Below are 54,194 nucleotides of genomic sequence, written 5' to 3'. Positions count from 1 at the left end.
ATCCGCCACCGCGCCATGCCATGCCACGGCGGCGCTGGCCATTCGTCGCTGCCGCAGTGCTGGTCGCACTGCTGCTGGCGGTGTGGTTGCGCCCACGCCACGCACCGACCAAGGCCACGCCGCCGGTGCCGGTGACCAGCGCGCCGGTGCTGCGCAAGGACGTGCCGATCCGCCAGACAGGGATCGGCACGGTGCTGCCGATCGCCTCGGTGACCGTGCACTCGCGCATCGATGGGCAACTGATCGACGTGGGCTTCAGCGAAGGCCAGGACGTCAAGGCCGGGCAGGTGCTGGCGCGGCTGGATCCGCGCACCGACCAGGCGCAACTGGCCGCGGCCACCGCGCAGTTGGCGAAGGACAAGGCACAGCTGGGCAATGCGCAGGCCGACCTGCAGCGCTACCAGCAACTGCTGCAGGACAACGCCACCACCCGCCAGACCCTGGACACGCAGAAGGCGCTGGTGACGCAACTGCGCGCCACCCTGCAGAGCGATGCGGCGGCGATCGACAACGCGCGGGTGCAACTGGACTTCACCACCATCCGCGCGCCGATCGACGGCCGCGCCGGCGCGCGCCTGGTGGATCCGGGCAACATCGTCCACGCCAGCGATGCCGGCGGCCTGGTGGTGCTGAACCAGATCGACCCGATCGCGGTGCAGTTCACCCTGCCGGAAAGCGCCTTTCAGCAGATCAACCGCGCGCTGCAGGCCGCACCGGCCAGCGTAGGCGTGGACGCGGTCGACCACGGCAGCGGACAGGTGCTGGCGCACGGCACGCTGGCCCTGCTCAACAACCAGATCGACACCAGCACCGGCACCATCGCGATGAAGGCGCACTTCCGTAATTCCGGGCACACGCTGTGGCCGGGGCAGACGGTGGACGCGCGCATCACCCTGGGCATGCGCAGCGGCGCGCTGGTGGTGCCGAGCGCGGCCGTGCAGCGCAGCCAGGACGGCGAGTTCGTGTACGTGGTCGGCAGCGACGGCAGCGTGCGCGACCAGCCGGTGCAGGTGCTGGACGAGGCCGATGGCGAGAGCGTGATCGGCCAGGGCGTGCAGGCCGGCCAGCGCGTGGTGGTGGATGGGCAGTACCGGCTGCATCCGGGGGCGAAGGTGGTGGAGGCCAAGCCGGCCAAGCACGCCAAACCGGCCGCGGCGGGAGCGCACGCGTGAGCGTCTCGGCGGCCTTCATCAAACGCCCGATCGGCACCTCGCTGCTGGCCATGGCGCTGCTGTTGCTGGGCATGGTGGCCTGGCCGCTGCTGCCGGTAGCGCCGTTGCCGCAGGTCGATTTCCCCACCATCCAGGTTTCGGCCAGCCTGCCCGGCGCCAGCCCACAGACCATGGCCTCGAACGTGGCACAGCCGCTGGAGCGGCAGCTGTCGCTGATCCCTGGCCTGAGCCAGATGACCTCGACCAGCGCGCTCGGCTCGACCCAGGTGACGCTGCAGTTCGACCTGGACCGCAACATCGACGCTGCCGCGCTCGATGTGCAGACCGCGATCAACGCCGCGTCCGGGCAGTTGCCGAGCGGGCTGCCGAGCGCACCGAGCTTCCGCAAGATCAACCCGGCCGAATCGGCGTCGCTGATCCTGGCGGTGCAGTCGCGGGTGTTGCCGCTGACCCAGGTCAACGACTACGCCGACAACGTGCTGGCGCAGCAGATCTCGCGCATCTCCGGGGTGGGCCTGGTCAACCTGTACGGTGCGCAGAAGCCGGCGGTGCGCGTGCAGGTGGATCCGGCCAAGCTGGCGGCGCTTGGCCTGAGCCTGGAGGACATCCGCTCGGTGATCGCCACCACCACGGTGAACGCGGCCACCGGCTCGATCGACGGCGCGCGCCAGGCCTTCACTGTCTCCACCAACGATCAACTGCTGCAGAGCCAGGCCTGGAACGGCGCGGTGCTGGCCTGGCGCAACGGCGCGCCGATCCGCGTGCGCGACGTCGGCACCGCGGTGGACGGGCCGGAGAACGCCAAGATCGCCGCGTGGGGCTTCGCCGGCGCCGCCGCGCCGGCCGACAGCGGCATCGTCGACGGCCGCGCGATCATGATCGCCATCACCAAGCAGCCCGGCGCCAACGTCATCGACACGGTGGAACAGGTCAAGGCCGCGCTGCCCAGGCTGATGGCGTCGATCCCGCCCAGCGTCAGCGTCAAGATCCTCGCCGACCGCACGCAGAACATCCGCGCCTCGGTCAGGGACGTGGAGTTCACCCTGCTGCTGTCGATCGTGCTGGTGGTGGCGGTGATCTTCGTGTTCCTGCGCAGCGCGGTGGTCACCCTGATCCCGAGCCTGACCGTGCCGCTGGCGATCCTCGGCACCGCCGCGCTGATGTACGTGCTCGGCTACAGCCTGGACAACCTGTCGCTGATGGGCCTGACCATCGCCGTCGGCTTCGTGGTGGACGATGCCATCGTGATGCTGGAGAACATCTACCGGCACATCGAGGACGGCATGGCGCCGCTGCAGGCGGCACTGCAGGGCGCGGCCGAGATCGGCTTCACCCTGGTCTCGATCTCGGTGTCGCTGGTGGCGGTGTTCATCCCGCTACTGCTGATGGGCGGCATCGTCGGCCGGCTGTTCCGCGAGTTCGCGGTGACGGTGAGCCTGACCATCCTGGTGTCGCTGCTGGTGTCGCTGACCCTGACCCCAATGCTGTGCGCGCGCCTGCTCAAGCCACACGCCGAGCAGGCGCAGGGGCGCCTGGCGCGCGCGTTCGAGCGCGGCTTCGACGCGCTGCTGGCGGCCTACCGGCGCGGCCTGGAGACGGTGCTGCGGCATCCGCGGCTGACCCTGGCCAGCTTCCTGCTGACCGTGGCCACCAGCGTGGCGCTGTTCGTGGTGATGCCCAAGGGCTTCTTCCCGCAGCAGGACACCGGCTTCATCTCCGGCACCGCCGATTCGGCGCAGGATTCGTCCTCGGCGGCGATGCGCACGCGCATGCTGCAACTGGCCGACATCATCCGCCGCGATCCCGACGTGCTGTCCTTCGGCATGCAGACCGGCGCCAGCACCTTCAACTCCGGCACCTTCTCGATCGCGCTCAAGCCCAAGGACGCGGGCCGCACCGCCAGCGCCGACCAGGTGATCGCGCGGCTGCGCAAGCGCCTGGCGCACGTGCAGGGCGTCACCCTGTTCATGCAGGCCGGACAGGACATCAACGTCGGCGGCCGCCTGGCCCGCACCCAGTACCAGTACACCCTGACCGACGCCAACCTGGACGAGCTCAACACCTGGGCGCCGAAGCTGCTGAAGGCGTTCCGGGCGCTGCCGCAACTGACCGACGTGGCCTCCGACCAGCAGAACGCCGCGCCGATCGCCAGCCTGACCATCGACCGCCAGCGCGCGGCCAGCTTCGGCATCACCCCGCAGCAGATCGACGCGACCATCAACGACGCCATCGGCCAGCGCCAGGTCGCGCAGTACTTCACCCAGCTCAACAGCTACCACGTGGTGCTGGAAGTGACGCCGGCGCTGCAGGGCGATCCATCGCTGTTCCAGCGGCTGTACCTGACCTCGCCGTTGACCGGCAAGCAGGTGCCGCTGTCCACCTTCGCCACGCTCGACACCAGCAAGACCGGCTACCTGTCGGTGAGCCACCAGGGCCAGTTCCCGGCGGTGACCATCTCCTTCAACCTGGCGCCGGGCGCGGCACTGGGCGATGCGGTGGACGCGATCCAGCAGGCCCAGGCGCAGCTGCGGGTGCCGGCCACGCTCAGCGGCAGCTTCCAGGGCACGGCGCAGGCGTTCAGCGCCTCGCTGCGCACCCAGCCGTACCTGATCCTGGCGGCGTTGATCGCGGTCTACATCGTGCTCGGCCTGCTCTACGAGAGCTACATCCACCCGCTGACCATCCTCTCCACCCTGCCCTCGGCCGGCGTCGGCGCGCTGCTGATCCTGATGGCCGGCGGCTACGACTTGAGCGTCATTGCGATGATCGGCATCATCCTGCTGATCGGCATCGTCAAGAAGAACGGGATCATGATGGTGGACTTCGCTCTGCATGCCGAACGCGAACGCGGGCTGTCCTCGCGCGATGCGATCTTCGAGGCCTGCCTGATGCGCTTCCGGCCGATCATGATGACCACCCTGTGCGCGTTGCTCGGCGGCCTGCCGCTGATGCTCGGCCATGGCGCCGGCTCGGAACTGCGGCGGCCGCTGGGCTATGCGATGGTCGGCGGGCTGCTGCTGTCGCAACTGCTGACCCTGTTCAGTACGCCGATCGTGTACCTGTACCTGGACCGCCTGCACGGCTGGTACCTGCAGCGGCGCCAGGCACGTCGCGCACGCACTGCCGCGCCGGAGGCGCTGCAGCCATGAAGGTGCTGATCGTCGAGGACGAGCGCAAGACCGCCGACTACCTGCAGCAGGGGCTGAGCGAACAGGGCTGCACGGTCGACGTGGCCTACGACGGCATCGACGGCCAGCACCTGGCCCTGCACTACGACTTCGACGTGATCGTGCTCGACGCGATGCTGCCGGGCCTGGACGGCTTCGCCATCCTGCGCTCGCTGCGTTCGGTGAAGAGCACGCCGGTGATCATGCTCACCGCGCGCGACAGCGTGGAGGACCGGGTCAAGGGCCTGCGCGAGGGCGCCGACGACTACCTGATCAAGCCGTTCTCCTTCATCGAACTGCTGGCGCGGCTGCAGGTGCTGGCACGGCGCGGCCGCGCGCAGGAAAGCACGCTGCTGCGCGTGGGCGAGCTGCAAATCGACATGATCAGCCGCAAGGCCGTGCGCGGCCGGCAGCGGCTGGACCTGACCGCCAAGGAATTCGCGCTGCTGGCGGTGCTGGCCCGGCACCAGGGCGAGATCCTGTCCAAGACCGCGATCGCCGAGATGGTCTGGGACATGAACTTCGACAGCAACACCAACGTGGTGGAAGTGGCGATCAAGCGCCTGCGCGCCAAGATCGACGTGCCGTTCGACGCCCCGCTGCTGCACACCGTGCGCGGCATGGGCTACGTGCTGGAAGAACGCGAGGACGCGAGCGGGTGAGCGCGCCGGCGCGGCCCTCGATCGCGCTGCGCCTGGCCGGCCTGTTCGCGGCCACCGCGCTGCTCGGCTTCGCCCTGATCGGGCTGGTGCTGCACCAGGTGCTGGAGCACGAACTGCGCCGCCACCAGCGCGAGGAACTGCGCTCGCGCATGGACGCGGTGCAGTACATGCTGATCAACAGCCGCTCGCCGGAGCTGGCCGCGCATGCGCGCACGCGCCTGGCCAGCGTCTCCAGCGCGCCGGACCTGCGCTTCTGGCTGTGGAGCCAGGACCCGGCGTTCCGCTACGGGCGCGGCGCCGAGGCGATGGCGGCGGCCACGCGCGGCCGCAGCGGCCTGGTGCGCATCGGCGATCCGCAGGCGCTGGGCATCGCCGACGCACAGCCGCTATCGTGGCAGGCCATCGGCCAAACACTGCCGGCCACGCCGGTGCGCCCGCCGGTGCAACTGATCGCGGCGATGGACAGCGCACCGTTCGCGCTGACCCGGCGCCGCTTCGACATCGCCCTGGCGCTGGTCACGCTGGCCGGCACCGCGCTGGTCGGCGCGCTGGGCTACTGGACCGCCAAGCTCGGCCTGCGCCCGGTGCAGCGGCTGTCGGCCGATGCGCAGCGCATCGGCCCGCACGACCGGCGGCGCCTGGACCTGCCGCGGCTGCCGCGCGAACTGGAAGACCTGGGCGCCTCGTTGAACGCGGCCTTCGACCGGCTCGATGCGGCCTATGCGCAGCAGGAAAGCTTCAATGCCGACGTCGCCCACGAACTGCGCACGCCGCTGGCCAGCCTGATCGGCCAGACCCAGGTGGCGCTGACCCGCCACCGCGACGCGCAACAGTTGCGCCAGGTACTGCAGTCGAATCTGGAGGAACTGGAACGGCTGCGCGCGATCGTCGCCGACATGCTGTTCCTGGCCCGCGCCGAGCAGGGCCAGCGCGCGCGCCAGTGCGAGGACGCCTCGCTGGCCGAGGAAGTCGGCAAGACCGTGGAGTTCTTCGAGGTGCTGCTGGACGAGGCCGGCCTGCAGGTGGAGGTGCGCGGCGACGTGGTGGTGCCGGTCGAGAAGTCGCTACTGCGTCGCGCGCTGTCCAACCTGCTGCATAACGCCATCCAGCACTCGGCCGGTCACGCGCCGATCGTGGTGGAGATCGCGCAGCGCGGCGGCGAGGCGCTGATCGCCTTCTCCAATCCCAGCGTGGCGCTGGCGCCGGAACATCTGCAGCGCCTGTTCGATCGCTTCTACCGCGGCGACGCCGCCCGCGCCAACAGCCGCGAAAGCCATGGTCTGGGGCTGGCGATCGTCAAGGCGGTGGCGAGCATGCACGGCGGGCGTGTGTTCGCGCAGCACCGCGACGGCATCACCACGATCGGGTTTTCGGTGGCACTGGACGGCACCGCTACCGGCGTGCCGGCGCACGCCGCGCTGCGCTGGTAAACCGCAACGCCGCGCTCAGGCGGCCAGTGCGCGCGCCTGCAGCGCCGGCAGTTCGTGCGCAGTGACGAAACGGCCCTTGGCATCGCGCTGCAGCTGCGCCAACGCGCAGTCCGGATCGTGGGTGAAGAACAGGCGCACGTCGCGGGCCAGCGCGTCTTCCAGGAACGCGCGCTTCTCGTCGATCAGCAGTTCGGCGTTGCGGTCGTAACCCATGGTGATCGGCACGTGCACCCACGAGCGGCCCGGGATCAGGTCGGCGCAGAACGCCACCCCGCCGTGCGCCTGGCCATCGTCGCCGTGGCCGGGGCCCACGATCTCGGCCAGCATCAGCCCCGGCGTGTGGCCGTCGCTGAAGCGGAATCGCACCGTCTCGCCGAGCGCGCGCGAATATTCGCCGTCGACCAGCTCCAGCCGGCCGCTGGCCTCGAGCAGGCCGGGCAGCTCCGGGATGAAGCTGGCGCGGTCGCGCGGATGCGGGTGCAGCGCGCGTTGCCAGTGCGCCGCGCCGACCAGGAACTGCGCGTTGGGAAACAGCAGTTCCGGCGCGGCGCCCTCGCGGTAGGCGGCCAGCAGCCCGCCGGCATGATCGAAGTGCAGATGGCTCAGCACCACCACGTCGATGTCGGTATGGGCGAAGCCGGCGTCCTGCAGCGACTCCAGCAACACGTGCCGCGCCTCCTGCACGCCGTAGCGCTCGCGCAGCGCCGGCGGGAAGAACGCGCCGATGCCGGTCTCGAACAGCACGGTCTTGCCGGCCAGCGGGCTGGCCAGCAGCGCGCGGCAGGCCAGCGCGATGCGGTTGCCGTCGTCGGGCGCGGCCCACTGCTGCCACATCGCCTTGGGCGCGTTGCCGAACATCGCGCCGCCGTCGAGTTTCTGCGAGTTGCCTTGGATGGACCAGAGTTTCATGGGCGGGGATTCGGGATTGGGGATTGGGGATTCGCAAAACGCGCGTCAGGGCGCCGGCGCGGTCTGCAGCACTTCGGCGCTGCCGACTTCGTTGCGCGGGTCGCTGCCGCCGCTGAGCACGTTGCGGCGCTTGTCCCATTCCACGGTCTGCAGGTTGCCCCAGACGTGGCTGGAGCCGTGACCGTCCTCGGCCGTGTCGCCAGGCAGCTTGAGCGTGTGCCCCATGGCTTCCAGGCCCTTGGCCGTGGCCGCGTCGAAGGTGCCGGTCTCGGCCTCGATCACGTCCGGCAGCCACTGGTGGTGGTAGCGCGGCAGCGCGGCGACCTGCTGCGCGCTGAGGCCGTCGTCGTAGCCGAGGATGCCGAGCAGCACCATGGTGATGATGCGGCTGCCGCCCGGGGTGCCGAGCACGATGGCCTTGTCCGCGTTCTCCATGAAGGTCGGCGACATCGAGCTGAGCGGGCGCTTGCCCGGCTTGGGCGCGTTGGCCGCGTAGCCCATCACCCCGAAGGCGTTGGGCGTGCCCGGACGCAGCGCGAAATCGTCCATCTCGTTGTTGAGCAGCACGCCGGTGCCCTTGGGGATCAGCCCGGAGCCGTACAGCAGGTTGACCGTCTGGGTGGCGCCGACGCGGTTGCCTTCGCCGTCGATGATCGAGAAATGCGTGGTCTCGTCGTCTTCCAGCGGGGTCGGCTGGCCCGACAGCAGGTCGCTGGGCGTGGCCTTGTCCGGGTTGATCGTCGAGCGCAGGCCCACCGCATAGTCCTTGCTGAGCAGGATGCGCTGCGGCACGTGGGTGAAATCCGGATCGCCCAGGAAGAAGGTGCGGTCGCGGTAGGCGCGGCGCATCGCCTCCACGGTCAGGTGCACGCGGTGCACCGGGTCCATGGTCTTGAGGTCGTAGCCCTCCAGGATCTGCAGCATGCTCGCCAGGGCGATGCCGCCGGAGGACGGCGGCGGCGCGGTGGTGATGGTCCAGCCCTTGTAGTCGAAGCGGATCGGGGTGCGTTCCTTGACCGTGTAGCCGGCCAGTTCCTCCGCGGTCCAGCGCCCACCGGCCTGCTTCACGCCGGCCAGCAGCTTCTTGGCGGTGGCGCCGCGGTAGAAACCGTCGAAGCCCTTGTCGGCCAGCAGTTGCAGCGTGTTGGCCAGTTCCGGCTGCTTGAACACGTCGCCCACCGCGATCGGCCGGCCGTTGCGCAGGTAGACCTCGCGGGTGCCGGGATAGCGCTCCATCACCTTGCGCCGCGACTGGTAGCCCTCGGCCATGCGCGCGTAGACGGGGAAGCCGTCGCGGGCGATGCGGATCGCCGGTGCCAGCGACTGCCGCAGCGGCAGCCGGCCGTGCTTGGTCGCCAGCTCCACCAGCGCCGCCGGCAGCCCGGGGATGCCGGCCGACCACGGGCCGTTGATCGAGCGATCGCGGTCCAGCTCGCCCTTGGCGTCCAGGAACGCGGCCGGCGTCGCCGATTCCGGCGCGGTCTCGCGCGCATCCAGCATCACGTCCTTGCCGGTCCTGGCGTCGTGCAGCAGGAAGAAGCCGCCACCGCCGAGGCCGGAACTGATCGGTTCGACCACCGACAACGTCGAGGACACCGCCACCGCGGCGTCGAAGGCATTGCCGCCCTCGCGCAGGATCTGCAGGCCGGCCTCGGTGGCCAGGCGGTGGCCGCTGGCGATCGCGGCGCCGGGCGGGTGCGCGGCCGGGGCGATGGCGGTCGCCTCGGCGACCGGCGCCTCGGCCCACGCCGACGGCGTCAGGACCAGGGCGAGCAGCAGGACACGGCGGACGAGGCTTCTCATGCGGCGGGGGGCTCCTGTGGGTACAACTCGGGGTGGTCGCGCTGCAGGCGCTGCAGCTTGGCCAGCAACTGGGCGTGGGTCTCCGGGATGGCCGGGTCGGGGTCGATGCACTCCACCGGGCACACCACCACGCACTGCGGCTCGTCGAAATGGCCGACGCATTCGGTACAGCGGGCGGGGTCGATCACGTAGATCGTCTCGCCCATGGCGATGGCCTGATTCGGGCAGGCCGGCTCGCAGACGTCGCAGTTGACGCAGAGCTCGTTGATCTTGAGGGACATGTGGCGCACTTCGGCACTGACCGGGGCAGTTTACCGGATCGGGGCGGGACGGCCCTGCGAAGGCGGCACTGGGGCGCGGAACGCTGTAATGCAGCGCGCGGAGCGGCTTGGGCAACTGCCGCGAGTGGCGCGGCACGCAGCGGAACTTCGCGACGCGACCGCCCGTTGCGGGCGGCGCGACATGGCAGGACCGGCACGCATCGGCGCGCCGGCCCGCGCAGGGCTTACTTGGCTTCGACGAAGATGTAGTCGGCGCCGGTCGGCTTGACCACGGCTTCGACGCGGGCGTTGTCGGCCGGGGCGCCGATGTAGACCACGCGCACGCCCTTCATGCTGTTGGCCTCGACCTTGGCGAACGCGGCGGCGATCAGGTCGGCCATCTTGGCCGAGGCCGAGGAGCCGAACGCCAGCATGTTGCCCGGCTGGATGCCGCGGCCGATGGCGGTGGTGGCGCTTTCGACCTGGCGCTCGTACTTGGCCTGGAACTCCGGATCCGATTCCGGCGGCAGGTAATACAGGAACGGGCTGTTGGTGACGTTGCCCATGTTCTGGATCGCCACTTCCTGCAGGTACTTCTTCCAGCCGGCATCGTCGTCCTTGGCCGGGGCGGTCAGCGCGGGCTGCGCGTCGGCGGCCGGCTTGGCGGCCTCTTCCTTCTTGCAGGCGGTGAAGCCCAGGGCCAGCGAAGCGATCAGCAACGCGCGTGCGGTGGTGTTCATGGAACGGCTCCCTCTGTGTCGTCAGTGAATGGTGGACGGCTCAGCGCTGCGCGGCGGCCTGGCGGGCCTGGACCAGCGCCTGCACCACCGACGGCGGCACGAAGCCGGAGACGTCCCCGCCCAGGCGCGCGATCTCGCGCACCAACGAGGACGAAATGAAGCTGTGTTGCTCGGCCGGGGTGAGGAACAGCGTCTCCACCTCCGGGATCAGATGCCGGTTCATGCTCGCCATCTGGAACTCGTATTCGAAATCCGACACCGCGCGCAGGCCGCGCAGCAGCACGCCGCCGCCGACCGAGCGCACGAAATGCGCCAGCAGGGTGTCGAAGCCCAGCACTTCCACGTTGCGGTGCCCGGCCAGCGCCTCGCGGGCCAGCGACACGCGCAGGTCCAGCGGCAGGGTCGGCCCCTTGGACGGGCTCTGCGCCACGCCCACGATCACCTGCTCGAACAGCGGCGCCGCACGGTTGACCAGATCGATATGGCCGTTGGTGATCGGATCGAAGGTGCCGGGATAGACGGCGATGCGGCTATGGGCCACGGTCATGCGTCGGGTACCGCGTGAAGGTCGCCGGGAAGTGTAGCAGCGGTGCGCCGGTACAGGGCAGCGCGCACCTCGCGGCTGCCGCCCTCGCGGTACAGCACCCAGGGCGCGGGCGGCGCCGGTCCCTGCCCGGCCGGCGATTCCAGGTACAGCCAGGCGTCGGCCGCCAGCCGCGCCGGCAGGCGTTGCAGCACGGCGTCCCACAGCCCGGCGGCGAACGGCGGGTCGACGAAGGCGATGTCCGCCAGGGCCTCGGCCGGCGCCTCGGCCAGCCAGCGCAGCGCATCGTCCTGCACCACCTGCACCTGGTCCTGCGCCTGCAGCCGCGCGACCGTGGCGCGCAACTGCGCCGCCTGGCCCGGATCGCGCTCGACCAGTACCGCAGCGGCCGCGCCGCGCGACACCGCCTCCAGCCCCAGCGCACCGCTGCCGGCGAACAGGTCCAGCACGCGCGCCGCGGGCAGCACCGGCTGCAGCCAGTTGAACAGGGTCTCGCGGACCCGGTCGGAGGTCGGGCGCAGCCCGGTCAGGTCCGGCACCGGCAGCCGCGTGTTGCGCCAGCGCCCACCGATGATCCGTACCTGGCCGCCGCCGGGACGGCTCATCGGCGGCCTCGCAGGGGCCGGGACAGGCGGGACGGGGAACGCAGGAACGGCATGGGCGGTGGGCAATGGGTGGCGCGGAAACGGGGTCCGGATCATAGACCAGCGCGGTGTCGCGCGTATGCGCGGCGCGGCGCTTGAAGCCGGCCGCGGCCGCCACCATGTCGGCCGGCAGAGCCGTGCCCTCCTCCGCGCGGCCGCCCATCCTTCATGGAGCACCTACCGATGAGCGTGGAAACCCAAAAAGAAACCCTGGGCTTTCAGACCGAGGTCAAGCAGCTGCTGCAGCTGATGATCCATTCGCTGTATTCCAACAAGGAGATCTTCCTGCGCGAGCTGATCTCCAACGCCTCCGACGCCGCCGACAAGCTGCGCTTCGAGGCACTGGTCAAGCCGGAGCTGCTGGACGGCGACGCGCAACTGCGCATCCGCATCGGCTTCGACAAGGACGCCGGCACCGTCACCATCGACGACAACGGCATCGGCATGAGCCGCGAGGAGATCGTCGCGCACCTGGGCACCATCGCCAAGTCCGGCACCTCCGAGTTCCTCAAGCACCTGTCCGGCGACCAGAAGAAGGACTCGCACCTGATCGGCCAGTTCGGCGTCGGCTTCTACAGCGCGTTCATCGTCGCCGACCAGGTCGACGTGTACAGCCGCCGCGCCGGCCTGCCGGCCAGCGAAGGCGTGCACTGGTCCTCGCGCGGCGAAGGCGAGTTCGAGGTCGCCACGGTCGAGAAGGCCGAGCGCGGCACCCGCATCGTGCTGCACCTGAAGGACGACGAGAAGGACTTCGCCGACGGCTGGAAGCTGCGCGGCATCGTACGCAAGTATTCCGACCACATCGCGCTGCCCATCGAGTTTCACAAGGAACACTACGGCGAGGACAAGGACAAGCCGGAAACCCCGGAATGGGAGACGGTCAACCGCGCCAGCGCGCTGTGGACGCGTCCGCGCACCGAGATCAAGGACGAGGAATACCAGGAGCTGTACAAGCACATCGCCCACGACCACGAGAACCCGGTGGCGTGGAGCCACAACAAGGTCGAGGGCAAGCTGGAGTACACCTCGCTGCTGTACGTGCCCGGCCGAGCCCCGTTCGACCTGTACCAGCGCGACGCCTCGCGCGGGCTCAAGCTGTACGTGCAGCGCGTCTTCATCATGGACCAGGCCGAGCAGTTCCTGCCGCTGTACCTGCGCTTCATCAAGGGCATCGTCGATTCCAGCGACCTGCCGCTGAACGTCTCGCGCGAGATCCTGCAGTCCGGCCCGGTGATCGACTCGATGAAGTCGGCGCTGACCAAGCGCGCCCTGGACATGCTGGAGAAGCTGGCCAAGGACGACACCGAGCGCTACCAGGGCGTGTGGAAGAACTTCGGCCAGGTGCTGAAGGAAGGCCCGGCCGAGGACTTCGGCAACCGCGAGAAGATCGCCGGCCTGCTGCGTTTCGCCTCCACCCATGGCAGCGACGGCGCGCAAACCGTGTCGCTGGCCGACTACGTGGCGCGGATGCAGGACGACCAGGACAAGCTGTACTACCTGACCGGCGAGAGCTACGCGCAGATCAAGGACAGCCCGCACCTGGAAGTGTTCCGCAAGAAGGGCATCGAAGTGCTGCTGCTCACCGACCGCATCGACGAGTGGCTGATGAGCTACCTCACCGAGTTCGACGGCAAGTCCTTCGTCGACGTGGCACGCGGCGACCTGGACCTGGGCAAGCTCGACAGCGAAGAAGAGAAGCAGGCCAAGGAAGAGGCGGCCAAGGCCAAGCAGGGCCTGGTCGAGCGCATTCAGAACGTGCTCAAGGACGACGTTGCCGAAGTCCGCGTCTCGCACCGCCTGACCGACTCGCCCGCAATCCTGGCCATCGGCCAGGGCGACCTGGGCCTGCAGATGCGGCAGATCCTGGAAGCCAGCGGCCAGAAGCTGCCGGAGAGCAAGCCGGTGTTCGAGTTCAACCCGGCGCACCCGCTGATCGAGAAGCTGGACGCAGAAGCCGATGGCGAGCGCTTCGGCGACCTGGCGAAGGTGCTGTTCGACCAGGCGGCGTTGGCGGCTGGCGACAGCCTGAAGGACCCGGCGGCGTATGTGCGTCGGCTCAACAAGTTGTTGTTGGAGTTGTCGGTGTAAGCCTGAGACATATGGTCGCGAAAAGAACGAAGCCGGCATGCGCCGGCTTTGTTTTTTACACGACCCTCCGAGTACCCGAAGCCCAACAACCTTGCAGGATTCCGGTTCCGCGTTACGGTTGTTGGCTCAAGGCAGAGCATGGCGTGGGCACCAGTTCGAACCGGCCGGCGTGATCACAGCCGTGTCCTTCGCAGCCCGCAACGCGCGCACCAATGGGACAAGGCGCTCTGGCGTGCAGCTCGACACTGTGTGCCGCCATACCATCCAATGCCTAGCCCACTTGACACTGCCTACCACTTCTTCACGCTGACCAGCTGTTTATCTACCACAAAAAAGATACGCGATAGCGATCGAAATCAATAATGCCAGCATTAGCAGAAAAAAACAGAAACAGAAAATCCCCTGCCTTAAATTTACTTGAACTGCACATCAACTCTATTTATCGATTTCAACAAAATGCCGCAAATCAAGAGGAGAGAAAGGCCAACAACAGCGACAGCATTCATCAAAAAAAGATCAAACCAGCTCAAAAACACCACATGGCCATGCTGGTTATACTGGTAGATCTTGCCAATCGAATAATTTGCAACGCTGGGGCTACCCGAAATGACTACCCTGGCAATGTAGGGCTCGCCAATAAAAACCATGGCAGCGCCAGCAAGAAAACTCGGAATTACGAAAAATCTTGCAACCTTAGTCTTCATTGCTCACCAACTATCAATTGCGCACCAGCATGCGTTGAAGGCTCCACACTACCAAGCCAAACCAACATCCCTTGCAGGACCTACGGCTGACCTTGTTGAATTATCGAATGCGCTCAGGGCTGGCCGTCAAGGAAATTCCACGCGCCCGATGAGCGGTCTCCCGCTTAGCTGAAACGTTGGACGTCGTCAGTCTGATCAGTTGCGCAATCCCGAGGGATCAGTCATGACGCTACCTCGGATGTAGTGCAGGCATGCAAGATACCTGCCCGGCACGCTGGTAGAGCTGCCTGGTGACCTGCCGCTGCCAGGCTTTTCGCGAAGCGCCGCGCAGGCGAGAATCCGCGTCACTTCCTGGCCACCCTCCTCGATGAACAGCAACCCCACCCTCACGCTGTCCCTGGACCAGGCCACCGCCCTGGTCGAACGCATCCTGACCCACGCCGGCTTCAGCCCGGCGCACGTGCAGGCGCTCACCCACACCATCGTCGCCGGCGAACGCGACGGCTGCGCCTCGCACGGGTTGTACCGGACGCTCGGCTGCGTGGCGACGCTGCGCAACGGCAAGGTGGTGGGCGATGCCGAGCCTGCCGTGCACGATCATGCGCCCGGCATCGTCCGGGTCGATGCACGCGGCGGGTTCTCGCTGCTGGCGTTCGAGCGTGGGCTGCCGCTGTTGATCGAGAAGACCCGTGCCAATGGCCTGGCGGCGCTGGCGATCAACCATTGCGTGCATTTCTCTGCGCTGTGGCCGGAAGTCGAACGCATCACCGACGCTGGGTTGGTCGCGCTGATCTGCAACCCCAGTCATGCCTGGGTGACCCCGGCCGGCGGCCGCACGCCGCTGCTGGGCACCAACCCGCTGGCGTTCGGCTGGCCGCGCGCGGATGCGCCGCCGTTCGTGTTCGACTTCGCCACCAGCGCGGTGGCGCGCGGCGAGATCGAGCTGCGCCGCCGCGCCGGCCAGCCGATTCCAGAAGGCTGGGGTGTGGACGCGGCGGGCGCGCCGACCACCGATCCGGCCGCAGTCGCCGACGGCGGCGCGATGCTGACCTTCGGCGGCCACAAGGGCTCGGCGCTGTCGGCGATGATCGAACTGATCGCCGGGCCGTTGATCGGCGACCTCACCAGCGCCGAATCGCTGGCGCACGACGCCGGTGCAGGCGCGGCGCCCTACCACGGCGAACTGATTCTGGCGCTGGATCCGGCGCGCTTTCTCGGCGCCGATCGCGCCGCACACCTGGCCCGTGCGGAAGCCTTTTTTGCGGCCTACGAGGCCACCGGGGCACGCTTGCCGTCGCAACGCCGTTACCAGGCGCGGGAACGCAGCCGCAGCGAAGGCGTGCGGATTCCGCAGGCCCTGCATCAGGATCTGCTGGCCTTGCTCGACTGAAGAAGACTATTGGTAACGCGCTTCAACGTGACTCAGCGGGACATGCCGTTGTCGCATAGAGACGGCGTCAGCCGCGACCGGCATTACTGGTGAGGCGTCGCGGCTAAAGTCGCTTCTACAATTGAGCTTCAGCGCATCGTGTGCTCGTGTCATGCGCGCGCCAGATGCGGGTGAGCAAGCGCCCCGCCCGCACGATCCGCGGGCAGGAACGGCATTACCGCCGACGTGGAATCCCGCTAGCAGGTGGAATCGCGCCTGGCCGTGCGGACCGCGGCGGGTTCTACCCGCCACGGCACTGTCACCTACTCGCCTGCGCAATCAGGCTCCGCCTCAGAACTTCACCGTCGCCCGCGCCCAGTAGTAGCGGCCGAGCAGATCGTAGGTGGCCACGTCGGTGTTGGCGTTGGTGACGTTGTTGGCGTAGTACAGCGGCGGCTGCCGGTCGGCCAGGTTGTCCACGCCCACTTCGAAACGGGTGTTCCACGGCTTGACCTGATAGCCCACCTGCACGCTGTGGTAGACGTAGGCGCCGATGTCGCGGACCACGGCGGGCTGGTCGGCATCGGCCGACAGGCTCTGGCGGGTATCGGCGCTGCCGATCTCGGTGCGGCCGATGTAGCGGATGCGCCACGACGCGCTCCAGTCGCCCAGGTTCCAGTTCAAGGTGCCCAGCGCGCGCCAGCGCGGGAAGTTGCCGTAGGCGTAGGTGTACTTGCCGGCGTTGTGGATGGTGACGGTGCTGGCGTCGGTGGTGTCGGGGTTGATGTCGTAGCGGATCACGTAGGTGCCGTTGAGGCCGGCGCTGAAGTTGCCCCAGGCGGTGTCCGGCAGGCGATAGGTGAGGCTGAAGTCCGCGCCGCTGGCCCACAGCTTGCCGAGGTTCACGGTGGGCTCGGCGATGTAGTTGATGGTGCCGTTGTCGTTGCGGTGGATCAGCGCGCAGAACGCGCTGGCATCGTTGGCGTAGCACTGGTTGAGCACGGTCTGCGCCGAGACCTGGGTGATGGTGTCCTTGAGGTTGATCTTCCACAGGTCCGCGCTCATCGACAGGCCCTCGACCCAACCCGGGTCGTAGACCACGCCGAAGTCGTAGGACATGCCGGTCTCCGGCTTGAGCTGGTAGCCGGCCACTGCCGCGCCGGAGGCCTTGGCGCCGACCTGGTTGTCGGCCTGCTGGTAGCTGCCATCGGTGGGCACGTTGGCGCAGGCCGCGGCATGTCCGCCGGTGTAGCCATTGCACGGGTCGGTGACCGACGGCGAGTCGCCGGCCACGCCGGCATACAGTTCGCCGATGTTCGGCGCGCGGAACACCTGCGAAGCGGTGCCGCGCAGCAGCAGGTTCTCGATCGGGCGATACTCCAGCGAGACCTTGCTGTTGGTCTTGCTGCCGACGGTGTCGTAGTCGGAGAAGCGGCTGCCCACGGTCAGGTTGAGCGAGTGCACGCCGGGCAGCCCGGCCAGCAGCGGAAACAGCGCTTCGACATAGGCTTCCTTGACGCTGAAGCTGCCGCCGAGCACCGAGGCGCAGTACTCGAGCACGCCGCACATGCCGTTCTCGTCGCCGGTCCACAGCGGATCGGCGGCGGTGCTGGTGCTTTCCTTGCGATAGGAGACACCCACGGCCAGGCTCGCGGTGCCGGCCGGCAGCGCGAACAGTTCGCCGTTGGCGTTGGCCTCGAACTGCTTGACCGTATAGACGTTGGTGACGATCGGATTGACCACCAGCGCTTCCAGCGCCGCCTTGTTGCTGGCGGCGTTGAGGTTGAACACGTCGATCGGGGTGCAGCCGGCGATCGGCGTGCCGGCGCTGCCGCACTTGACCGTGCCGTCGGCGGCGAGGAACGACGGCCCGACCGCGGCGTTGAAGCCGGCGTAGTCGAGGAAGCCGTAGTTGATCGACTTCTGCTTGACCTTGCCGTAGTTGAGGCTGGCATCCCACTGCCAGGAACTGTCGCCGAAGCTGCCGCGCAGGCCAGGATTGATCTGGAAATTGTAGGTGTTGTACTCGTAGCGGCGGTTGCCCAGCACCGTGGCGCGGGTGTTGAAGTTGTTGTACGAGGTGCCGGTGCTGCGGTCGGTGCCGAAGTTGACCCCGAACGGGTTGTAGTAGCTGGCGGAGGAGACCAGGAAGTTGTCGCCGTTGGCGAAGATCGGGATCGGCGCGATGATCGAGGACGAGGTGGTCTTGCTGAAATAGGTGTTGACGTAGCCTTCAAGGTGATCGTTGAAACGATAGCTGCCGAGCACGAAGGCGTTGGTGCGCTCCTGCGGGGTCTGCAGCAGGTTGTACGGCTGGTAGTTGTAGGAATCGGTGGAGGCGACGTAGCAGTGGTACTGGCTGGCGTTGGTCGGGCTGCTGCTGCCGCCGTTGAAGGTGACCCGCGAACAGCCGTTGCTCGCCGCCAGTGCCTTGGCCGCGGCCGAGCCGTCGTTGAAGCTGATGCTGCCGGTGGGCGTGGCCGAGGAGCCCTGCTTCACCCCGACCCCGTCGATCAGCGACAGCGCGTCCTTGGAATACGCGCGCGCGCCGGCCGAGACCGGGTCGATGTCATGATAGGACAGGCCGGCGACGATGCTGCCGCGCTCGCCGGTCTTGCCGGCGGTCAGCGAGAAATTGCGGCGGTTGCCGTCGCTGCGCGAACTGGTGCCGAAGTCGGCGCTGGCCTCGATACCGTCGAAGCCCTTGCGCAGGATGAAGTTGACCACGCCGCCGATCGCGTCCGAGCCGTACACCGCCGAGGCGCCGTCGCTGAGCACTTCCACCCGCTCGATCATGGTCGCCGGGATGGCATTGACGTCGTTGCTGGCCAGGCGCGTGCCGTTGACCAGGACCAGGGTGCGCTTGTCGCCGAGGCCGCGCAGCGAGATCACCGAGGCGCCGGTGCCGCCGCCGTTGTTGGTGTTGGGATTGGTGGCGTTGCCGGCGATCGACGGCAGTTCCTGCACCAGATCGCCGAGCGTCGCCTTGCCGGTGGCTTCGATCTGCGCACGGCTGATGGTCACCACCGGGTTGGCGGTTTCGGTGTCGACGCGGCGCAGGCGCGAGCCGGTGACCACGATGCTGTCCAGGGTCTGGGTGGCGCTGTCTGCGCTCGCCTCCTGCGCCTGCACCGCCCCTGCGCTCCCCAGCGACAGGGCAGTGGCGACTGCCAGCGCCAGCGGCGTCGCGGCATGGCGGAAGGAAGGGCGTGGCTGCGGAAACGACATGGGCGAACTCCTGGACGATGGCGAGACGGGAACGGTGCAGAAACGCAGGCCGAACGACGCCATGCCGGCGCCATGCCGACGGACGGACCTGCTGGACGGTGGCGCCTGCGCGGCGCCTGCGGTGGCGTGCCTGCACCGGACCACGACGGCCTGGCGCACAACGGGGAGGCCGATCTCCTGCGCGCACGTCCGGTGCGCGGCTCCCCCGCTCCTGCGATGACGTCCGACGACGACGGCGACGCTCCGGTGGCGCGCGCCGGCGCCATGGCCGGTACAACGATGCGATCAGATTTTCATCACGCGGTCACACTGTGCCGTGGATGCATGGCCGCGTCTTGTCGCGATTCGCGGTTTCGCATGCGGAATCACGCATGGTCATGTGTGGCTCCACGCCTGCACGTGGCAACGTGCCGCGGCATGGCGCGGTGTCGCGCGAACACGACCACGACAGGCACACACTGCAATCGACCGTGCGCGGCGATGGCAACGATTCGCGCCATGCCGCGTCACGCCGGGATCAGCCAGCCACCGAACAGCGGGCCGGCGGTGTCGCCGTGCTGCGGCTCGATGCGCACGATCAACGGCTGCGCATCGCGGGTGAGCGCCGGCGGCAACGGGTAATCGCGGTCGACGAAATCGATCACCTGGCCGCGCTCCACCGCCACTTCCACGGCCAGCTTGCCATTGATCAGGATGTTGAAACGGCCCTTGTCGCTGCCCCAGAAGCGCAGGCGCAGCGCCAGCGGCTGCGCGCTGCCGCGCATGCGGAACTCGACGAAGCCCTTGCCGCGCACGTCGCGGCACTGCTGCCGACGGTAGGCGCCACCGAAGGAGGTATCGCTGCGCAACTGGTGGGCCTGCTCGGAAGCCTCGTCGCCGAACTGGATCATGTCCACCGCGATCGCACGCAGCTTGTCCTGCTCGGCCTGGCGCCGCGCCCGCCGCTGCGCTTCCTGCGCCCACTGCGCAGGATCCATACGCTTGAAATACAGCGCGCTGCGGCGCTCGTACTGTGCGTAGAACGGGACGAAGGTCAGGCCCGTCGGTTGCGTGCTGCTGGCCAGGAAATGGCCGGGCTGCGGCAGCTCGGCGAAGCCGCGCAGCGGATCGGCCGCGGCCACCAGCGCCGGATCCGGCGCGTCGTACGGCGTACTCACCGGCCCCAGGTCGGCGGCCAGCGCCAGCGGACCGCGCATCACCACCACCGTGTCCGCATCGCCGGCGGCGTGTTCCAGCCGCAGCGGCGTGGCCAGGTCCAGGTCGATCACGTCGCCGGCACGCCAGTCGCGCTCCAGCGCCAGATAGCCATCGGCCAATGCCGCACGCGCGGGCTTGCCGTTCACGCGCAGGGTGTAGCGGCCCTCGCACCAGGCCGGCACCCGCAACAGCAGCCGGCGCGGCGCGCGTGCGCCGGCACGCAGTACCTGCAGGCGCACCTTGCCGTTGTCGGGCACGCCGCTATCCAGTTCCAGCGACAGGTCGCGCTCGCTCCAGTCCAGCCGCGAGGGGATATAGAGATTCACGTACAGCGAGGTGGCGTCCTGCCAGTAGATCGCATCGCCGAACTGCGCATGCGCTTCCATGCCGCTGCCGACGCAGCACCAGAACGAATCGAACTTGTCGGAGAAGCCGCGCTCGCCGCCGCTGATCATCGGCGTCATGTAGGTGAACATGCCGGTGGCCGGATGCTGCGCGGCCATGGTGTGGTTGTGCAGCGTGCGCTCGTAGTAGTCGAAGTAGCGCGCCTGCGGCGTCCACTGGTACAGGTGCCGGGTCAGCTTGAGCATGTTGTAGCTGTTGCAATGCTCGCAGGTCTGCTCGGTCAGGAAGGCGGCGATGGTGTCCGGCTCCTGGAAATACTCGCGGTCGGCATTGCCGCCGATCACGTAGCTGTAGTGCGCGGTCACCGTCTCCCAGAAGAAGCGCGCCGCCGCGGCCGCATCGGCATCGCCGGCGACCTCGAACTGGCGCGCCTCGCCGATGAACTTGGGCACCTGGGTGTTGGCGTGGATGTGCGGCAGTTCATCGCGCCCGGCCGCGGCAGGGTCGATCACCTTTTCGTGGCGCAGGCGCTTGCCGATGGCGATCCAGCGCGCATCGCCGGTGCGCGCGCCCAGTTCGATGTAGGACTCGTTGAGGCCGCCGAACTCGGTATCCAGCAGGGTCTGCATCTGCGCATGGTCGAGCGCGTCGAACACACCGGCGAGATAGCCGGCCAGCGGCAACAGCACCTGCAGCGCTTGTGCGTTGCCGGCCAGTTCTTGCGCGTCGAGCAAGCCGGCGAACAGTTTGTGCACCGTGTACAGCGGCGACCAGCTACCGTTGAGATTGAACTTGCTGCCCTTGATGACGCCGCGGCGCACTTCCTCGAACACTACTTTGCCGCTGTCGATGGCGCCGTTGTCGTTCTTGCGGGTGAGCCCGCCGACGTAGCCGTCCGCGTCCTTTGCCTGCGCGCGCGCCAGTTCGGCGACGATGTAGTCGATGCGCTCGCGCAGTGCGGGATCGCGGGTCTGCGCGTGCATCTTCGCCAGTGCGCTGAGGTAGTGGCCCAGCGTGTGGCCGGCGATGGTGTCGCCCTCCCAGCCGCCGTACACCGCGCCCTTCGGCGGCAGGCCGGCGTACTGCAGGAAGTTGTGCAGCAGGCGGTCCGGCTCCAGTTCCAGCAGGTAGCGGCGGTTGGTCTGCAACGAGTCCAGGAACAGCGAGGGTTTCAGCGTGACCTGCTGCAAGGGCAGCGCCTGCACCCGGCCCGGGGTGGACGCGGCGGCGTCCAGCGGGAAGCGCAGCAGCCCGGCGGCCACCGCCAGTGCGCTCCATTGCAGGAAGCGGCGCCGCGAGGGATCCAGCGCGGCGCCGGCCGCGTCGGCAGCTGCGTGCGCGCAGGCGGCGCCATGCCGATGCATGCCCTGCCCGCTCATCGCCGGCCTCCCGCGTGCGAGGCGGCATGCGGGAAAGAAACGCATCGAGGCATGGACTGCTCCTGTATGAGATGTCGGGACGCCGACGCCGCAGGGCAACGACCAGCGGATCCATGGCCACTGTGTCATCCGGGTGACAGCGCGTCTTGTCCCCACTGATGCGTGCAGATGCGGATTTCTGCCGAATCACCGTGCCGACCCGGCGCTGGCGACCAGGCCCCTGCGGACAGCGTGGGCGAACGCGGCCGACACGCCAATGCGCTGCGGCTCATGCGCCACCTGCACGACGCGTCGCGTCATGCCGGGATCGCGACACCGCGGCGGTGTCGCAGCGAATGCACCGTGCATCCGCCACGATACCGCCTGGCCGTCATTGCCGGTCGATCATTGCGGCTTCGCCGTGACCTCCGGCACCGCGTCGGTCAGGTCGGCGCCATAATCGGGGTTGGTCACCGTGTCCGCATCGACATAGCCGTAGAACACGCCCTTGCTGGCCGACGCGCCGCGTTGCTCGACGTCGCCACGCAACTGCGCGGTGCCGGACAGCGTGAATCCACCGAACGCGCCTGCCGGCTTGAACACCGTATACAGATTAGCGCGATCCTTGATCGTCACCCCGGCCTGCAGCAGGCTCAACCCGCCGACCACGGCGCCGTCCTGCACCTGCCCGCCCAGGATCGTTGCGTGGTCCTCGATCCGTGCATCGCCCAGCACCTTGCCCCCGAGCACTCGCGCATATGGGCCGACATAGGCGGTGGACGCGACATACGCGTTCTGCGCGACCCAGCCGCCGCCGTTGGGGTGACGGCCGCCCACGCGCGTCGGCGTCGGCGCACCGGGCTGCTGGCCCGACGGATACGCGTTCTCCAGCGCGACGCTCCACGGGTAGCGGTAGACCGAATAGTAGGACTGATCCCACTTGATCTTCTGCATCTTGCTCGGCGTCCCCATCACCACCAGATACAGGTCGCTGTCATCGCTGCGCACCTGGAACGACAGCGCGGCATCGGCGCCTCGCTGCAGCGCGCTGTAGCGCGGCTTGCCGTTGGCATCGATCGCGACCAGGCCCCAGCGCCAATCCGAGTCCGGCGTGCCGATGCGATCGGGATCGTTCGCCAGCCCGGGCAAGGTGTCGACCGCCGATGCCTGCTGCACGTCGCCGTGGAAGCGCACCACGACCGCCCCGGCGCCCTGGGCGGGAACCAGCCGGACCAGGTTGTAGCCCCAACGCTGCGGTGCCCAGTCGAACGGCACTTGGTAGACGCCTGTCTGGCCCTGCACCGGATCCAGCTGGGTCAGGCGCAGCGCGCGATCGCGGTTGGTCTCATCGGCCAGGTTTTCCGGATCGAACGCGGTATTGCTGCCGTATTGCTGGCGCATCACGGCGCCATGGTCGCGGCCGTCCGGGTCGGTGTAGTCCCACTGCACGTTGTGCATGGCCCAGTCGCCGAACACGTCGTTGAGCTGCGACTGGCTCCAGCCCATGTTGTCGCGGATGATCGAGAACGGATCGGCATCGGCCTGGCGGGAATCGCCGGGCTTGGGCGCCTTGGCCCACAGATCGTTGATGATCGCGTAACCGAAGCGATCCTTGAGGTACTCCATGAACTGCCAGTTGCAGTAGCGATCGCGGGTCGAGCCAAGATAGAGATGCGGGTAGTTCACCAACATCTCCGAGCACTGCACGTCGTCGTGGAAATACTGATGCGCCATCCAGTTGGCATGCGATTCCCAGATCCAGCCGACGTACGGCGAGTCGCGCAAGCCGCCGGTGCTGCCCTGCAAGCCATGGGTCAATTCATGCGCCAAGCCCCAGTGATACCCCAACTGGTCCGGATTGATCCACATGCCCATGCCGCCGCTGGCGGAAGTACCGCCGTTCAGGCCGAAGCTGTGGTCCAGGTGGACGCTGACCTTGTACTTCGTTGCCGTGTTGCAGTAAGGCTCGGGAAACTCGACGCGCCCCATGTAGTCGTCCCAGATCAGCTCCAGCTCCTTGGCTGCGGAGGTCACATCGTCCTGCGACACGGCTTGTCCGTCCTTCCAGCGGAACGCGAAGTGCTGGGTTTCGTAGCGGACGGCCGGCATGTCGGTATCGCCGGGATTGGCGATCCATTGACCGGCAGTGCAGACCGCCGCGGCCGCCGCCTGCGCATGCTGCGCAGCCAAGGCCAGAACGGCCGACAGGCACATCGTGGAGACCAGACGCACGAATCGAGAAGCAGCAAGTTTCACGGCTCTACACTCCTCTTGTCCGACGACATTGGATGAATAGGACGATCGACGCGCGTTCCGCCGCACCAGCCTGCAGTGATTGAGGCATCCGCCGCCACCCCGACGGCATGCGGATCCAGGTTCGCCTCCGGCGAAACGCCAGGAACACGCCGCACGGCAGCCACTCGCGTATCGGCAATGCGTCGCCAGACTAATCCACCAAAACGCCATGCACCCGACGGTTATCCTCATGGAATCGGGATAATTCCGCACAGAGTCCGAAAATCAAACCGACGTCACAGCAGGAACATGATGCGGCCGGCACCTGCCGCCGACATCAGCGGCGGGTGCTGCAACCGAAGCGCCTGCGAAGGTCGGCGAGGTCGGCTCGATCGGCATGCACGCCTCACTTCAAGGCATGTCGCAGCGCTGCACATCCGCCGCGGTCGCCTGCGGCAAGCGCTGCGCCTGCGGCGCCAACATCTCCCACTCCTGCACCGCCAGTGCGGCGTAGCGCTCGCCGCCGCCGGATGCGTCCAGCTCCGCGCGCACGCAGCGCGTGGTCACTGGCGCGAAGCGCAACGTCTGCCAGCGGCCGGCGACGGGTGCGCGCGCACTCTCTGCCAGCGGCCACCAACGGCCGTCGCGACGGTACTCCAACCGCCAGCGCGCCGGCGGCGCCACGCCGCTGTCCGCGCCCGGCGGATGATCGGCCCAGAACAGGATGCGGCTGCCCTGCAGCGTCACCGGTTGCGCCCAGCTGTACTGCAGCCATTGCTGCGGTGGGTTGTGCGGTGTCCAACTGCCCCATAGCTGCGGCGGCAACGGATTGCGCTTGACCCGGCCGTCGTTGAGCGCGGCGATCCAGTACTGGTGCGGAATGTCCGGACCGTTGGACTCGCTGGCATGGGCATAGCGGGCGAGGTTGCGCTGCGGCGGCAACGGCGGCTGCGGCCGCTGCGCGGGCACCACCGGCAGAATCCGCGCCGGCTGCCGGGTGTCGTCCCACTGCAATCGGTCGATCGCCACGCTGCGGCGGAAATGCCCGCCGCCCTTGGCGTCGGCGGTGTGGTAGACCAGGTACCACTGGCCCTTGAATTGCACGATGCCCGGATGCGAGGTGGTCGAGGACACCGGCGGCAGAATCACGCCGCGGTAGGTCCATGGCCCCAACGGCGAGGGCGCGCTGCCGTAGGCGATGCACGCGTGGTACAGCGTCGGCGTGCACTCCGACTCCGGCCCGGCATGGTTGTCGGCGTAGGCCATGTAGTAGGTGCCATTGCGCTTGAACAGCCACGGCGCTTCGAAGTAGCCGTCCAGCGTGGTCACCGCCACCGCCTGCCCCTTCGGCGTGACCATGTCGCGTTCCAGTTCGATGCCGAACAGCTTGCCGAAGGTGCCCCAGTACAGATACACGCGGCCGTCGTCGTCGACCAGGACGGTCGGGTCGATGTTCTGGATCGCGTTGGGCACCGGCAGCGACTGCGACAGGATCGGTCCCTGCGGATGCGCGTCGCGCCACGGCCCCAGCGGGCTGTCGGCCACCGCCACGCCGATCGCGAACGGATCGGCATTACGCGAGTGTGCTTCCTGCACCGGCGCATACAGGTAGTAGCGTTTATCCGGGCCCTGCACGATCTGCGCAGCGTAGGCGTGGCCGGGCGCCGCCCAGGCGAATACCTGCTGCGGGCGCAGCAACCTCGGGTAATGGGTCCAGTCGCCGCGGCCGACATCGTCGGTGACCAGCAGTTGCCAGCGGTCGATCACGAAGTCGTTGACCTCGGGTGCCGCCTCGTCGCGGCCGGCGATGATGTAGAGCTTGCCGTCGGCGACCAGCGGCGCGGGGTCGGCCGAATAGGCGCGGCCGTCGGCCAGGATCGGATTGCCCGGCGCATGTACCTGCCGCGACCAGGGCACCGCCGGTGTCGCGGCGATGGCCGCGGCAACGCCGATGCAAGCAGCGCAGGCCACCAGCAGGCAGGCGACGGCACGGCGCACGGGATGGCGGTTCATGGCGTCGTCTCCGCCTCGATCACCAGCTCCAGCCGTACCGGCAGCGTCCCGGTGCCATCGCGGCCCTGCGCCTGCCCGACCACGCTCGTGCGACCAGGCTTCGCATAGGAAGCCGGCGCCAGCAGCGGCCACTGCACCGGCACGCGCTCGCGCGAGCCGTCGTTGTACTGCACGGAGACCAGTTCCGGCAGCACCGGCGCCTGCCCCGCAGGAACGTGCAGCGGCGGCGGCGCCTGCACGGTGGTGAGCTGGCCCGGCGCGGTCGCGCGGACCCAGATGCTGGCCGTCACCGGCACGCCGCCGTCGGCCAGGCCCTGCACCTGCACGCGGCCCTCGCCGGCCAGCGCCGCCGCATCGACTTGCGACCAGCGCACGCCCAGCCAGGCCCAGCTGCCGTCGGCGAAGTAGCCGGCGATGCGCGCCGGCAGCGTCGGCGCCTGCCCGGGCGCGATGCGCACGTCCACCGCTTCGGTCACCACCGCGCGCTCGGCGAACACCTGCCATTCGTCCAGCCCGACCGCGTAGTGGCCCTCGCCCTGCACTGCGGTCTGCAGCACCGCGCGCAAGGCGGTGGTGACCACCGGCGCGAACGTCACCCGGCTCGGCGCGCCATCGCCGTGCACCGGATAACCGCCGCGCACGGCGATGTCGCGCCACTGCGTGCCGTCGCGGTATTGCAACGTCCACGCGCGCGGCAACGCCACCCCGCCCTGCGGCTGGTCGTCCCAGAAATACAGCGCCGCCGCGTTCAGTCGTTGCGGTTGCGGCCACTCGTACTGCACCCACACCGAAGCCGGCTGCGCGCGCCCCCAACTGCCCCAGCGGCGGTCGGCGGCCGGCACCTGGTCCGGCGCCGGCAGCAGCCCATCGTTGAGCGCCTGCAGGCGGTGATGACCGGCGGTGAACTGCGCACTAGGCGTGGCCTCGCCCTGTACCTGCAGGGTCTGGCCGGCCGGAGCCGCCGCCGCGATCACCTTGACCTCGGCGTGCCCCTGCAACGCGCCATCGTCGGCCTGCAACTGCAAGGTGTAGGCGCCGGGCGCAGTGAAACGCACCTGCGTGGTGGCCGCCTGCGGCTGCTCGAACAGCGCCGCGCCGCCGGGCGGTGCCTGCAGCGTGCGCCAGTGCAGCGCCAGCGTGCCGTTCGGCAACGCATCGTCGCCGACCCGGCCGACCAGGCGCATCACGCCACCCGCCGCGCTGCCGTCTTCCTGCCAGGCCTCGACCTCCGGTGCCTGGTTGCCGTGCACCGCCGGCGCCGCGGCGCCGCTGGCATAGGCCTGGAGTTCCTTGATCCCGGTGCGCAGTGCGCCGGCATGCGTGACCTGCACGCGCCAGCGCTGCGCGCGCAGCGGCGGGAAACGGATGCGGTTGCGGTTGCCCTGCGCGATCGGTGCATCGCGCACCTGGCCCGGCACGGTCTTCCACACGCCGGCGTCGAAGTACTGCAGCACGTACAGCCACGGCGGCGCGTAGCCGGCGCGCGTGCCCGACGGAAAACCATGCTGTTCGCCGGGCGGCGAGGAGCTGCGATAGAAGTACACGCGCACGTCGTCCAGGGTCTGCGGGCGCTGCAGATCCAGCTCCAGCCAGTCGCTGGCGGCAGGCGAACCGGCGGTGCCCCAGAACGGTTCGTTGGCGGTGCTGCCGTCGACCGCGGCCGTGGCCGGGAATCCGTCGGACGCGTAGCTGGCGCTGACTGCCGCGCCCTGCGCCAGGTTGCGCGCGCCGGGCGGCAACGCGATGTCGAGCCCCGCGTCGGCGAGGACCGCACCGATTCGCGCCGTGCCGGGAAACCGCACCTGCTGCGGCGCCTGCAATGCCAGCCGATGCGCGGCCAGCACCTGCATCTGCGCGGCACCGGCATTGATCGCATCCGGCAAGGCCTGCACGTGGCCGCTGGCCGGGTCGTACAGCACGTGCGCCAGGCGATCGACGGTGAAGGCCAAATGCCCGTCCAGGTACAGCGAATAGCCCTTTGGCGCGGCCCCGCCGTAGCGGCGCCCGTCGCGGTCCCAGACGATGCTCAGGTCGCGGTCGCGGTAGCGCAGACGGTCGGCGGCGAAATGGTCCCAACCGATGTCGATGGGATACAGCTCTATCAGGGCATCGCTGCGCGGGCGCAGGCCCATCGCATCCTCGATCACGGTGAAGTTGGTGGCGCCGAGCTGGGTGTGGTGGATCCACGAGCGATAGCCGATGCGGCCGCCATCGGCGGCGCTGCCCTGCGCCCAGAACTCGTTCTGGTCCGGATAGCGGTTGTCGCCGTCGATGTAGTGCGCCCACGCGTTCCAGTACAGCAGCTTGCGGTAGCTGGAGGCGTCCAGGTACGGGCTCGGGTAGTCGCGCAATACGCTGCCGAGCAGGCGGAACGCCACGGTGGAATTGATCACCGAGAAGTTGTTGCTGCCGCCAGCGCCGCGCGCCTGCGCATCGGCCTGGTTGGCGGTGTAGAACGGAAACAGCGGGAACTGCCGCGCATCGGCGAACAGGCGCAGGGCGCGCACGTATTTGGGGTCGTCGTCGGCATCGCCGTGCCTGGGCATCAGGCCGACGCTGAAGGGGTAGTAGTTGTTGGTTTCCTTCCAGTCCACCGGCAGGCGCGGCCCATCGGCCTGGCGCTGCTTGAGCAGGTCGCCGTGCAGGCCCATGCCGTCACCCTGTGCACTGTGGTCCTGCCACAGCACGTCCAGCACGGCGCGGCGGATCTTCGCCGCCAGCGCCTGCATGCGCGTGGCGGTGGTGGCATCGCCGGCCAACTGCGCGGCTTGCGCGGCGGCCAGCGCATTGGCGTACACGTACGCGCTCTCGCTGCGGTCCATGCGCGCTGCGCCATGGTGTTTGGCCCAGTCGAAGGACACCGCGTCGGCGTCGTTGCCGGTCATCGCCGCCCAGTCGTATTCGATCAAGCCGTTGCCGTTGCGGTCATAGGCGCGCAGCAGCGCGTCCACGTCGTCGCTGGCGTAGCGCGCCAGTTGCCCGGCGATCGCCAGCGGCCCGCCGTGCACCTGGTAGGCGCGCCAGGCGGCGGCACTGAGGTACTGGGCGTAGGAGTTGGACCAGTTCTCCGGCGCGCCGGGATTGTCCACGTATTTGCCGCCGCCGGCGGTCTCGCCGGCGCCGAGCCAGGAGCCGTAGGCGTAGAACGGATCGCGCAGGTACTTGAGGTCGTCGATGAACATGCCGGTGGTGAGCACGATGGCGTTGTCGTAGCCGAGCACGCCTTCGATCGCCACCGGGAACTGGTAGTCGTTGCCGGGCACCGCCGCGTCGAGGAAATTGAAGCGCAGCAGCCACCAGCGGTAGAACAGGGTCTTGTCGAGATTGTCCTCGGGCGTGTCCAGGTACGGCAGGTTGTCGGCCCACCAGCGGTTGTAGGCGACGACGTGGTCGCGGTAGGCCTGCTGCGGCGACTGCGCGGCGATGCGCCGGTATTCCTGCAGCGAGGCAGGCAGCTCGCGCGCGATCAGCCCCAGTTGCACCTTCAGTGTCGGCGCGGTGCCGTGCGCCGGCACCGCCAGCGGCCGCGCGATGCTTGCGCCATCGACCGCGAAGCCGTCGCCGGACAAGCGCGGAAACAGCGTGGTGATGGCGTTATGGGTGACGAAGGCGCCGGTCAACTCGGCACTGTCGGGATGCGTGGCCATCGGCGAGACCGCACGCAGGGTCAGGGTGTGCGCCACGCCGTCGACACTGGACACGGTGACTTCGGCCACCGCCACGTTCTGCTCGCTGATGAACTTGACCAGTTGCAGGCGCACGCCGCCACCGGCATACGCGCTGCTGAAATAGCTCGGCGTCTGTCGCCGCTGCGCGCTGTCCTCGACCAGCGCGATCGGCACGCCGTCGCGCTCCAGTTGCAGGCGGAACAGCGCGTCGTGGCCGGTCTTGTGCACGTAGGCCACGTCGCCCACGAAGCCAGGCTCCTCCGGCTTGTGCGTGTACAGGTAGGCGGCGCGGCCGCGGGTGAACAGCCAGTTGTTGCTGTCGCCGAAACCGCCGCCGGTGCCCTGCCGCGCCAGCAGGCGGTCGATCCAGAAATCACGGCCGGGCGCGATGCCGGCACCCGCCGCCAGGTCGGCGGCGAACACGCGCTGCAACTGGCCCTGCCCCTGCCCCGGCGCGAACGAAACGCCGCTATCCGGCAAGGGATGCGCATCGCCCTTGAAGTGCGGCATGCCGATCGCGGCATTGCTGGGCTGCAGGCCTTCGCCGTCGAGGTCGCTGACGGCGGCTGACGCCGCCACCGCAGTCGCAGCGAACGACAGGCCAACCAGGAGAGCGACGGCGCCGCGTCGCACGCGCGATGCGGCGCCACCGGGGACAGGCATGCGACTCAAAACTCGGTCCTGATCCGCGCCCAGAAGTAGCGCCCCAGCGTGTCGTAGGTGAACGCATCGGTGTTGGCCGCGCTGGCATAGCCGTAGTAGCGCGGCGGCGTGCGATTGCCGAGGTTGTTCACGCCCAGCGCCAGGGTGGTATGCAGGCTCTCGAACTTCCGGCTCACGCTGGCGTCGTGGTAGGTCACCGTGCCGACCGGGAAGTACACGCAATTGCCGTCGGCGGCGGTGTTGACGCAGAAGTCCTCGTAGGCGCTGCCGACGGTGGTGCGCCCGATCAGCCGCGTGTTCCAGCTCGCGTGCCAGGGGCCGTTGTCCCAGTCGAGGGTGAAGTTGGCGCGCCAGCGCGGCAGGTTGCCGTAGCTGGATTGTTCGCCCACGTAGTTGTGCGGATCGCCGCTGAACGTGTAGCTGGACAGGTAGGTGGCATCGACACCGGCGCGGAAGCGGCCCCACGCCGTCTCCGGCAAGGCGTACTTGATGCCGACGTCGTCGCCGCGGATGTCGACCTTGCCGCTGTTGATCGCGAACGGCACGGTCACGCTGACCAGTTGCCCGGTGGGGCCGCGCTTGATCAGCGGACAGTAGGCGCTCTGGCCGTCGTAGCAGTTCTGCAGCACCTGATCCAGGCCGGTGCCGTTGATCATGTCGTCCAGGGTGACGCGCCAGCTGTCCAGATTCAGCGACAGACCCTCGGCCCAGCCCGGGTCGTACACCGCGCCGATGTTGTAGGAGCGCCCCTGCTCGGGCTTGATCGCAAAGCCCGCGTTGGCCGAGCCGGTGGTGAGCACGGTGAACGAGGAGCTGTTGACGAAGCTGCCGTTGGTCGGCACGTTGGCGCAGGCCGCGGGATTGCCGCCGCCGGTGTAGCCGTTGCACGGATCGGTATAGGTGCCGGCGTCGTCGACCACGCCGTTGAACGGGGAGCCGTACAGATCGCCCAGCGCCGGCGCGCGGAACACCTGCGAGCCGGTGGCGCGGATCAGCAGGTTGTCGATCGGCCGCCATTCCAGCGCCACCTTGCTGTTGGTGGTGCTGCCCCAGTAGTCGTAGCGCGAGTAGCGCGTGCCCAGGTTGAGGTTCAGCGCCTGCGCGCCGGTCACGCCCTTGAGCAGCGGTACCAGCACTTCGGCATACGCCTCCTTGATGGTCTCGTCGTGGCCCTGGTTCATGATGCAACCGTCGTTGTAGTCGCAGTTGCCGTCGGCATCGGCCGCCGCCACCGGATTGCTGGTGCCCTGCGAGAAGCCGTTCTTGCGGAACGACAGGCCGAACGCGGCCTGCACCGCTCCGGCCGGCATCGCGAACAGGTCGCCGTTGACGCTGGCCTCGGCGAACTTCATCGTGCTCTCGTCGATCAGGTCGACCGCGCTCTGGGTAGCCTTGATGCCGGCGATGGTGGCCGGATCGTCCGGGTTGAACACGTTGATCGGGGTACAGCCGGCGATGACGTTGCCGGGCGTACCGCACTTGATGGTGCCGTCGCTGTCGCGGAACGAGGCGCCCACCGCGTTGTTGAGCGCCGAGGTGATGGAGAAGCCGTTGCGCACCAGGGTGTCCTTGTAGTGCGCGTAGCCGGCCGCCGCATCCCACTGCCAGCTGCTGTCGCCGAACTTGCCGCGCAAGCCGGCGACGATGTTGGTCTGGTACATCGTCGAGGTGTAGACGCGGGTGTTGGCCGGCACCGAACGCAGCAGGTAGCGGCTGAGCTGGGCGCCGAAGGGGTTGTAGTAGTTCTGCGCGGCGTTGGGCAGTTCCAGGCCGTAGGCGGTGAGCTGCGAGGTGGTCTCGCTGCGGGTCCAGAACATGTCCAGGTAGCCCTGCACGTTCGGGGTGAAATCGAACGTGGCGTGTGCAGAGGCGTTGGTGCGCTGCACCGGGGTGATCAGGTACTGCCCGGTGTAGGAGTTGTAGCCTTCCACCGCCTGGCTGTAGGTATGGAAGTCGCTGGCGGTGACCTGGCCCGGCGCCAGGTTGGCGTTGGGCGTCAGCACGCTGCCATTGCGCAGGAAGGCGCGGGTGCCGTTGCCGCGGCGCTCCACCACCTGGCCGTTGAGATAGTTCTGCGCGGTGCGCGCGTAGTCGCGATCGCTGTCGTACAGCGCGTTCATCGAGCTGCGGCTCACGCCCAGGATCAGCCCGCCGCGGTCCCAGGTCTTGCCCCACTCCAGGCCGAGCGAGCGCCGGTTGCCGTCGCCGTGGGTGCTCAGGCCGTAGTCGGCGGTGGCGGCGAAGCCGTCGTACTTGTCCTTGAGGATGATGTTGACCACGCCGGCGATGGCGTCGGAGCCGTACACCGACGAGGCGCCGTCGGTGAGCACCTCGATGCGCTCGACCATGGCCGCCGGAATCGCGTTGACGTCCACGCCGGGCGCGGCGGCGACGCTGCTGGCCGGCCCGGCCATGCGATGGCCGTTGACCAGCACCAGGGTGCGCTCGGGGCCGAGGTTGCGCAGCGACACCAGCGCGCGACCGTGGCTGAAGCCGGAGTTGAGCGCGACGTTGGGCATGTTGCCGGCCATCGCCGGCAGTTGCTGCAGCAACTGGCCGAGGGTGTCCTGGCCGCTGTCCTCGATGCGCTGGCGGTCGATGGTGATGACCGGGCTGGCGGTTTCCGCATCGACCCGGCGCAGATGGCTGCCGGTGACGCTGATGCGTTCCAGCGTGGTCGCCTGGCTATCCTGCGTCGGCGCATCCTGCGCCTGCGCCGCCGGCGCGAGCAGGGCCAGGGCGGTGCAGATCGCCGCGGCCAGCGGACCGGGCTGCGGCGCGGCGCGCCAGGAACACGGGAGCAGCGGCGCAACGCGTTCGAGCAAAGACGGCATCGGAAATCTCCTGAGCGGCAGCCTGGCGTTCGCCGGAACGCCGCCCTTCCCCAGGCGGGCGCCCCGTCGCCAGCGCGTGTGGCGGATACGAAAACGGACGTGTCCACGCATGCGCCGCCGGACGGGACGATCCCGACGCCGCCTGCACGGCGACGCGCACGACCCATGCGCTGCGTCCCCGGTGACGTGCAACGAATCTCCCCCTTGGACATTCACTGCACGGTCACAATGTGCGCGTAGGACGCGCGTGGCGTCTTGTCGTATTTATCGGGAAAACGTGCGGAATACCGCACTGCCCCGCAGGCAGGCGGGACGTTTCCGACTTTTTCGCCACTCAGCCGTAGACGGCGGAAATCGCCACCGTCGCCGCGCTGCCGGCCGGCACCAGCACGCGCTCGTTGCGCGGCCCGGACAGCGCCGCCGGCTGCCCGTCCAGTTGCACCTCCTGCAGGCGGGTGCCGGCCGGCACGCGCAGGATCAGCCAGGTGCGTGCCGGCCGCTGCGCCGGCAGCGTCACGCGGCCGTCGATGCGCTTGCGCGCCGGATCCCCGCGCAGCGCCAGCGACACCCTGCCCCAGCGCGTCGGCGCGGCGTCGATCGCGATCGTCTCGCCGCTGCCCAGCCAGTCGCGCGGCACCGCCCGCGCCAGGAACAGCTCCTCGCCGGCGCTGTCCTCGAACACCAGCATCCAGCGCAGCAGCAGCGGAATGGTCAACTGCGCGGGGATGCAGAACAGCGGCATGCCGCCGGTGATGCCGGTGACCTCGCCCGCGGTCCAGCTGCCGCGGGTATGCACGTGGAAGCGATGCGCGTACAGGAACAGCAGGTATTCCTCGATCCGGTCCAGGCGCAGCAACTGCTGCGCGTAGCCGTAGGAGATGAAGCCGAGCAGGTCGCGCGCCTCCGGGGTCGGCGCGGTGATGTTGCCGACCACACCGAGGCTGGTGCCGCCGTGGCCGCGCACGCAGTCGATGACCAGGTGCGCCAGGTCGTCGGGCAGCACGTCGGCCTGCAGCAGTTCGGCATAGGCGCGGTGCGGCCAGCCCTGCTCGCTGGGATGCTCCTGCTGCAGCGACTGGCGGAACGTCAGCTTCACCCCCGGCAGCGGGCCGATGTAAGGCGGCTGCAGATCGCGGCGGATGTTGCCACGCAGCGTTCGCAACAATTGCGCGGACAACTGCTGCGCGCGCCGCTGCCATTCCGCCGCGGCGGCCTGCCCACCCGGCCCGGCGATGCCGCTCCACACCGCGGCCAGGTCCTGCCAGCCGCGCACCGTCAGCGCGCTGTTGGCGTAGTACGGCTTCCACCACACCTGCGGATCGGGGAACAGGCAGGCGTCGGATTCGTTCCAGCCGTGGAGCAGGCCATGCCCCGGTGCCGATGCCGGCAGGCGCAGGCTGGCGTCGTGCAGCTCGACCAGCACCTGCGCGGTGGCGGCGATCTTGTCGCGGTGCTTGCGCAGCAGCGCGGCATCGCCGGTGTAGCGCAGGTAGCGCGCCAGCAGCGACAGGGTCAACCCGAACTGGCCGGTCTCCGGGCCGCGCATGTTGACCATGCCGTCGGCCTGCACGAAGTCACTGAAATAGCCGTCCAGCACCGCCGCCGCCTGACTGAAACGCCCCCATTCCAGGTTGGCGTACAGCGAACTGGTGAAGGTGTCCTGGAAGCCGTCGTACTCGTTGCCGTAGTAGTCGCGGTCCACCGCGCCGTACTTGGGATAGGTGCCGCCCGGACGCACCACCAGTTCGCGGGCGAACGCGAAGCGCGCCATGTCGCGCCAACTCGCATCCGGGGTTTGCGCCTGCACAGTGTCGGCGAGCTGCGCCTGCCAGTAGCCGGCGAAGGCGAGCAGACCGCGGTAGAAATCCTCGGCGCTGCGCGGGCCGCGCCGCGGCGGGTAGTCGGGATAGCTGTAGCCGTACACGACCTTGCTGACCTTGCCTTGCTCCACCAGCGCACTGCGGTGCCAGGTCTGCACCACGAAGCGGTCCTCGGCCAGCACGTCGGCGAACAGCAGGATGTCGTAGTAGCGGCCCTCGCCGGCCGGCACTACCTTGCGCACCGCCGGCATCCAGCCGCCGAGCAGGCCTTCGCTGCGGCGCCGCACCAGCTCGTCCTTGCCCAGCTCCGGGAACGCCTGGATCGCGCGATAGCAGCGGGTGCGCCCATCCGGGTACACCGGCATGGTGTCGGCGCACTCGCGGTTGCCGACGAAGGTGGTCCACGGCAGGCGCCCGTTGTAGTCCTTGGGATCCAGTTGCGAGGCCGGCGGCGGCGCGACGTCGCGCACCTCGTCGGCGCGGGGGTCGCCGTCGCGCAGCAGGCGATCGGCGAGCAGGTCGGCATCGGCCATCGCCACTTCGGCCAGGGCCATGCCGAAGTACGGGGCCTGCGCCGCAGGGAACACCGCTTCGGTGCGCTTGCCCAGCACCAGCGCCCCGCCCGGCCCGCGCAGGGTCAGATCGCCGTCGGGCTGGCGCAGGTCTTCGTACACCTCCCAGGTCGCGCCGGCCTCGACGAACCGGCAGTGCAGGGTGTGCCCGGCGAGGGTGTCGGCCGCCAACGGCTGCAGGTGCGGCGGCGCAGGCGCACGTGCGGCGCTGGCCGCTACCGGTGTCGCGGCGGCGCGCCCGGCCAGCACTTCCACACCGGCGACCGCACCGACCGCCAGGCCCTGACGCAGGAAATCTCTCCGATCCATCTACCGTCCCCGATGCAATGCGATCGTCGCATCGTGCGCGGTGCGCGCCGCAGCGTCTTGTGCGCTGTGCCGAGGATCGGTGCGGAAAATCGCATAGCCGCGTGATCGCGGCGATGTTGCGCTGCGGGAACGCAACGCGTCGGCGACGGCTTACGCGAGCACGTCGAGCAGGCTGCCGATGCTGTCGTCGGCCGCGCGCAGCACCCGCGCATTGGCCTGGAACGCGGTGCGCTCGGTCAGCGTGCCGACCATGTCGTCGACCAGATCGCTGCCCTGCCCGTCGGCCTGCCGCACCTGCCCGACCACGCCACCGCCGGCACTCGCCTGGTTCACCGGCACCGAACGCTGGAACCCGTCGGTGGCGAGGTTGGCGATGTTGTTGGCGCGCACCTGCAGCCCGGACGTGGCAGCGCGCATGCCGGACAGCGCGAGCGAGGAACTGGGAGCGATGGCGGTCATGGCAGGCCGTGGCGCAAGGAGACTTGCCGGGATATCGGCCGAGTTCGCCGCATCTTTAGGGGCGGGAGTCGGGATTGGGGATTCGCAGGAGCGAACGCATCGGCGCCGAGAGCAAAGGCCCCTCTCCCGCCGGGAGAGGGTTGGGGCTGAGGGTACGGAAGCGCCGCGATGCCTGCGAACCCCAATGCCTCCTCCGCCTCCTCATCCGCCCCTGCGGGGCTCCTTCTGCCGACAGGTCAAGGAAACACGTCGAAGTATTGGCGATCGCGATCCACCCATCCATCAATTGTGCGATCGAAGTCAGATGATATTGCTGCCCTGTTCGCAGCGGACCGCGGATGGATCGCCACGTCATTCGGCCAAATTAATGTGTCATAAATATGAAATTATCTTGACGCCTCTTGAATGAACTGTTAATTTTATTTTCCTTAAAAATTCAGGGTATATATTCCGAAATACAAAATTCAGTAAATAAAATTAGATTTCTTATCGAATTCCACTTGATTCACTTGACTCACTTGCAAGAGAGAAGAATGAAGATTTATAAAAAATCAGTCGTGGCATGCGCGTTGTTTTCCATTGCCGGAGCAGGCAATTGCGGAATAGGCGAGAACTCGTGGTTCTTCATGCCCTTGGAAAAAGTAACCTATGACTTCACCGCTGGCGAAGAACACATGGGCCTTGAAACAGGATGCGATTTCTTCGCCCCCGGCAATATCTTTTTTGCGATCACATACTCTGGCACGCCTGCAGCCGAAAAAAGAGTCTATGTCGAAACCGACGACCCCAGAAACGTCACGTACGACAAAGCCGCAAAGACGTTCTACGTCACAAATCCAAAGCGCATGGCAATAGGACTCCCCTATGGCGGAACCTACACCATTAAAAATCGCTCATTAGCGACGATCAAAGGCGCCAACTGTGACGCCGGATTTTATTAAATCCACGATTTCCGAATGATCCGATGCCGCCACCGGAAGGCGGCATCTCTGACATTCATGCAGGCGCGCTCTACTTATCGCGCAACGCGTCCGTCCACGCCATTCCAACGCGGCGTCGGCTCCCCCAACAGATGCCGCACGAAGAAGTCGTACTGGCGCCGTTGCACGTAATCGATGGGGCCGGTGGAGCGGCCGACGGTGTGTTCGCCGCCGGGCACGACCAGCAGGTCGAAGTCCTTGTTGGCCTTGATCAGCGCGTCCACCACCTGCGCGGTCGAGGCCGGGTCGACGTTGCTGTCCTGCTCGCCGACGATCAGCAGCAGGTCGCCACGCAGCTTGGCCGCATTGTCCACGCCGGAGGCGCGTGCATAGCTGGCGTCCACCGGCCAGCCCATCCACTGCTCGTTCCAGCTGATCTTGTCCATGCGGTTGTCGTAGCAGCCCGCATAGGCCACGCCCACCTTGTAGAAGTCCGGATGCCGCTCCAGCGCGCCCAGTGTGCTCTGCCCGCCGGCCGACGCCCCGTAGATGCCGACGCGGCCGATGTCGTAGGACGGATCCTGTGCGGCCAGCGCCTTGTGCCAGGCGATGCGGTCGGGGAAACCGGAATCGCCGAGGTTCTTCCAGGCCACGTCGTGGAAAGCCTTGGAACGGTTGGCCGTGCCCATGCCGTCGATCATCACCACGATGAAGCCCAGGTCGGCCTGCGCCTGCATGCCGATCTGCTTGTCGCCGCCGGAGTGATAGCCGAACGGCCAGAAGGTCTTGGGCACGAAGGAATCGTGCGGGCCGGCATAGATGTTCTCGATCACCGGGTACTTCTTGTGCGGGTCGTAGTCGCGCGGGCGCACCACCATGCCCCAGATGTCGGTCTTGCCGTCGCGGCCCTTGGCCACGAAGGTCTGCGGTGCGCGCCAGCCGGCGGCCTGCAGCTTGCGGATGTCGCCGCGCTCCACCATCTGCAGCAGGCGCCCGTCGATGGCATGCAGTTCCATCACCGGGGCCATGTCAGGACGCGAATACACGTCCACGTAATGGCGCCCATCGTCGGCGATGGCCACGTCGTGGTCGGCATCGGCCTGGGTCAGCCGGGTCAGGTGGCCGCCGTCGAAATCCACCGCGAACAGTTGCCGGTAGTACGGATCCTTGCCCGCGTCCATGCCGCTGGCGGTGAACCAGATGCGTCGCTGCGCATCGTCCACGCGCAGCACCTCGCGCACGATCCACTCGCCCTTGGTGATCTGCGTCTTGATCCGGCCGCTGGCGCCGTCGACCAGGTACAGGTGGCGCCAGCCGTCGCGCTCGGAGATCCACAGGATTTCCTGGCCCAGGCCGTCGACATCGTGGTGGTAGCTGCGGTCGGCGTACACGAAGGTCTTGGCATCCTCGCCCACCGCCACATGCGCCTTGCCCGTGGACGCGTCCACCGCGATCGCGCGCATGCGCTGGAAGCCGCGCTGCACGTAATCGAACACGAAGCTGGCGCTGTCGCTGCGCCACTGGATCGGCGAGAGCTGGTACGGGTTGGCGAACAGCGCGTCGTCGATGGGCAGGCGCTTGGGCGCACCGCCGCGGGCCAGCGCGCCGAGGTCGAACAGCACCGGTCGCGCGATGTCCACCGCATCGCCGGGCTTGGGATACAGCTGCGTGCGCACGATCGGCTGGCCGCCGCCGGGCGGCGCCGCCTCGACCCGGGTGACGCGGCGGGGAAAACCGGGCTTCACCCGGTACAGCGCCAGCCGCTGCGAATCCGGCGACCAGGCGATCGTTTCCGGGTCGTAGAAATCGTCGCTGCGGCCATCGTCGGCCAGGCGCAGCGTGTGGCCGTCCGCCACTGCGCGCAGCATCACCGCATTGCCGTCGACATAGGCGTCCCAGCGCCCGTCCGGCGAGCGCCGCGGGGTGGCGTCGGCCGGCACGCTGAGATCGCGCACCACGCCGAAACCGCGCGGCCGCAGCTGCGGACCGCTGTCGGCGCGCGCGCAGACGTAGGTGGTGAGGGTGCAGCGCCACGGCAGTTCGTCGAGCTCGAAGACGATCGCCGCCTGCGCCTTGCCGCCCTCGGCGACGTAGGCGAAACGCGCGAACGGCAGGCGCAGCGCCGGATACGTGGTGCCGGTCGCCGCACTCAACGCGCGCGCCAACTGCTGCTGGTCGAACGCCGGCTGCTTGCGCTGGCTGGCCACGTCCTCGACCACGAAGGCGAAGCCGCCCGGCACGGTCTTGCGGTAGTAGAACGCGCCGTCGTCGCGCCACTGCGCCGGCCAGGTCACGTTCTCGGTCAGGCCGATCCAGGCCTCGCGCAGGCCCAGCGAGCGCTGGTAGTCGGCGACGCTGGGCGCAGCGTGGGCGGCACCGGCGCAGCAGGCCAATGCCATGACGAGGGAGACAACGAACTTGTTCATGCGGTTTCCAAAAAATTTCATGAAGCGCTTGTCTTCCATAGGGGCGGCTCTAGCCGCGACGGGCGTTCCCGATAACGTCTGTCGCAACCAATCACAACAAAGGAGACAAGCGCCGTTTCTTCGTACACCCAGACGCGACGGGTTATTCCCCGTCGTCTTCTTCCAGTGCCAGTTCCTCCGGACGCAGGCCGCTGCGCGCCCCCCAGTGGTAGCAACCCAAGGCGATCGCGGCCACGCACAGCGTGTCCCAGGGATGCGCGATCCAGCCGCTGCCGCCGAAGGTGCCCAGGCGCGACACCACCAGCACCAGCGCGAAGAACACGATCAGCCACAGCACGCCGCGCACCTGCCGCCACAGCCGTGCGCGGCCGGCGGCGTTGGGCAGGCGGTACAGCACGTACAGCGCGAACATGGCGATCTGCAGGCCGAGCAGCCACGACAGCGTGTTCCAGGTCGACCAATACACGATCAGGCCTGCGACGATGAACGACAGCGGCCCGAGCAGCGCCATACCGCGCAGCCGGAACGGCCGCGGCAGTTCCGGCGCGCTGCGCCGCAACGCGGCCACTGTCACCGGCGCCACCGCATAGCTCAGCACCAGCGCCGCCGACACCACGTTGATCAGCGCCTCCCACGAGGGGAACGGCAGGGTCCAGAACACCGACAGGCCCAGGCTCAGCCACAGCGCCGGACGTGGGATGCCGGAGGCGGCGTCCACCTTGGTCAGCACCGGCATAAAGCCGCCGCTGCGCGCCCAGCCGTAGACCACCCGCGGCGTGGCGTTCATGTAGATATTGCCGGTGCCGCTGGGCGAGATCATCGCGTCGCAGATCACCAGCGCCGCCAGCCAGCCCATGCCCAGCGCCAGGGCGATGTCGTGGTACGGCAGCGAGAACGCCTTGTCGATGCCGCCCCAGCCGTTGACCAGATGTTGCGCCGGCACCCCGCCGAGGAAGGCCAGCTGCAGCAGCACGTAGATCACCGTGGACAGCGCCACCGACAGGATCAGCGCGATCGGGATATTGCGCTGCGGATCGCGCACCTCGCTGGCCACCGACACGATCGGCGTGAGCCCGAGGTAGGCGAAGATGATGCCGCCGGCGGAGATCGCCGCCTCCACTCCGGCCGCGCCGAACGGCGCGAATCCTTGCACTTGCAGGTTGCGCGCATCGAAGTGCGCCATCAGCAGCACGATCACCAGCACCGGCACCAGGAACTTGAACACGCTGACGATGTTGTTGGCGGTGGCGAAGGTCTTGACGCTGTAGTAGTTGAGCAAGAAGAACGCGACCAGCAGCGCCAGCTGCACCAGCCAACCGGCGACGCTGGGATGGGTGCTGCCGGCCTGGTTGAGCCACGGGAACCACGCTGCGGCGTATTGCCGCGCCGCCTCCACCTCGATCGCGATCAGGCTGGAGAACGCGATCAGGGTGATGAAGCCCATCAGCCAGCCGAGCAGCACGCCGTGCGAGTACTCCGGGTAGCGCACCACGCCGCCGGCGCGCGGCAGCGCCGCGCCGAGTTCGCAGTACACCAGGCCCAGCAGCAGCACCGCCACGCCGCCGGCGATCCACGAGACGATGCCGGCCGGCCCGGCGATCGCCGAGACGTGGCTGGCCGAGAACAGCCAACCGGACCCGAAGATCGAGCCCAAGCCGATGAAGGTCAGATCGGTGAGGCTCAAGCGCTTGTGGAACTTGCCTTGTGCGGCCATGGCGTCTCCCGCTGGATTGGTGTCACTGGCGATTCAATGATCTGCGGCGTTCCCTACCCTCACCCCAACCCCTCTCCCGGAGGGAGAGGGGCTTAGCACTCCCTTCTCCCCCCGGGAGAAGGTGCCCCGCAGGGGCGGATGAGGGTCCGGGCGAAGCCTCGTGCAGTTGAAACACCGCATGCGCTTCGCGCCCGACCCTCACCCCAACCCCTCTCCCGGTGGGAGAGGGGCTTAGCACTCCCTTCTCCCTCCGGGAGAAGATGCCCCGAAGGGGCGGATGAGGGTCCGAGCGAAGCCTCGTGCAGTTGAAACACTGCATGCGCTTCGCGCCCTACCCTCACCCCAACCCCTCTCCCGGAGGGAGAGGGGCTTAGCACTCCCTTCTCCCTCCGGGAGAAGGTGCCCCGAAGGGGCGGATGAGGGTCCGGGCGAAGCCTCGTGCAGTTGAAACACCGCATGCGCTTCGCGTCCGAACCCTCACCCCAACCCCTCTCCCGGAGGGAGAGGGGCTTATTGCTCCCTTCTCCCTCCGGGAGAAGGTGCCCCGAAGGGGCGGATGAGGGTAGGAGCGAAGCCTCGTGCAGTTGAAACACTGCATGCGCTTCGCGCCCCGACCCTCACCCCAACCCCTCTCCCGGAGGGAGAGGGGCTTTTACTTCCCTTCTCCCCTCGGGAGAAGGTGCCCCGAAGGGGCGGATGAGGGTACGGGCGAAGCCTCGTGCAGCTGAAACACCGCATGCGCTTCGCGCCCGACCCTCACCCCAACCCCTCTCCCGGGGGGAGAGGGGCTTATTGCTTCGCCGCCTCCTTCGACCAAGGCGACTTTCCACCCTCGGCAATGAACCGGTCGATGCGCTGCTCCAGCACCGGCAGCGGCACCGAGCCCGTCTCCAGCACCGCGTCGTGGAACGCGCGGATGTCGAACTTCTCGCCCAGCGCCTGCTCCGCCTTGCGCCGCAGTTCCAGGATCTTCAGCTCTCCCAGGTAGTACGACAGCGCCTGGCCGGGCCAGGCGATGTAGCGGTCGACCTCGGTGGTCACCTCGTGCTCGCTGAGCGCGGTGTTGTCGCGCAGGAACGCCTGCGCCTGCTCCCGCGTCCAGCCGTCGTGGTGGATGCCGGTGTCGATCACCAGCCGGCACGCGCGCCACATCTGGTAGGTCAGGTAGCCGAAGCGGTCGTACGGGGTGTCGTACATCCCCATCTCCTGCCCCAGGTATTCCGAGTACACCGCCCAGCCCTCGCCATAGGCGGAAATGAAGGTGTAGCGGCGGAAATCCGGCAGGTTGTCCTGCTCGGCCGCCAGCGGCATCTGCAGCGCATGGCCAGGCGAGGACTCGTGCAAGGTCAGCGCAGCGAGGTTGTACAGCGGCCGCGACGGCAGGTCGTAGGTGTTGACCAGGTAGATGCCGGGGCCACCGCGGCCGCCGGTGTAGAACGGCGCCAGGTCCGCCGGCACCGGCTCGATCGCGAAGCGTTGCCGCGGCAGCCGGCCGATGTAGTCGCCGATCTTGCCGTCCACGCGCTTGGCGATCCACGCCGCGTCCTTGAGCAGTTCCTCCGGGGTCTTGGCGTAGAACTTGGGATCGGTGCGCAAATAGTGCAGAAACGCCGGGAAGGTCTGCTGCCCCGGCGGGGTCTTGAAGCCGCTGTCGACGATCGCCTGGTCCATCTCCTTGTGCAGCCGCGCCACCTCCTTCAGGCCCACCGCGTGGATCTGCTCGGGGCTGAGGTCGAGCGTGGTGTATTCGCGGATCTGCGCGCGGTAGTACGCCGCGCCGTCGGGCAGCGATTCGGCGGCCAGCGCCGGGCGTGCCTTTGGCAGGTATTCCTCGCGCATGAAACGCAGCAGCTTGGCGTAGGCCGGCACCACCTGCTGGGCGATCGCCGTGCGCGCCTGCGCGCGCAACTGCGCCTGCAGCGGCGCCGGGATCGTCGCCGGCATCTGCTTGAACGGGGTGTAGAACAGATTGGTCTCGCCAGGCGCCTGCGCGACCTCGGCGATCGACTGGTCGCGGCCCTGCAGGGTCACTTTGGGCTGGGCGAAACCGCGCGCCAGGCCGGCGCGCATGTTGGCGATCTGCTCGTCGAAGTAGCGCGGGATGTCGGCGAGCTGTCCAAGATAGCGCTGGTAGTCCTCGCGGTTGCGCAAGGTGGCGCGCGCAGTGAACCCCAGGTCGCTCCAGAACGCGGAGTCGCTGTTGAACGGCATTTCCCAGGCGCGGAACCGCTGCTGGTCGAGCAGCACCTGCAGTTGCTGGCGATAGACCTGGTAGTTCACCTGGTCCTGCTCCGACAACTGCGCCGGGTCGATTGCATCCAGATCATGCAGCGTCTGCTGCCAGTAGGCGGTGCGCTGCGCCTGGGTGGCCGGATCGACCTTGGGCAGGTGATCGGCGGCCTGTCCCTGCGCGTCCTCGTCGTCGGCGCCGGCGAATTGCTCCTGGCGCCATTTCCACTCGCGCTGGTACAGCGCCTTGAAGCGCGCGCCGGCATCGCCGGCGGGGGCAGCGGCCGCCGGCGCGGCGGTCTTTGCGGGCGCGGCGGCGGCAGCGCCCTGCCAGGCCAGGGTGCACGCGATGGCCAGGGCCAGCGCCGTGCGCAGTCGGGAACGGGAGGTCATCGCGAAATCTCCGGAGTGGCGGGGGTGCCGGCCTGGACCTGGACGATCCAGGCGTCGATGCGCGCGTCCAGCAGGTCCAGCGGCATCGCGCCGCCGCCGAGGATGGCATCGTGGAAGGCGCGGATGTCGAAGCGCTCGCCCAGCGCGCGCCTGGCCTTCTCGCGCAGCGCCAGGATGTCCAGTTCGCCGAGCTTGTAGCCCAGCGCCTGGCCCGGCCAGACGATGTAGCGGTCGGTCTCGGCCTGGATGCTGGGCTCGTCGTCGGACGGATGCGCGTGGAAGAAGTCGATCATCTGTTGCCGCGTCCAGCGCTTGTAGTGCACACCGGTATCCAGCACCAGTCGGTTGGCGCGCAGCAGTTCGCCGGCCAGGCGGCCGTAGTCGCTGTACGGATCGCGGTAGAAGCCCACTTCCTTGCCCAGCCGCTCGGCGTACAGCGCCCAGCCTTCCACGTAGGCGTTGTAGCTGGATTGCTGGCGGAACGGCGGCAGCGGCAGGGTCTGCGCCAACGAGATCTGCAGGTGATGGCCGGGCACGCCCTCGTGATACGCGGTGGCCTCGATGTTGACCAGGGTGCGATGCGCGTAATCGCTGGTGTTGACCATCACCAACCCAGGCTTGCTGCCCTGCGCATCGCTCTGCCAGTACTCGGCACCGGGCGCGGTGGCGCGGAACGCCGGCATCGCGCGCACCTCCAGCGGCGTCTTCGGCAGCGTACCGAACAACGTCGGCAGCTTCGGCTGCATCTGCGCGATGTCGTCGCGGTAGCGCTGCAGGATCTGCTCGGACGAAGTGGCGAAGAACTTGCGATCATGGGCCACCGCCTTGCGTAGCGCAGCCAGATCGGCATAGCCGAGCTGCTTGGCGATGACGCCCATCTCGCCCTCGATGCGCGCGACCTCGGCCAGGCCGGTCTGGTGGATCTGCTCGGGCGACTGCTCGGTGGTGGTCTGGGTGTGGATCGCGAAGCGGTAGCGGCGCGCACCATCGGGCAGCGACCACAGGCCTTCGTGGGCACGGCCCTGCGGCGCGTATTCGTCGGCGACGAAGTCGGCGAGCTTGCGATAGGCCGGGCGCACCTGCTGGTCGATCGCCGCGATCATCGCCGCGCGCAGGCGCGGCCGCTCGGCCTCCGGCACCGCCGCGGGGAACTGCTGCAGCGGGAGCGCGAACGGACTGTCGGCACCGGCCGGCGCGGCGATCTCGCGTACCTGCGCGGGAATGCGCTCGAGCAGGTACTTCGGCTGCACCAACCCATCCCTGGCGCCGGCGCGCGACAGCGCCACCACCTGGTCGAGCAGCGCCGGGATCGCCTGCAGGCGCTTGATGTAGTCCTCGTAGTCCTTGACGCTGGCGAACGGAAACGCCTGCGCATAGCCCGGCAGCGCCACCTGGATGCCGCCGACCGGCTCCAGCGGCATCTCGTCGTTCTTCAGCGCGATCGCCTCCAGCCGGTCGCGCAACTGCCGCTGCATCATCTGCAGGCTCAACTGCTCCTGCGCCGACAGCGCCTTGCGGTCGATCGCATCGAAGCGCGCCAGGAACCCAACAGTGGCCTGGCGTTCGGCTTCCAATGCGGCCGGCGAATAGTCGCTCCAGCGATCGTTGTAGCGGCTGTCGCCGATGATGCTGGCGAACTCCGGATGGTGTTCGAGCTGATACTGCCACTGCGCGTCGAGCAGCGCGGCGAAGGCCTGCGACGGCGAGGTGCTTGCCTTGGCCGGCGCCGTTGCCGCCGGCGTGGAAGGCGCCGACGGTGCCGACGGCTGACAGGCACTCAGCAGGGCCAGTGCCAGCATGCCGACGACGGGCAGACGGATGTGCTTCATCGAGGAACTCCGCAGGGCGGCACGCGCCCGTGACACACCGCGGCGGCCGCCGCGCAAACGTGGCAGGCGGCCGCCCTGCGCATCAGGCGAACGGCCGGTCGATCGCCGGCGACGGGGGCGTGAACCACTGCGCGCCGTCCTCGGTGACATAGAAATGATCCTCCAGGCGCACGCCGAACTCGCCCGGCACCACGATCATCGGCTCGTTGCTGCAACACATGCCCGGGGCCAGCGCCAGCGCATTGCCGCGCACCAGGTACGGCGCCTCGTGGATGCTCATGCCGCAGCCGTGGCCGGTGCGATGCGGCAGCCCCGGCAGCTGATAGTCCGGGCCGAGCCCGGCACGCTGCAGCACCTTGCGCGCGGCCTCGTCCACCACCGCGCAAGCCACGCCCGGCCGCACCGCGGCGAAGGCCGCCGCCTGCGCGTCGTGCTCCAGTTGCCAGATGCGTCGCTGCTTCTCGCTGGGCTCGCCGAAGATGTAGGTGCGGGTGATGTCGGAGTGGTAGCCCTGCACCGTGCAACCGGTATCGATCAGCACCAGCTCGCCCGGGCGCAGCGCCTGCACGCCGGGAATGCCGTGCGGATACGCGGTGGCGTGGCCGAACTGCACGATGCAGAAGGTCGAGCCGTTGTCGGCGCCGAGCGCGCGGTGCGCCTGGTCGATGAAGCGGGTCAGTTCCGCGGTGGTGATGCCTTCGTGGATCAGCCCGGCGGCTAGCCGCTGCACGTGCAGGGTCATGTCGCAGGCCTGCTGCATCAGCGCCAGTTCCGCCGGCGACTTGCGCATGCGGCAACCGTCGACGATGGCCGCCGCATCGCGGATGGCGATCCGCCCCAGCACCGCCGTCAGCCCGGTGTGCACCGCAAAGGCCACGCCCGGGTCAAGCGCCAGGCTCTGCGCGTCCAGTTCCAGCAAGGCCTCGGCGACCAGCGCGTGCGGATCCTCGTGTTCCTGCCACAGGCGCTTGCGCACCGGCACCGACAGCACCGCGTCCAGCGAGCCTTCCTCGAACGCCGGGCAGATCAGCAGCGGATCGCCTTCGGCGGTGAGCAACATCGCCACCAGGCGCTCGCTGGCGCCCCACGGCACCCCAGTGAAGTAGCGCAGCGAGGCGCCGGCGCCGATCAGCAGCGCGTCGGCGCCGTGCGCGCGCATCAGCGCACGCGCAGTGGCCAGGCGTTGCCGGTACTCCTGCTGATGGATTGCCGGCGCGCGGTGCGGCCACGGCGCCAGTTGTGCGTGCGCCTGCTCCAGGGTCAACCCGCCGATCTGGGCCTGCTCGCTCATGCGCGCGACTCCACGTCGGCGGTGCTCCAGCTGCCGTCGATCAAGCGCTGCACGCCGCCGGGATTGCGGTCGCGCAGCAACGGCGGCAGCAGCGCGTCGGGCACGCCGTCGTAGCTGTGCAGCGCGGCGAAGCGGCGGATCGCCGCGGGCATGCCGACCGCAGTGAAGCCCGGATGGCCGGTGCTCGGATACGGGCCGCCATGGTTCATCGCCGGGCTCACCGCCACGCCGGTCGGCATCTTGTTGCAGATCAGGCGACCGACCCGCGGGCGCAGCGCCGCGGCCAGCGCGGCGAAGGCCATGTCGTCGCTGCCATCGGCGGCGCGATAGAGCGTGCCGGTGAGATTGCCCTCGAAGCTGCGCGCCAGGGCGGTCAACTGCCCCAACCCGCCGCCGCGCACGATCAGGCTGACCGGGCCGAACGCCTCGGTCTGCAGCGCCTCGGGCTGCTGCAGGAAGGCCTCGGCCGACACTTGCAGCAGGGTCGGCGCATGCCGATAGCCGGGGCCGGCATCGGCCTCGCCACCGGCCAGCACCGTGGCGCCGGCATCGCGCAGCGTGCCCACGCTGCGCTGCAGGTGCTCGAGCACGCCGCGCGAGAACAGCAGCGCCGGCGCAGCCACGGCGAAATGCGCGGTGGCTGCAGCGACGAAGGCATCGCCGGCCTCGCCCTCGGGCACCACCACGATGCCCGGGTTGGTGCAGAACTGGCCGCTGCCCATGGTGCAGGAGGCGAAGAACTCCTGCGCCAGCGCCGCACCGCGTTCGGCCAGCGCGCCCGGCAGCAGGAACACCGGATTGACGCTGGACAGTTCGACATAGGCCGGCACGCCGGCGCGGTCGGCGGCGCCCTTCAGCGCCAGCCCGCCGGCGCGGCTGCCGGTGAAGCCGATCGCGCCCAGCCGCGGATCGCCGGCCAGCTCCAGGCCCAGCGTGCTGTCGAAGTGATACAGCAACTGCACCGTCGCCGCCGGCAGGTCATGCGCCAACAGCGCCTGGTGCGCGAGCTGGGCCAGGCGCTGGCTGGTGGCCGGATGCGAGGGATGCGCCTTGGCGATGACCGGGTTGCGTGCGGCGATGGCCGAGGCGAAATCGCTGCCGGCCACCGCGTTGAACGCGAACGGGAAATTGTTCGGGCCGAACACCAGCACCGGCTTGTGCAGCGGCCCCAGCTGCGCGCGCAGGCCGGCCGCGGTGTCGATCACCGGCTGCGCCCAGCTGTGGCTGCGCACTGCCTGCGCGGCCTGGCGCAACTGCCCGCTGGCGCGCGGCAGTTCCACCTTGGCCAGGCGCGGCTCCACCGGCAGGCCGGTTTCGGCGTGTGCCAGCGCCACCAGACGTTCGACGTCGGCGTCGATCGCGTCCGCATACGCATCCAGGAACGCCGCGATGCGTTCCGGAGCGGCCGCGGCCAGCGCATCGGCACTCAGCGCCGCCGCGCTCAGCGCCGCTTCCAGGTCGGCGGCGCCGCTGATCGGGAACGACGGACCGAACTCGCTCCCGTCGCGCGGATCCTCGGCGCGGAAGCTGCCGCGCTCCTCCAGCGAGGCCTGCCAATGGCCGGCCAGCAACAGCGGTTGCGTGCTCATCTCAGTGCCCGGGATGAGTGGCGATGGCGTGGTCGATGACCTTCAGCGCGGCCTCGCGCTCGGCGCCTTCCAGCACCAGCCGCGGCGCGCGCACGCGCTCGCTGCCCAGGCCGACCTTCTCCTGCACCAGCTTGATCAGCTGCACGAACTTGGGCACGGTGTCCAGGCGCAGCAGCGGCAGGAACCAGTCGTACAGCGCCTTGGCCGCCGGATAGCCGCCGTCGCGGGCCAGCTCGAACAGCTTCACCGACTCCTTCGGATACGCGTTGACCAGGCCGGCGATCCAGCCCTTGGCGCCCATGCTCAGGCCTTCGACGATCGCATCGTCCATGCCCACCAGCAGCACCAGGCGGTCGCCGAGCAGCTCGCCCAGCGCGGCGAAGCGACGCACGTCGCCGGAGGATTCCTTGACCGCCTGCAGGTTCGGGAATTCGGCGGCCAGCTCGGCGATCTGCGCCGGGCTGAAATCGGTCTTGTAGGCGATCGGGTTGTTGTACAGGATCGCCGGCAGGTCGGTGGCGGCGATCACCGCGCGCATGTGCGCGCCCATCTCGCGCCAGTCGGTGGAATACACGTACGGCGGCAGCACCATGAGGCCACCGCAGCCGACCTGCTTGGCCGCCTGCGCCAGGCGCACGGCCTCGTCGGTGGACAGCGCGGCGATGCCCGGCACCACCGGGATGCGGCCGTCGACCGCCTGCACCAGGGTCTTCAGGATCGCCAGCTTGTCGTCGAAGCTCAGCGTCGCGGCCTCGCCCAGCGAGCCCAGCGGCACGATCGCGGTGCAGCCGGCGTCGATCATGAGCTGCGCATGCTTGGCCAGGAACGCGTGGTCGATGCTGCCGTCGGCGTTGAACGGGGTGGTGATGGCCGGCAGCACGCCGTACCAGAAGGAAGCCTTGCTCATGGATGTACACCTTGTGGAGAGTTGCGAAGGGATGCCGCGCGCGACGGCGCGGCGCAAGCGGTGTCCGGACCGGGGTCCGGACAGGGATGGGCCAGCGCGTCCAGCCGCGCCGGGAACAGCGGCGGCCGGCGGCCGTCGTCGGAGAAATCGGCGGCGCGCGCGGTCAGGCCAAGCTCGGTCAGCGCGCTGCCGCAGATGCGGCCCTGGCAGGCGCCCATGCCGCAGCGCGAGGCCAGCTTGGCATCGCGCAGGTCGGCATGGCCCTGCAGCGCGGACAGCGGCACGTCCTCGCAGCGGCACACCAGCGTGTCCGGCGCGGCCAGCACGTGGATGCGCGGGTCCAGCGCGAACTGCCGCTGCAGCAGTTCAGCGAAGGCGCGCGCGCTGCGCCGCTGCGGCTGCAGCGCCTGCGCAGCGGCGTCCTGGCCGGCGGCCAGGTGGCCGGCGATCGCGCCTTCGACGCGCGCGCAATCGCGCCCGCCGATGCCCAGCGCCTCACCGGCGGCATAGACGCCGTCGACGCTGGTGCGCAGTTGCGCATCCACCGCCACGCACGGATGCGCGCCACTGCGGCCCAGCCGGCAGCCCAGCAGTTGCGCCAGTTCCACGTTCGGCACCAGGCCATAGCCCACCGCCAGGTGATCGCAGGCGAGACGGCGGCGGCCGCGCGGGCCGTCGAGTTCCACCTCCTGCACGCGGCCCTCGCCATACGCGGCCAGCACCACGCTGCCGGCGTGGTAGCCGACCCCGGCCAGCTGCATGCGCAGCGCCAGCGCTTGCAGCGCCTTGTCCGGCCAGCGCAGCGGCAGCTGCGCGGCGAATGCGGCCAGCGCGCGCCACGACGCCTGTTCGACGATGCCCAGCACCTGCGCGCCGTGGCGATGCAGCGTCGCCGCCGAGGCCAGCAGCAGCGGCCCGCTGCCGGCGACCAGCACGCGCCGCCCGCGCAGCGGCCAGCCCTGCTTGGCCAGCGCCTGGGCGCCACCTGCACCGGTCACCCCAGGCAGGGTCCAGCCCGGGAACGGCAACAGCAATTCACGCGCGCCGGTGGCCAGCACCAGCGCGTCGTAGCCCAGCCAGCGCGGGCCATCGGGGCCATCGGTGAGCAGCTGCCGGTCCTGCGCCAGCAGCACCTGGGTCTGCGGCAGGAAGGTCACCGCGCTGGCCGCCAGTTGCGCCAGTGTGCGCGCGGCCAGGCGCGGCGGCGCCTGGGCCACGTCGTGGCGCCAGATCTGCCCACCGGCACGCGCCTGCAGATCGACCAGGCCGACCCGGCGGCCATGCCCGGCCGCCGCCAGCGCCGCCGCCAGCCCGGCCGGCCCGGCGCCGATCACCAAGACCTCGAAGTGGGTGCGCGGCTCAGCCATCGGTCCACACCTGCATGCCGTCGCGCGCCGGGGTGATGCAGGCGCGCAACTGGCCGACGCGGTCGATGCGCACCCGGCACTCGGCGCACACGCCCATGCCGCACAGCGGCGCGCGCGGCTGGCCGCTGCGCGAGCGGCGGAAATGCGTGGCGACCTGCGCCACCGCCGCGGCCACGCTGATGCCGTCGAGCACTTCGACATCGCGGCCGTCGACCTGCAGGCGCAGCATGCGCGCGCTCATGCCAGCGCCCGCGCCGGCGCGTACGGCGCCGCGTCGATGGCCGTGGGCCGCTGCAGCAATTGGTCCAGCAGCAGGCGCGCACTGCCCAGCGCCGTCGTCACGCCCAGGCCCTCGTGGCCGGCCGCGACCCACACGTCGCGCCGCTCCGGCACCGCGCCCAGGTACGGGCGTCCGTCCGGCGTGGCCGGACGCAGGCCGGTCCACACCCGGATCGCCTGCAGTTGCCGCAGGCCCGGCAGGAACGCGAAGGCGCGCTCCAGCATCCGCTGCAGCATCGGCATCGACACTGTGCGGTCGGTCGCATCGAATTCGCGCGAGGAGCCGATCAGGAGTTGCCCGGTCGGCCGCGGCTGCACGTTGAACGCCACGCTGCTGCCGTCGCTGCCGTGCGCGCTGTCGGCGTAGCCCAGTTCCAGCAATTGATGGGCGACGAAGCCCGGATAGCGGTCGGTGATCACCAGTTGCCCTTTGCGCGCGCGCATCGGCAGTTCCGGCAACAGCTCCGGCACGGCGCAGCCGGTGGCGACCAGCACCGGGCCATGCAGCGCGCTGCCGTCGTCCAGACGCACGCCGGCATCGGCCAGCGCAGTGGCGCGACGCCCGGCGTACAGCTGCGCACCGGCGGCGCAGGCACGCTCGACCAGGTAGCGCGCCATCCGCGGCGGATACACCACCGCCTCGGCGGCCACGCGCATGCCGCCGGCCAGGCCCGGCACCAGCGCCGGCTCCAGTTGGTACAAGCGCTGCGCATCGAGCGCTTCGGCGTGCACGCCGGCCGCGGCCAGGCGCTGGATCTTGGCCGGAATCGCCTCCAGTTCGCGCGCCTCGCGCGCCACCCACAGCGTGCCGCAGCGGCTGAACTCGGCCTCCGGCAGCGGCGCGAATTCTTCCCACAAACGCAGCGAGTACGCCGACAGCGCCAGTTCCGCCGGATCGTCGTCCATCGCCACCAGGTGCCCCATCGCCGCGGCGGTGGAACCGCCGCCGATGCTGCCCGACTCGACGATCGCCACGCGCAGGCCGGCGGCCGCCGCCGCATCGGCGCAGGCCGCGCCGACGATGCCGGCGCCGACGACGATCAGGTCGAAACCGCTCATGCGGCGCCGATGCCCCAGGCGAACGGATCCTGCGGATCGATCGACAACTGCGCGCGCGCAGTGATGTAGGCCTGCCCGGTGATGCGCGGCAGTACCCCGCGCGCACCGGCGGTGTAGCTGCCCTCGAACACGCTGCCGAGGATGCCCTGCTGCCGCCACACCTGGCCCGCCGCCAGCTTGCCGTCGGCGGCCAGGCACGCCAGCTTGGCGCTGGTGCCGGTGCCGCAGGGCGACCGGTCGTAGGCCAGGCCCGGGCACAGCACGAAGTTGCGCGCATCGGCGCTGGCGTCCGGCGCCGGCCCGTTGATCTCGATGTGGTCGATCTCGCCGCCGTCGGCGCCGCGGATGCCCGCCGCCTCCAGTGCCAGCCGCACCGCCTCGGTGTAAGCGGTCAGCGCGCGCTGGTGGCGCAGTTCCAGCGCGCACGGCGTCTGTTCGGTGATGAAGAACCAGTTGCCGCCCCAGGCGACGTCGCCGCGCACGCGCCCGTACTCGGGCACCTGCACTTCGACGCCGGTGGCGTGGCGGTAGCTCTCGACGTTGTCGACCGAGACGCGGCCGTCGGCGTGCAGTTCCACGCCGACCGTGCCCACCGGCGTCTCGATGCGGTGCGTGCCCGCGCTCAGCCGGCCCAATTCGGCCAGCGTGCGCACCAGGCCGATGGTGCCGTGGCCGCACATGCCCAGGTAGCCGACGTTGTTGAAGAAGATCACCGCCGCGCAGGCATCGGCGGCCACCGGCGGCAGCAACAGCGCGCCGACCATGGTGTCCGAGCCGCGCGGTTCGCAGGCGATGGCGCTGCGCCAGGCGTCGAAGCGCGTGCGGAACAGCTCCCGGCGCTCGGCCAGGGAACCGGTTCCCAGATCGGGGAAGCCGGAGACGACGACACGGGTCGGTTCGCCGGCGCTGTGCGAGTCGATGACATCGAGTGTATGCATGGAGCCATGCTCACATTCGGCACCGCCGCCGGCTAGCAGCGTTTGCCTGTCGCCAATGCGGAAGTTCGCACAACCCGGCGACGCCCGCCGGTGCCGACTTAGGCTAGCATCGGCATTCGGGGGACGCGCGGCGGCGCGCCCGCACCGCCGCCCACTTCCGCAGGTGAACGCCATGGACACTCTGATTTCGGCACTGGAACTGCAGACGCTGTTCGACGCCCTGCCGGACGTGGTGTTCTTCGTGAAGGACCGCGACGGCCGCTACACCCACGTCAACCTGACCCTGGTGCGGCGGCTGGGCAAGAAATACCGCGCCGACCTGATCGGCAAGTCGGCTGCGGACGTGTTCCCGCTGCCGCTGGGCGGCAGCTACCTGATGCAGGACCGGCGCGTGCTGTGCGGCGAGGTGATCGAGAACCAGCTGGAAGTGCACTTGTTCCCGAACCGCACCCCCGGCTGGTGCCTGACCTTCAAGCGCCCGCTGTGCGAGGGCGAGGAGGTGATCGGCGTGGTCGGCATCTCCCGCGACCTGGGCCAGCCGGACAGCCGCCATTCCGCCTACGAGCGCATCAGCCGCGCCATGGAACACATGCAGGCGCACTACGGCGACAACCTGCGCGTGCAGACCCTGGCCGACCTGGCCGAGCTGTCGGTGGCGCAACTGGAGCGGCACTTCCGCCGCGTGTTCCAGCTGACTCCGCAGCAACTGCTGACCAAGATGCGCATCGAAGCGGCGATGCGCCTGCTGCACGGCGACGACAGCATCGCCAGCATCGGCCAGCTGTGCGGCTTCGCCGACCAGAGCGCCTTCGCCCGCCAGTTCAAGGCCACCGTGGGCATGACCCCGCGCGACTACCGGTCGATGAAGGGCAAGCTGTGAAGAGCTGGGAATTGGGAATGGGGAATCGGGATTGGTTTTTTGGCTGAATGCGGGCGTTGGGATCGCGACGCTGTTGAGGCTGTCGCAGGAGCAGTTTCGACTCCCCAGGAACACCCGCGCCCACAGTGACAAGCCCCTCTCCCTCCGGGAGAGGGGTTGGGGTGAGGGTGCGGCGGAGCC

34 protein-coding genes are annotated in these 54,194 nt (G+C 68.9%); 8 read left to right on the top strand and 26 right to left on the bottom strand.

Annotated features, from left to right (window positions below; all coding sequences use genetic code 11):
• The 4 genes from CEK65_RS12230 to CEK65_RS12215 all read left to right on the top strand — a co-directional run.
• The coding region (locus tag CEK65_RS12230) for an efflux RND transporter periplasmic adaptor subunit (protein ID WP_226980563.1) at positions 1-1,172 on the top strand (1,172 nt) is incomplete at its 5' end.
• Complete coding sequence (locus tag CEK65_RS12225; RefSeq protein ID WP_152181902.1) at positions 1,169-4,321, top strand: efflux RND transporter permease subunit; 3,153 nt, start codon at positions 1,169-1,171, stop codon at positions 4,319-4,321. The genes CEK65_RS12230 and CEK65_RS12225, both read left to right, overlap by 4 nt.
• Entirely contained in the window at positions 4,318-5,001 is a 684-nt protein-coding gene (locus CEK65_RS12220; protein WP_152181901.1) for a heavy metal response regulator transcription factor, read from the top strand. The genes CEK65_RS12225 and CEK65_RS12220 overlap by 4 nt, the downstream gene beginning before the upstream one ends.
• On the top strand, positions 4,998-6,431 hold the full coding sequence (locus CEK65_RS12215) for a heavy metal sensor histidine kinase (RefSeq protein WP_152181900.1): 1,434 nt from the start codon (positions 4,998-5,000) through the stop codon (positions 6,429-6,431). The genes CEK65_RS12220 and CEK65_RS12215 overlap by 4 nt, the downstream gene beginning before the upstream one ends.
• Positions 6,432-6,446: 15 nt before the next feature.
• Here CEK65_RS12215 and CEK65_RS12210 read toward each other — a convergent pair whose 3' ends face one another.
• The 6 genes from CEK65_RS12210 to rsmD all read right to left on the bottom strand — a co-directional run bounded on the left by CEK65_RS12210 (position 6,447) and on the right by rsmD (position 11,292).
• Positions 6,447-7,340, bottom strand: a complete 894-nt coding sequence (locus CEK65_RS12210; protein WP_152181899.1) for an MBL fold metallo-hydrolase — start codon at positions 7,338-7,340, stop codon at positions 6,447-6,449.
• A 45-nt stretch (positions 7,341-7,385) separates the two neighbouring features.
• Positions 7,386-9,143 (bottom strand): gamma-glutamyltransferase, encoded by a 1,758-nt coding sequence (gene ggt / locus CEK65_RS12205; protein WP_152181898.1) that lies wholly within the window; start codon positions 9,141-9,143, stop codon positions 7,386-7,388.
• Positions 9,140-9,424 carry a YfhL family 4Fe-4S dicluster ferredoxin gene (locus tag CEK65_RS12200; protein ID WP_017908325.1) on the bottom strand — a complete coding sequence of 95 codons (285 nt, stop codon included), beginning with the start codon at positions 9,422-9,424 and terminating at the stop codon, positions 9,140-9,142. Before CEK65_RS12200 ends, ggt begins: the two co-directional genes overlap by 4 nt.
• A 224-nt stretch (positions 9,425-9,648) precedes the next feature.
• A complete protein-coding gene (locus CEK65_RS12195) occupies positions 9,649-10,143 on the bottom strand; it encodes a hypothetical protein (RefSeq protein ID WP_010342035.1) in 495 nt (164 codons plus the stop codon).
• A gap of 40 nt (positions 10,144-10,183) precedes the next feature.
• Entirely contained in the window at positions 10,184-10,690 is a 507-nt protein-coding gene (gene coaD / locus CEK65_RS12190) for a pantetheine-phosphate adenylyltransferase (RefSeq protein ID WP_010342036.1), read from the bottom strand.
• Entirely contained in the window at positions 10,687-11,292 is a 606-nt protein-coding gene (rsmD, locus tag CEK65_RS12185; RefSeq protein ID WP_152181897.1) for a 16S rRNA (guanine(966)-N(2))-methyltransferase RsmD, read from the bottom strand. Before rsmD ends, coaD begins: the two co-directional genes overlap by 4 nt.
• A 222-nt stretch (positions 11,293-11,514) precedes the next feature.
• Here rsmD and htpG point away from each other — a divergent pair, with 222 nt between their 5' ends.
• On the top strand, positions 11,515-13,419 hold the full coding sequence (htpG, locus tag CEK65_RS12180; RefSeq protein ID WP_152181896.1) for a molecular chaperone HtpG: 1,905 nt from the start codon (positions 11,515-11,517) through the stop codon (positions 13,417-13,419).
• Between the two features lie 413 nt (positions 13,420-13,832).
• On the opposite strand, the gene CEK65_RS12175 is transcribed toward htpG, so the two are convergent.
• On the bottom strand, positions 13,833-14,123 hold the full coding sequence (locus tag CEK65_RS12175) for a hypothetical protein (protein ID WP_148829327.1): 291 nt from the start codon (positions 14,121-14,123) through the stop codon (positions 13,833-13,835).
• Between the two features lie 367 nt (positions 14,124-14,490).
• Here CEK65_RS12175 and CEK65_RS12170 point away from each other — a divergent pair, with 367 nt between their 5' ends.
• A complete protein-coding gene (locus CEK65_RS12170; RefSeq protein WP_152181895.1) occupies positions 14,491-15,513 on the top strand; it encodes an Ldh family oxidoreductase in 1,023 nt (340 codons plus the stop codon).
• A gap of 330 nt (positions 15,514-15,843) precedes the next feature.
• On the opposite strand, the gene CEK65_RS12165 is transcribed toward CEK65_RS12170, so the two are convergent.
• From CEK65_RS12165 to CEK65_RS12130, 8 genes are all read right to left on the bottom strand, one after another.
• Positions 15,844-18,720, bottom strand: a complete 2,877-nt coding sequence (locus tag CEK65_RS12165) for a TonB-dependent receptor (RefSeq protein ID WP_152181894.1) — start codon at positions 18,718-18,720, stop codon at positions 15,844-15,846.
• A gap of 506 nt (positions 18,721-19,226) precedes the next feature.
• On the bottom strand, positions 19,227-21,641 hold the full coding sequence (locus tag CEK65_RS12160; protein ID WP_152181893.1) for a glycoside hydrolase family 127 protein: 2,415 nt from the start codon (positions 21,639-21,641) through the stop codon (positions 19,227-19,229).
• Positions 21,642-22,025: 384 nt separating this feature from the next.
• Positions 22,026-23,834, bottom strand: a complete 1,809-nt coding sequence (locus tag CEK65_RS12155; RefSeq protein WP_152181904.1) for an Svx/AvrXca family virulence/avirulence protein — start codon at positions 23,832-23,834, stop codon at positions 22,026-22,028.
• 432 nt (positions 23,835-24,266) lie between these two features.
• On the bottom strand, positions 24,267-25,868 hold the full coding sequence (locus CEK65_RS12150; protein ID WP_152181892.1) for a family 43 glycosylhydrolase: 1,602 nt from the start codon (positions 25,866-25,868) through the stop codon (positions 24,267-24,269).
• Positions 25,865-30,046 (bottom strand): Ig-like domain-containing protein, encoded by a 4,182-nt coding sequence (locus CEK65_RS12145; protein WP_226980564.1) that lies wholly within the window; start codon positions 30,044-30,046, stop codon positions 25,865-25,867. Before CEK65_RS12145 ends, CEK65_RS12150 begins: the two co-directional genes overlap by 4 nt.
• A gap of 158 nt (positions 30,047-30,204) precedes the next feature.
• The gene (locus CEK65_RS12140; protein WP_152181890.1) at positions 30,205-33,033 is read right to left on the bottom strand and encodes a TonB-dependent receptor; all 2,829 of its coding nucleotides are present in this window, start codon (positions 33,031-33,033) and stop codon (positions 30,205-30,207) included.
• A 334-nt stretch (positions 33,034-33,367) separates the two neighbouring features.
• Positions 33,368-35,734, bottom strand: a complete 2,367-nt coding sequence (locus CEK65_RS12135; protein ID WP_152181889.1) for a Tat pathway signal protein — start codon at positions 35,732-35,734, stop codon at positions 33,368-33,370.
• A gap of 150 nt (positions 35,735-35,884) precedes the next feature.
• Positions 35,885-36,193, bottom strand: a complete 309-nt coding sequence (locus CEK65_RS12130) for a flagellar basal body protein (RefSeq protein ID WP_152181888.1) — start codon at positions 36,191-36,193, stop codon at positions 35,885-35,887.
• Between the two features lie 533 nt (positions 36,194-36,726).
• On the opposite strand from CEK65_RS12130, the gene CEK65_RS12125 reads away from it, so the two are divergent.
• The gene (locus CEK65_RS12125) at positions 36,727-37,134 is read left to right on the top strand and encodes a hypothetical protein (RefSeq protein ID WP_152181887.1); all 408 of its coding nucleotides are present in this window, start codon (positions 36,727-36,729) and stop codon (positions 37,132-37,134) included.
• 74 nt (positions 37,135-37,208) lie between these two features.
• On the opposite strand, the gene CEK65_RS12120 is transcribed toward CEK65_RS12125, so the two are convergent.
• The 11 genes from CEK65_RS12120 to CEK65_RS12070 all read right to left on the bottom strand — a co-directional run bounded on the left by CEK65_RS12120 (position 37,209) and on the right by CEK65_RS12070 (position 53,134).
• Positions 37,209-39,539: a S9 family peptidase gene (locus CEK65_RS12120; protein ID WP_152181886.1), complete on the bottom strand. Its 2,331-nt coding sequence runs from the start codon at positions 39,537-39,539 to the stop codon at positions 37,209-37,211.
• A 142-nt stretch (positions 39,540-39,681) separates the two neighbouring features.
• Complete coding sequence (locus CEK65_RS12115; protein ID WP_152181885.1) at positions 39,682-41,253, bottom strand: APC family permease; 1,572 nt, start codon at positions 41,251-41,253, stop codon at positions 39,682-39,684.
• A 789-nt stretch (positions 41,254-42,042) separates the two neighbouring features.
• A complete protein-coding gene (locus CEK65_RS12110; protein ID WP_152181884.1) occupies positions 42,043-43,875 on the bottom strand; it encodes a DUF885 family protein in 1,833 nt (610 codons plus the stop codon).
• Complete coding sequence (locus tag CEK65_RS12105; protein ID WP_150411086.1) at positions 43,872-45,704, bottom strand: DUF885 family protein; 1,833 nt, start codon at positions 45,702-45,704, stop codon at positions 43,872-43,874. Before CEK65_RS12105 ends, CEK65_RS12110 begins: the two co-directional genes overlap by 4 nt.
• Positions 45,705-45,786: 82 nt before the next feature.
• Entirely contained in the window at positions 45,787-46,995 is a 1,209-nt protein-coding gene (locus CEK65_RS12100) for a Xaa-Pro peptidase family protein (protein WP_152181883.1), read from the bottom strand.
• A complete protein-coding gene (locus tag CEK65_RS12095) occupies positions 46,992-48,584 on the bottom strand; it encodes an aldehyde dehydrogenase family protein (protein WP_152181882.1) in 1,593 nt (530 codons plus the stop codon). The genes CEK65_RS12100 and CEK65_RS12095 overlap by 4 nt, the downstream gene beginning before the upstream one ends.
• Position 48,585: 1 nt before the next feature.
• Complete coding sequence (locus CEK65_RS12090) at positions 48,586-49,491, bottom strand: dihydrodipicolinate synthase family protein (protein WP_017909351.1); 906 nt, start codon at positions 49,489-49,491, stop codon at positions 48,586-48,588.
• Positions 49,488-50,858 (bottom strand): FAD/NAD(P)-binding oxidoreductase, encoded by a 1,371-nt coding sequence (locus tag CEK65_RS12085; RefSeq protein ID WP_152181881.1) that lies wholly within the window; start codon positions 50,856-50,858, stop codon positions 49,488-49,490. Before CEK65_RS12085 ends, CEK65_RS12090 begins: the two co-directional genes overlap by 4 nt.
• Positions 50,851-51,099, bottom strand: a complete 249-nt coding sequence (locus tag CEK65_RS12080; protein ID WP_193314776.1) for a (2Fe-2S)-binding protein — start codon at positions 51,097-51,099, stop codon at positions 50,851-50,853. The genes CEK65_RS12085 and CEK65_RS12080 overlap by 8 nt, the downstream gene beginning before the upstream one ends.
• The gene (locus CEK65_RS12075) at positions 51,096-52,196 is read right to left on the bottom strand and encodes an FAD-dependent oxidoreductase (protein WP_148828939.1); all 1,101 of its coding nucleotides are present in this window, start codon (positions 52,194-52,196) and stop codon (positions 51,096-51,098) included. Before CEK65_RS12075 ends, CEK65_RS12080 begins: the two co-directional genes overlap by 4 nt.
• A complete protein-coding gene (locus CEK65_RS12070; protein ID WP_150411091.1) occupies positions 52,193-53,134 on the bottom strand; it encodes a 4-hydroxyproline epimerase in 942 nt (313 codons plus the stop codon). The genes CEK65_RS12075 and CEK65_RS12070 overlap by 4 nt, the downstream gene beginning before the upstream one ends.
• Positions 53,135-53,306: 172 nt before the next feature.
• On the opposite strand from CEK65_RS12070, the gene CEK65_RS12065 reads away from it, so the two are divergent.
• Positions 53,307-54,014: an AraC family transcriptional regulator gene (locus CEK65_RS12065; protein ID WP_017911046.1), complete on the top strand. Its 708-nt coding sequence runs from the start codon at positions 53,307-53,309 to the stop codon at positions 54,012-54,014.
• The last annotated feature ends 180 nt before the right edge of the window (positions 54,015-54,194 follow it).

It is taken from the genome of Xanthomonas sp. LMG 12459, from assembly GCF_009192905.1.
Classification (GTDB): Bacteria; Pseudomonadota; Gammaproteobacteria; order Xanthomonadales; family Xanthomonadaceae; genus Xanthomonas_A; species Xanthomonas_A sontii.
The sequence above is the reverse complement of the archived record's forward strand: the minus strand, read 5'-3'. Positions and strand labels throughout refer to the sequence as shown.

Bases quoted from the DNA above. Each gene is read 5' to 3' on its own strand.
- CEK65_RS12210 (WP_152181899.1), bottom strand. From the start codon at position 7,340: ATGAAACTCTGGTCCATCCAAGGCAACTCGCAGAAACTCGACGGCGGC.
- CEK65_RS12105 (WP_150411086.1), bottom strand. From the start codon at position 45,704: ATGAAGCACATCCGTCTGCCCGTCGTCGGCATGCTGGCACTGGCCCTG.
- CEK65_RS12200 (WP_017908325.1), bottom strand. From the start codon at position 9,424: ATGTCCCTCAAGATCAACGAGCTCTGCGTCAACTGCGACGTCTGCGAG.
- CEK65_RS12170 (WP_152181895.1), top strand. From the start codon at position 14,491: ATGAACAGCAACCCCACCCTCACGCTGTCCCTGGACCAGGCCACCGCC.
- CEK65_RS12220 (WP_152181901.1), top strand. From the start codon at position 4,318: ATGAAGGTGCTGATCGTCGAGGACGAGCGCAAGACCGCCGACTACCTG.
- CEK65_RS12080 (WP_193314776.1), bottom strand. From the start codon at position 51,099: ATGAGCGCGCGCATGCTGCGCCTGCAGGTCGACGGCCGCGATGTCGAA.
- CEK65_RS12165 (WP_152181894.1), bottom strand. From the start codon at position 18,720: ATGTCGTTTCCGCAGCCACGCCCTTCCTTCCGCCATGCCGCGACGCCG.
- CEK65_RS12120 (WP_152181886.1), bottom strand. From the start codon at position 39,539: ATGAACAAGTTCGTTGTCTCCCTCGTCATGGCATTGGCCTGCTGCGCC.
- CEK65_RS12115 (WP_152181885.1), bottom strand. From the start codon at position 41,253: ATGGCCGCACAAGGCAAGTTCCACAAGCGCTTGAGCCTCACCGATCTG.
- ggt (WP_152181898.1), bottom strand. From the start codon at position 9,143: ATGAGAAGCCTCGTCCGCCGTGTCCTGCTGCTCGCCCTGGTCCTGACG.
- CEK65_RS12095 (WP_152181882.1), bottom strand. From the start codon at position 48,584: ATGAGCACGCAACCGCTGTTGCTGGCCGGCCATTGGCAGGCCTCGCTG.
- coaD (WP_010342036.1), bottom strand. From the start codon at position 10,690: ATGACCGTGGCCCATAGCCGCATCGCCGTCTATCCCGGCACCTTCGAT.
- CEK65_RS12135 (WP_152181889.1), bottom strand. From the start codon at position 35,734: ATGGATCGGAGAGATTTCCTGCGTCAGGGCCTGGCGGTCGGTGCGGTC.
- CEK65_RS12110 (WP_152181884.1), bottom strand. From the start codon at position 43,875: ATGACCTCCCGTTCCCGACTGCGCACGGCGCTGGCCCTGGCCATCGCG.
- CEK65_RS12100 (WP_152181883.1), bottom strand. From the start codon at position 46,995: ATGAGCGAGCAGGCCCAGATCGGCGGGTTGACCCTGGAGCAGGCGCAC.
- CEK65_RS12070 (WP_150411091.1), bottom strand. From the start codon at position 53,134: ATGCATACACTCGATGTCATCGACTCGCACAGCGCCGGCGAACCGACC.
- CEK65_RS12125 (WP_152181887.1), top strand. From the start codon at position 36,727: ATGAAGATTTATAAAAAATCAGTCGTGGCATGCGCGTTGTTTTCCATT.
- CEK65_RS12155 (WP_152181904.1), bottom strand. From the start codon at position 23,834: ATGTGCCTGTCGGCCGTTCTGGCCTTGGCTGCGCAGCATGCGCAGGCG.
- CEK65_RS12085 (WP_152181881.1), bottom strand. From the start codon at position 50,858: ATGGCTGAGCCGCGCACCCACTTCGAGGTCTTGGTGATCGGCGCCGGG.
- CEK65_RS12195 (WP_010342035.1), bottom strand. From the start codon at position 10,143: ATGAACACCACCGCACGCGCGTTGCTGATCGCTTCGCTGGCCCTGGGC.
- CEK65_RS12160 (WP_152181893.1), bottom strand. From the start codon at position 21,641: ATGAGCGGGCAGGGCATGCATCGGCATGGCGCCGCCTGCGCGCACGCA.
- CEK65_RS12140 (WP_152181890.1), bottom strand. From the start codon at position 33,033: ATGCCGTCTTTGCTCGAACGCGTTGCGCCGCTGCTCCCGTGTTCCTGG.
- CEK65_RS12145 (WP_226980564.1), bottom strand. From the start codon at position 30,046: ATGCCGCACTTCAAGGGCGATGCGCATCCCTTGCCGGATAGCGGCGTT.
- CEK65_RS12130 (WP_152181888.1), bottom strand. From the start codon at position 36,193: ATGACCGCCATCGCTCCCAGTTCCTCGCTCGCGCTGTCCGGCATGCGC.
- CEK65_RS12075 (WP_148828939.1), bottom strand. From the start codon at position 52,196: ATGAGCGGTTTCGACCTGATCGTCGTCGGCGCCGGCATCGTCGGCGCG.
- CEK65_RS12150 (WP_152181892.1), bottom strand. From the start codon at position 25,868: ATGAACCGCCATCCCGTGCGCCGTGCCGTCGCCTGCCTGCTGGTGGCC.
- rsmD (WP_152181897.1), bottom strand. From the start codon at position 11,292: ATGAGCCGTCCCGGCGGCGGCCAGGTACGGATCATCGGTGGGCGCTGG.
- CEK65_RS12065 (WP_017911046.1), top strand. From the start codon at position 53,307: ATGGACACTCTGATTTCGGCACTGGAACTGCAGACGCTGTTCGACGCC.
- CEK65_RS12090 (WP_017909351.1), bottom strand. From the start codon at position 49,491: ATGAGCAAGGCTTCCTTCTGGTACGGCGTGCTGCCGGCCATCACCACC.
- CEK65_RS12175 (WP_148829327.1), bottom strand. From the start codon at position 14,123: ATGAAGACTAAGGTTGCAAGATTTTTCGTAATTCCGAGTTTTCTTGCT.
- htpG (WP_152181896.1), top strand. From the start codon at position 11,515: ATGAGCGTGGAAACCCAAAAAGAAACCCTGGGCTTTCAGACCGAGGTC.